The sequence below is a fragment of the Bacillus sp. 3255 genome, assembly GCF_031456485.1.
In the GTDB taxonomy this organism is placed as follows: Bacteria; Bacillota; Bacilli; order Paenibacillales; family NBRC-103111; genus Paenibacillus_E.
This window is the reverse complement of sequence record NZ_JAVDUS010000032.1, coordinates 1-57,671: the sequence shown is the minus strand read 5'-3', so window position 1 is coordinate 57,671 and position 57,671 is coordinate 1. Positions and strand designations below refer to the sequence as shown.

The 57,671-nt window shown below is 51.5% G+C and carries 57 protein-coding genes, 1 rRNA gene, 1 pseudogene and 1 riboswitch (1 of these 60 running past the window's edge); of the genes and pseudogenes, 5 read left to right on the top strand and 54 right to left on the bottom strand.

The features are described 5' to 3' along the window. From J2X61_RS34360 to pth, 29 genes are all read right to left on the bottom strand, one after another. Positions 1 to 82 carry the start of an anthranilate synthase component I family protein gene (locus tag J2X61_RS34360; protein ID WP_310194802.1) on the bottom strand. The gene continues 1,442 nt to the left of window position 1, outside the view, so the window shows 82 of its 1,524 coding nt (coding positions 1-82); its start codon is at positions 80 to 82; its stop codon lies beyond the left edge, outside the window. A 109-nt stretch (positions 83 to 191) separates the two neighbouring features. Beyond that, a complete protein-coding gene (gene cysK / locus J2X61_RS34355; protein WP_274473226.1) occupies positions 192 to 1,133 on the bottom strand; it encodes a cysteine synthase A in 942 nt (313 codons plus the stop codon). A 110-nt stretch (positions 1,134 to 1,243) separates the two neighbouring features. Then, the gene (locus J2X61_RS34350) at positions 1,244 to 2,194 is read right to left on the bottom strand and encodes a peptidylprolyl isomerase (protein WP_274473225.1); all 951 of its coding nucleotides are present in this window, start codon (positions 2,192 to 2,194) and stop codon (positions 1,244 to 1,246) included. A 36-nt stretch (positions 2,195 to 2,230) separates the two neighbouring features. Beyond that, the gene (hslO, locus tag J2X61_RS34345; protein ID WP_274473224.1) at positions 2,231 to 3,097 is read right to left on the bottom strand and encodes an Hsp33 family molecular chaperone HslO; all 867 of its coding nucleotides are present in this window, start codon (positions 3,095 to 3,097) and stop codon (positions 2,231 to 2,233) included. A 23-nt stretch (positions 3,098 to 3,120) separates the two neighbouring features. Further along, the gene (locus J2X61_RS34340) at positions 3,121 to 3,885 is read right to left on the bottom strand and encodes a type III pantothenate kinase (protein ID WP_274473223.1); all 765 of its coding nucleotides are present in this window, start codon (positions 3,883 to 3,885) and stop codon (positions 3,121 to 3,123) included. Next, the gene (gene nadC / locus J2X61_RS34335; RefSeq protein ID WP_274473222.1) at positions 3,882 to 4,751 is read right to left on the bottom strand and encodes a carboxylating nicotinate-nucleotide diphosphorylase; all 870 of its coding nucleotides are present in this window, start codon (positions 4,749 to 4,751) and stop codon (positions 3,882 to 3,884) included. The genes J2X61_RS34340 and nadC overlap by 4 nt, the downstream gene beginning before the upstream one ends. A gap of 1 nt (position 4,752) precedes the next feature. Continuing rightward, on the bottom strand, positions 4,753 to 6,363 hold the full coding sequence (gene nadB / locus J2X61_RS34330) for an L-aspartate oxidase (RefSeq protein ID WP_274473221.1): 1,611 nt from the start codon (positions 6,361 to 6,363) through the stop codon (positions 4,753 to 4,755). A gap of 159 nt (positions 6,364 to 6,522) precedes the next feature. Next, on the bottom strand, positions 6,523 to 7,461 hold the full coding sequence (gene nadA, locus J2X61_RS34325; RefSeq protein WP_274473219.1) for a quinolinate synthase NadA: 939 nt from the start codon (positions 7,459 to 7,461) through the stop codon (positions 6,523 to 6,525). Positions 7,462 to 7,661: 200 nt separating this feature from the next. Further along, positions 7,662 to 9,611, bottom strand: coding sequence for an ATP-dependent zinc metalloprotease FtsH (ftsH, locus tag J2X61_RS34320; RefSeq protein WP_274473218.1), 1,950 nt, complete (start codon positions 9,609 to 9,611; stop codon positions 7,662 to 7,664). A 95-nt stretch (positions 9,612 to 9,706) separates the two neighbouring features. Further along, positions 9,707 to 10,246 carry a hypoxanthine phosphoribosyltransferase gene (gene hpt, locus J2X61_RS34315; RefSeq protein WP_274473217.1) on the bottom strand — a complete coding sequence of 180 codons (540 nt, stop codon included), beginning with the start codon at positions 10,244 to 10,246 and terminating at the stop codon, positions 9,707 to 9,709. Between the two features lie 70 nt (positions 10,247 to 10,316). Continuing rightward, the gene (tilS, locus tag J2X61_RS34310) at positions 10,317 to 11,732 is read right to left on the bottom strand and encodes a tRNA lysidine(34) synthetase TilS (protein ID WP_310194792.1); all 1,416 of its coding nucleotides are present in this window, start codon (positions 11,730 to 11,732) and stop codon (positions 10,317 to 10,319) included. A 36-nt stretch (positions 11,733 to 11,768) separates the two neighbouring features. Next, entirely contained in the window at positions 11,769 to 12,680 is a 912-nt protein-coding gene (locus J2X61_RS34305; RefSeq protein ID WP_310194790.1) for a serine/threonine-protein kinase, read from the bottom strand. Beyond that, the gene (locus J2X61_RS34300; protein ID WP_274473240.1) at positions 12,664 to 13,383 is read right to left on the bottom strand and encodes a vWA domain-containing protein; all 720 of its coding nucleotides are present in this window, start codon (positions 13,381 to 13,383) and stop codon (positions 12,664 to 12,666) included. Before J2X61_RS34300 ends, J2X61_RS34305 begins: the two co-directional genes overlap by 17 nt. Before the next feature lie 146 nt (positions 13,384 to 13,529). After that, complete coding sequence (locus J2X61_RS34295) at positions 13,530 to 16,874, bottom strand: collagen binding domain-containing protein (RefSeq protein WP_310194787.1); 3,345 nt, start codon at positions 16,872 to 16,874, stop codon at positions 13,530 to 13,532. Between the two features lie 202 nt (positions 16,875 to 17,076). Then, positions 17,077 to 17,784 carry a class D sortase gene (locus J2X61_RS34290; protein WP_310194782.1) on the bottom strand — a complete coding sequence of 236 codons (708 nt, stop codon included), beginning with the start codon at positions 17,782 to 17,784 and terminating at the stop codon, positions 17,077 to 17,079. A gap of 133 nt (positions 17,785 to 17,917) precedes the next feature. Continuing rightward, positions 17,918 to 20,410 (bottom strand): stage II sporulation protein E, encoded by a 2,493-nt coding sequence (spoIIE, locus tag J2X61_RS34285; RefSeq protein WP_274473210.1) that lies wholly within the window; start codon positions 20,408 to 20,410, stop codon positions 17,918 to 17,920. A 590-nt stretch (positions 20,411 to 21,000) separates the two neighbouring features. Beyond that, complete coding sequence (locus J2X61_RS34280) at positions 21,001 to 21,582, bottom strand: S1 domain-containing RNA-binding protein (RefSeq protein ID WP_274473209.1); 582 nt, start codon at positions 21,580 to 21,582, stop codon at positions 21,001 to 21,003. 95 nt (positions 21,583 to 21,677) lie between these two features. Further along, the gene (locus J2X61_RS34275; protein WP_310194776.1) at positions 21,678 to 21,905 is read right to left on the bottom strand and encodes an FtsB family cell division protein; all 228 of its coding nucleotides are present in this window, start codon (positions 21,903 to 21,905) and stop codon (positions 21,678 to 21,680) included. A gap of 108 nt (positions 21,906 to 22,013) precedes the next feature. Further along, on the bottom strand, positions 22,014 to 22,589 hold the full coding sequence (yabQ, locus tag J2X61_RS34270) for a spore cortex biosynthesis protein YabQ (protein WP_274473207.1): 576 nt from the start codon (positions 22,587 to 22,589) through the stop codon (positions 22,014 to 22,016). Beyond that, positions 22,586 to 22,873 carry a sporulation protein YabP gene (gene yabP, locus J2X61_RS34265; RefSeq protein ID WP_310194772.1) on the bottom strand — a complete coding sequence of 96 codons (288 nt, stop codon included), beginning with the start codon at positions 22,871 to 22,873 and terminating at the stop codon, positions 22,586 to 22,588. Before yabP ends, yabQ begins: the two co-directional genes overlap by 4 nt. A gap of 112 nt (positions 22,874 to 22,985) precedes the next feature. Next, a complete protein-coding gene (locus tag J2X61_RS34260; protein ID WP_274473204.1) occupies positions 22,986 to 23,249 on the bottom strand; it encodes an RNA-binding S4 domain-containing protein in 264 nt (87 codons plus the stop codon). Further along, complete coding sequence (locus J2X61_RS34255; protein ID WP_029197991.1) at positions 23,249 to 23,521, bottom strand: HU family DNA-binding protein; 273 nt, start codon at positions 23,519 to 23,521, stop codon at positions 23,249 to 23,251. The genes J2X61_RS34260 and J2X61_RS34255 overlap by 1 nt, the downstream gene beginning before the upstream one ends. A gap of 157 nt (positions 23,522 to 23,678) precedes the next feature. Further along, on the bottom strand, positions 23,679 to 25,196 hold the full coding sequence (yabN, locus tag J2X61_RS34250) for a bifunctional methyltransferase/pyrophosphohydrolase YabN (protein WP_310194768.1): 1,518 nt from the start codon (positions 25,194 to 25,196) through the stop codon (positions 23,679 to 23,681). Positions 25,197 to 25,257: 61 nt separating this feature from the next. Beyond that, complete coding sequence (locus J2X61_RS34245; protein WP_310194765.1) at positions 25,258 to 26,967, bottom strand: putative polysaccharide biosynthesis protein; 1,710 nt, start codon at positions 26,965 to 26,967, stop codon at positions 25,258 to 25,260. A 128-nt stretch (positions 26,968 to 27,095) separates the two neighbouring features. Continuing rightward, positions 27,096 to 27,638, bottom strand: coding sequence for a stage V sporulation protein T (gene spoVT, locus J2X61_RS34240; RefSeq protein WP_274473199.1), 543 nt, complete (start codon positions 27,636 to 27,638; stop codon positions 27,096 to 27,098). Positions 27,639 to 27,885: 247 nt separating this feature from the next. Continuing rightward, entirely contained in the window at positions 27,886 to 28,917 is a 1,032-nt protein-coding gene (locus J2X61_RS34235) for a peptidylprolyl isomerase (RefSeq protein ID WP_310194763.1), read from the bottom strand. Between the two features lie 34 nt (positions 28,918 to 28,951). After that, positions 28,952 to 32,479, bottom strand: coding sequence for a transcription-repair coupling factor (gene mfd, locus J2X61_RS34230; protein ID WP_310194759.1), 3,528 nt, complete (start codon positions 32,477 to 32,479; stop codon positions 28,952 to 28,954). An 89-nt stretch (positions 32,480 to 32,568) separates the two neighbouring features. Next, complete coding sequence (gene fin, locus J2X61_RS34225) at positions 32,569 to 32,796, bottom strand: anti-sigma-F factor Fin (protein ID WP_274473196.1); 228 nt, start codon at positions 32,794 to 32,796, stop codon at positions 32,569 to 32,571. 121 nt (positions 32,797 to 32,917) lie between these two features. Next, the gene (gene pth, locus J2X61_RS34220; RefSeq protein WP_274473195.1) at positions 32,918 to 33,478 is read right to left on the bottom strand and encodes an aminoacyl-tRNA hydrolase; all 561 of its coding nucleotides are present in this window, start codon (positions 33,476 to 33,478) and stop codon (positions 32,918 to 32,920) included. Between the two features lie 127 nt (positions 33,479 to 33,605). On the opposite strand from pth, the gene J2X61_RS34215 reads away from it, so the two are divergent. Further along, positions 33,606 to 33,806, top strand: coding sequence for a hypothetical protein (locus J2X61_RS34215; RefSeq protein ID WP_274473194.1), 201 nt, complete (start codon positions 33,606 to 33,608; stop codon positions 33,804 to 33,806). 65 nt (positions 33,807 to 33,871) lie between these two features. Here the strand turns inward: J2X61_RS34215 and J2X61_RS34210 are convergent, their stop codons facing one another. The 12 genes and pseudogenes from J2X61_RS34210 to J2X61_RS34155 all read right to left on the bottom strand — a co-directional run bounded on the left by J2X61_RS34210 (position 33,872) and on the right by J2X61_RS34155 (position 43,757). Further along, entirely contained in the window at positions 33,872 to 34,507 is a 636-nt protein-coding gene (locus tag J2X61_RS34210; protein WP_310194755.1) for a 50S ribosomal protein L25, read from the bottom strand. 151 nt (positions 34,508 to 34,658) lie between these two features. Further along, the gene (gene glmU / locus J2X61_RS34205) at positions 34,659 to 36,065 is read right to left on the bottom strand and encodes a bifunctional UDP-N-acetylglucosamine diphosphorylase/glucosamine-1-phosphate N-acetyltransferase GlmU (protein WP_310194752.1); all 1,407 of its coding nucleotides are present in this window, start codon (positions 36,063 to 36,065) and stop codon (positions 34,659 to 34,661) included. Positions 36,066 to 36,201: 136 nt separating this feature from the next. Further along, entirely contained in the window at positions 36,202 to 36,486 is a 285-nt protein-coding gene (spoVG, locus tag J2X61_RS34200; RefSeq protein ID WP_028557369.1) for a septation regulator SpoVG, read from the bottom strand. Positions 36,487 to 36,605: 119 nt separating this feature from the next. After that, positions 36,606 to 36,989, bottom strand: coding sequence for a RidA family protein (locus J2X61_RS34195; protein ID WP_310194745.1), 384 nt, complete (start codon positions 36,987 to 36,989; stop codon positions 36,606 to 36,608). Positions 36,990 to 36,991: 2 nt separating this feature from the next. Then, complete coding sequence (purR, locus tag J2X61_RS34190) at positions 36,992 to 37,828, bottom strand: pur operon repressor (protein ID WP_274473188.1); 837 nt, start codon at positions 37,826 to 37,828, stop codon at positions 36,992 to 36,994. 269 nt (positions 37,829 to 38,097) lie between these two features. Continuing rightward, a complete protein-coding gene (gene ispE, locus J2X61_RS34185; RefSeq protein WP_274473187.1) occupies positions 38,098 to 38,952 on the bottom strand; it encodes a 4-(cytidine 5'-diphospho)-2-C-methyl-D-erythritol kinase in 855 nt (284 codons plus the stop codon). Positions 38,953 to 39,277: 325 nt separating this feature from the next. After that, positions 39,278 to 39,448, bottom strand: a pseudogene (locus J2X61_RS34180) (small, acid-soluble spore protein, alpha/beta type); the annotation flags it as partial. Positions 39,449 to 39,565: 117 nt separating this feature from the next. Further along, complete coding sequence (veg, locus tag J2X61_RS34175) at positions 39,566 to 39,841, bottom strand: biofilm formation stimulator Veg (protein ID WP_028557365.1); 276 nt, start codon at positions 39,839 to 39,841, stop codon at positions 39,566 to 39,568. 253 nt (positions 39,842 to 40,094) lie between these two features. Further along, positions 40,095 to 40,973 carry a sporulation peptidase YabG gene (gene yabG, locus J2X61_RS34170; protein ID WP_274473186.1) on the bottom strand — a complete coding sequence of 293 codons (879 nt, stop codon included), beginning with the start codon at positions 40,971 to 40,973 and terminating at the stop codon, positions 40,095 to 40,097. 56 nt (positions 40,974 to 41,029) lie between these two features. After that, on the bottom strand, positions 41,030 to 41,938 hold the full coding sequence (gene rsmA / locus J2X61_RS34165) for a 16S rRNA (adenine(1518)-N(6)/adenine(1519)-N(6))-dimethyltransferase RsmA (RefSeq protein WP_274473185.1): 909 nt from the start codon (positions 41,936 to 41,938) through the stop codon (positions 41,030 to 41,032). 18 nt (positions 41,939 to 41,956) lie between these two features. Continuing rightward, positions 41,957 to 42,502, bottom strand: coding sequence for a ribonuclease M5 (rnmV, locus tag J2X61_RS34160; protein WP_310194735.1), 546 nt, complete (start codon positions 42,500 to 42,502; stop codon positions 41,957 to 41,959). Positions 42,503 to 42,665: 163 nt separating this feature from the next. Beyond that, positions 42,666 to 43,757: a resuscitation-promoting factor gene (locus J2X61_RS34155; protein ID WP_310194816.1), complete on the bottom strand. Its 1,092-nt coding sequence runs from the start codon at positions 43,755 to 43,757 to the stop codon at positions 42,666 to 42,668. A 337-nt stretch (positions 43,758 to 44,094) separates the two neighbouring features. Then, positions 44,095 to 44,288: riboswitch (cyclic di-AMP (ydaO/yuaA leader) on the bottom strand. Positions 44,289 to 44,570: 282 nt separating this feature from the next. On the opposite strand from J2X61_RS34155, the gene J2X61_RS34150 reads away from it, so the two are divergent. Together J2X61_RS34150 and J2X61_RS34145 are read left to right on the top strand one after the other, a co-directional pair. Then, entirely contained in the window at positions 44,571 to 45,314 is a 744-nt protein-coding gene (locus tag J2X61_RS34150; protein ID WP_274473178.1) for an ABC transporter ATP-binding protein, read from the top strand. Continuing rightward, positions 45,311 to 46,543: an ABC transporter permease gene (locus tag J2X61_RS34145; RefSeq protein WP_274473177.1), complete on the top strand. Its 1,233-nt coding sequence runs from the start codon at positions 45,311 to 45,313 to the stop codon at positions 46,541 to 46,543. The genes J2X61_RS34150 and J2X61_RS34145 overlap by 4 nt, the downstream gene beginning before the upstream one ends. On the opposite strand, the gene J2X61_RS34140 is transcribed toward J2X61_RS34145, so the two are convergent. Both J2X61_RS34140 and J2X61_RS34135 read right to left on the bottom strand, forming a co-directional pair. After that, positions 46,529 to 47,296, bottom strand: coding sequence for a TatD family hydrolase (locus J2X61_RS34140; protein WP_310194731.1), 768 nt, complete (start codon positions 47,294 to 47,296; stop codon positions 46,529 to 46,531). The two genes, J2X61_RS34145 and J2X61_RS34140, sit on opposite strands and share 15 nt — an antisense overlap. A gap of 55 nt (positions 47,297 to 47,351) precedes the next feature. Then, entirely contained in the window at positions 47,352 to 48,629 is a 1,278-nt protein-coding gene (locus J2X61_RS34135; protein WP_310194728.1) for an HD domain-containing protein, read from the bottom strand. A 372-nt stretch (positions 48,630 to 49,001) separates the two neighbouring features. Between J2X61_RS34135 and J2X61_RS34130 the strand changes: the two genes are divergently transcribed. Beyond that, on the top strand, positions 49,002 to 49,256 hold the full coding sequence (locus tag J2X61_RS34130; protein ID WP_127457122.1) for an AbrB/MazE/SpoVT family DNA-binding domain-containing protein: 255 nt from the start codon (positions 49,002 to 49,004) through the stop codon (positions 49,254 to 49,256). A gap of 178 nt (positions 49,257 to 49,434) precedes the next feature. Here J2X61_RS34130 and rsmI read toward each other — a convergent pair whose 3' ends face one another. From rsmI to J2X61_RS34080, 10 genes are all read right to left on the bottom strand, one after another. Beyond that, positions 49,435 to 50,322: a 16S rRNA (cytidine(1402)-2'-O)-methyltransferase gene (rsmI, locus tag J2X61_RS34125; protein ID WP_274473174.1), complete on the bottom strand. Its 888-nt coding sequence runs from the start codon at positions 50,320 to 50,322 to the stop codon at positions 49,435 to 49,437. A 36-nt stretch (positions 50,323 to 50,358) separates the two neighbouring features. Further along, positions 50,359 to 51,120 (bottom strand): tRNA1(Val) (adenine(37)-N6)-methyltransferase, encoded by a 762-nt coding sequence (locus J2X61_RS34120; RefSeq protein ID WP_274473172.1) that lies wholly within the window; start codon positions 51,118 to 51,120, stop codon positions 50,359 to 50,361. Positions 51,121 to 51,201: 81 nt separating this feature from the next. After that, positions 51,202 to 51,543 carry a DNA replication initiation control protein YabA gene (gene yabA / locus J2X61_RS34115; RefSeq protein ID WP_274473170.1) on the bottom strand — a complete coding sequence of 114 codons (342 nt, stop codon included), beginning with the start codon at positions 51,541 to 51,543 and terminating at the stop codon, positions 51,202 to 51,204. Positions 51,544 to 51,603: 60 nt separating this feature from the next. Next, positions 51,604 to 52,407, bottom strand: coding sequence for a PSP1 domain-containing protein (locus tag J2X61_RS34110; RefSeq protein WP_274473169.1), 804 nt, complete (start codon positions 52,405 to 52,407; stop codon positions 51,604 to 51,606). A 1-nt stretch (position 52,408) separates the two neighbouring features. Continuing rightward, a complete protein-coding gene (gene holB, locus J2X61_RS34105) occupies positions 52,409 to 53,386 on the bottom strand; it encodes a DNA polymerase III subunit delta' (protein WP_274473168.1) in 978 nt (325 codons plus the stop codon). 16 nt (positions 53,387 to 53,402) lie between these two features. After that, positions 53,403 to 53,849, bottom strand: coding sequence for a YaaR family protein (locus tag J2X61_RS34100; protein ID WP_274473167.1), 447 nt, complete (start codon positions 53,847 to 53,849; stop codon positions 53,403 to 53,405). 39 nt (positions 53,850 to 53,888) lie between these two features. Next, positions 53,889 to 54,218, bottom strand: coding sequence for a cyclic-di-AMP receptor (locus J2X61_RS34095; RefSeq protein ID WP_079417169.1), 330 nt, complete (start codon positions 54,216 to 54,218; stop codon positions 53,889 to 53,891). Positions 54,219 to 54,282: 64 nt separating this feature from the next. Then, a complete protein-coding gene (gene tmk / locus J2X61_RS34090) occupies positions 54,283 to 54,939 on the bottom strand; it encodes a dTMP kinase (RefSeq protein WP_310194722.1) in 657 nt (218 codons plus the stop codon). Positions 54,940 to 54,981: 42 nt separating this feature from the next. Then, positions 54,982 to 56,517 carry an aminotransferase class I/II-fold pyridoxal phosphate-dependent enzyme gene (locus J2X61_RS34085; protein WP_310194719.1) on the bottom strand — a complete coding sequence of 512 codons (1,536 nt, stop codon included), beginning with the start codon at positions 56,515 to 56,517 and terminating at the stop codon, positions 54,982 to 54,984. 95 nt (positions 56,518 to 56,612) lie between these two features. Further along, a complete protein-coding gene (locus tag J2X61_RS34080) occupies positions 56,613 to 56,816 on the bottom strand; it encodes a sigma factor G inhibitor Gin (RefSeq protein ID WP_274473163.1) in 204 nt (67 codons plus the stop codon). A gap of 137 nt (positions 56,817 to 56,953) precedes the next feature. On the opposite strand from J2X61_RS34080, the gene J2X61_RS34075 reads away from it, so the two are divergent. Next, the gene (locus J2X61_RS34075) at positions 56,954 to 57,481 is read left to right on the top strand and encodes a hypothetical protein (protein ID WP_274473162.1); all 528 of its coding nucleotides are present in this window, start codon (positions 56,954 to 56,956) and stop codon (positions 57,479 to 57,481) included. Between the two features lie 101 nt (positions 57,482 to 57,582). Here J2X61_RS34075 and rrf read toward each other — a convergent pair. Beyond that, positions 57,583 to 57,671: ribosomal RNA gene (gene rrf / locus J2X61_RS34070) — 5S ribosomal RNA — on the bottom strand; the annotation flags it as partial.

The following is a 57,671-nucleotide window of genomic DNA, read 5'->3' as shown; positions in this document are numbered from 1 at the left end:
CCAGGCCGAGCTTGATCATGTAAGGCAGCATGGTATACGAGGAGGACCAACTGCGCCACTGCTCGAATGTCGTTAGAATCATGCCCGCCCCTCCTTCCGTTCTTTCCGATGATTAGTTGTCCATTAGTATACTCTAACGACACACAGAAAAAAAGCCCCAGCTCCAGGAGCTGAGGCTTGCTTCGGTTGTCTTATTGCTCTTCGAATTGGTAAAGCGGCGTGGACAGGTAACGCTCACCGTTACTAGGCACAATAGCCACAACGCGCTTGCCGGCACCAAGTTCTTTGGCTACTTTCAACGCTGCGTAAATGGCAGCACCGGAGGAAATTCCGCCCAGGATACCCTCCTCTTTCGCTACGCGGCGTGAAGTCTCGAATGCATCTTCATTCTCGACTTGAATAATTTCGTCATAAATGTTTGTGTTCAGAATACCTGGCACAAAGCCTGCGCCGATACCTTGAATTTTGTGAGGGCCTGGCTTGCCGCCGGAAAGAACCGGGGAAGCGGATGGCTCAACCGCATAGATTTTGATGCCTGGGAAGTTTTCTTTCAGCACGCCGCCAGCCCCTGTGATTGTACCGCCGGTACCGATACCCGCAATGAAAGCATCCAGTTTACCGTCATGGCCTTTGATCGCTTCCACGATTTCTGGGCCTGTTGTTTCGCGGTGAATTTTCACATTCGCTTGGTTCTCGAACTGCTGCGGGATGAAATAGGACGGGTTCTCCGCTTTCAGCTCTTCCGCACGCTTGATCGCACCTTTCATGCCTTCCGCTCCAGGTGTAAGAACGAGCTGTGCGCCATAAGCGCGAAGCAGGTTGCGTCTCTCCAAGGACATCGTTTCCGGCATAACCAGAATCGCTTTATATCCTTTGGCAGCTGCAACAAGCGCAATACCGATACCTGTATTACCGCTAGTAGGCTCAACAATGGTATCGCCCGGCTTCAAGATGCCTTCTTTCTCCGCTACCTCAATCATGGAGATTGCAATACGATCCTTAACGCTGGCACCCGGGTTCTGGTACTCCAGCTTCACATAAACTTCAGCGCTTCCTTCCGGAACCACACGATTCAAACGAACAAGCGGTGTATCTCCAATCAAATCCGTAACGCTCTGAACTAATCTTGCCATTGCTAGGTCCCCCTCCAGATTGAGTAAAGAATGATTTCCGAGTTAATTAGTAGGTATTATTACTTATCTTATCAACGCGCCCACTGGTTGTCAACCCCATTTTCAGGGGGTCACTTGAATGACGGGTCTACAATGGCCACTTGCCACTTCGTCCGGAGTTGGGAGACGTAGTCCTTCAGCGGCGGCGCTTCCTGAAGCGCGAGCTCCCTGCGCACATTCTCGCGGATGAAAGCTTTGTCCGGATTCACCTTCTCCCGCTTATTCCGCAGCTTCACAATAGCGAAGCCTTGAGCGACAGGCACAGGCTTGCTGACCTCCCCTGCCTTCAGCAGCTTAGCCGCCTCGAGAACGGGAGCCGCTACGAACGGATCGTCCCCTTCAATCCAGCCTAGCTCACCGCCTGAATTATTGGTTGCATCGTCCAAAGACCGGTCTCTGGCCAATATCTCGAACCGTTCGCCCTTCGCCAGCTCCGCCAGAACCTTGTTCGCCTGATCCTTGGTGCTGACGATAATCTGCTGGATGTCATACTCGATCTCCTGCTTAAATTCATCCTGATGCGTCTTGATGTAATCATCAACCTGCGCATCCGTAATTACAATATGGATGGTGGCCAGCTTCTCCAAGAGCAGCTTATTCATCACATCTTCTTTGATTTCTTGCTGAGATAGCCCCAACTGATTCTGCATGGATGCATAAAATTGCTCTTCGCTCTCATAGCCCTGCTGCATCCGCTTCAGCTCACGGTTTATCTCCGCTTCTCCAACCGACGTTCCCGTTTCGTCGCCCTCCAGACGGATCACTTCACGATCCAACAGTTGACCTAACAGTTCTGCGCCATAGTGACTTTCCAGCGCCGCTTGAAGTTCCTGCCTCGTGATCTCACGACTTCCGACTTTGGCGATGACCTGCCCGTCGCTCTTCTCGCCTTGCTGCCCAGGACTTGCCTGGGGACTTGGTTCTGGTGGGTTCATGGAACGGATGATCAGCAAGGATGCGAGCACGAGACAACATACGGCCATCACGATGATGGCTCCCCACAACCGCTTTACGTTCTGCATCCTGACTCCCTCTTACTTTCACTTAATGCAGCTGAACTATTGGTTGATCATCTGCTTCAGCTCTTCCTCATTGAAGCGGTACTTTTCATTACAGAAATGACAAACGACCTCCGCAAAGCCCTCGTCATCCAAAATTTCTTGAAGTTCATCTTTGCCCAAAGAAATTAACGTAGCCTCAATTCTCTTCCGGTCACATTTGCATCGGAACCTCACATCCATCTGGTCCAGCTTCTGGAAGGAAGGCAGAACCGTTAGGAGAATTTCCTCTAGGGACAGCCCACCGCCGAGCATCGTCGTAAAGGATGGGATGCGCGAAAGCATCTCCTCGATCTCGCCAATCTCTTCATCCGTTAAGCCAGGAAGCAGTTGGATAACGAAGCCGCCGGCCGCTTGAATCGAGTGGTCGACATTCACCAATACGCCGAGCGCTACCGCCGATGGCGTCTGCTCCGATTTCGCGAAGTAGAAGGTGAAGTCTTCGGCCAATTCTCCGGAAACAATCGGAATACTGCCTCTATAAGGCTCTTTGAGTCCAAGGTCCTTGGTTATGTAAAGAAAACCTTCCGTTCCTACGGCAGCAGCAACGTCCAGTTTGCCGTTCTCCTTGAGCGGCGGGTCAACGAACGGATTATCTACGTATCCCCGCACCTCGCCTTTGGCATTGGCGTCTACAACGATTTGACCGATGGGGCCACCGCCTTTGACTTGAACGATCAGGTGCTCTTCGCCTTTGAGCATCGCACCCAGCAGCAGACCTGCTGCGGCCGTTCTTCCCAGAGCGGCTGTCGCCGTCGGCGTCGTTTGGTGTCTTCGGCTAAGTTCGTCCGTGAGTTCCGTCGTTTGCACCGCAAATGCGCGGACTCTCCCCTGCAGGGCTGTTCCCCGAATCAAATAATCGCTCATGTTACGTCCTTTCTTGAAAAAGCCTAAGCATTTTTCTCATAAATCATTTGCAGTCCTTGTAAGGTCAACAAGGGGTTCACGATTTGAATCGTCCGGGATTCGCTGGAGATGAGCTCCGCAAGCCCGCCTGTCGCTATGACTGTAGGATTGACATTATATTCCTGCTTTACACGTTCAACAATTCCATCGACTTGCCCAACATATCCGAAGATGATCCCGGCCTGCATCGCAGCTACCGTATTCCTGCCCACTACGCTCTTCGGCTTGACCAGCTCGATACGCGGCAGCTTCGCCGCCCTCTGATACAGCGCTTCGGTCGAGATCCCGATGCCCGGTGCAATCGCGCAGCCGACCAGCTGCCCGGAAGGATCGATGTAATCGTACGTCGTCGCCGTTCCGAAATCTACGATGATGCTGGGAGCACCGTAAAGCTCCAGTGCCGCCACCGCGTTCACAATACGGTCGGCTCCGACCTCTTTGGGATTATCCACGCGCACGTTAAGTCCTGTCTTGATCCCCGGACCCACAATGAACGGCGTCTTCTTCAAATAATGCAGACAGAGGTTTTCCATGGTGCTCACGAGCGGAGGAACGACAGAGGAAATGATAACCCCTTCGACTTCGCCGAAATGAATTCCCGAATGTTGAAACAGGCTGTGCAGCTGCATTCCGTACTCATCAACGGTCGCCGAACGGTTCGTGCTAACCCGCCAGTGGTGCAGCAGCGTACGCTCCCGATAGAGACCAAGCACAATATTGGTATTCCCTACGTCAATAACAAGAATCATAACGCCGTCCCCTTCCGTTCGTTAAGATCCAATGAAATGTCCAGCGCTGCTACCGAGTAGGTCAGCCGTCCAACGGAAATCACATCAACGCCGGATTCCGCCATCGCCTTGATGGTTTGCGTCGTCACCGAGCCCGAGCCCTCTACTACAATATGCGGTGCTTTGTTTTTAATAATAGCTACGGCTTCTTTCATCTTGGCGGGTACCATATTGTCCAGCATGATGATATCTGCACCGGCCGATAACGCTTCTTGCAGCTGGTCGAAATCTTCAACCTCAACCTCAATCTTCATCGTGTGGGGGATTTGGCTTCTGGCCGCTTGCACGGCTTGCGTAATCCCGCCCGAGCCTTTGATGTGGTTATCCTTGATCATGACCGCATCATACAGGCCGAAACGGTGATTGTGTCCGCCGCCCACACGAACCGCATACTTCTCTAGCAGCCTGTGGCCAGGCGTCGTTTTGCGCGTATCGACCAACCTCGTCGGCAGCCCCTCGAGCGCGTTCACGAACTCCCTGGTTCGCGTCGCGATTCCCGACATTCGCTGCATCAGATTCAGGCTTAACCGCTCGCCCAGCAAAATACTCCGGGTGCTGCCCTCCACTTCCGCTAGTATGGTCCCTTTAACTACAGACGATCCTTCGGCGACTTTAGTTTCATAACGAAGAGACGGATCTACGACAGCGAACACTTCACGGGCAATCGGCAGTCCGCAAATAATTCCGTCTTCTTTGACGTGGATAATCCCTTTGGACGCGTGGTCCAAAGGGATCGTTGTCAGAGTCGTGACATCACCTGTGCCAATATCTTCTTCTAACCAAAGGCGTATATGTTTACGAATGAGTTCCATATTTATATCCAGCATGTTATATCCACTCCTCAATGCTATCTTCCCCGCGCTTGAAAACAATATGCTTCTTCCACACTTCGTCATTGCGTTCCGGGAAGTCTTCCCGGTAGTGGCCGCCGCGGCTCTCTTCCCGGGCAATGGCCGCTGTTGTCGTCAGCAGAGCGCAGCTCAGCAAATTCGCAAACTCATACTCTTCCCGTTTCGTCATCAGCGAATCGAAGATCGATAGCTGTCTCGAGAGCTCCTCATACCCTTTCTCGAGTCCTTTGGCCGAACGCCTCAGGCCCGCGCAGCGAAGCATCACCTTCTGCAGCTTCAGCTTCTTCTCGACGACGGCCTGATTCGGAATTTCCGTTCTCGGGGCGGCAGCTTCCGCACGTATTTGAATGTCGCTATTCAGAGGCGGCAGCTCCTGAATGCGCTCAATGATTCTTCTTCCGAATACGATGGCCTCGGATAAGGAGTTGCTCGCCAACCGGTTGGCTCCGTGCACGCCGGTAGACGACACTTCTCCGCAAGCGAACAGCCGGCGAACAAGCGTTTCCCCGTGCAGATCCGTCTTCACGCCGCCCATCATATAATGCGCTGCCGGAGCGACGGGAATCCAGTCGGTGCTCATATCCAAGCCATAATTCAGGCAGTATTCGTAAATGGTAGGGAAACGGTGCTTAATCAATTCTTCGGATTCATGCGTAATATCCAAATAGACGAAGGTAGATTTGCAATTCTCAATCTCATCTACGATGGCACGGGCGACAACATCCCTTGGAGCCAGCTCCAGCTGGGGATGGTAGCGGTCCATGAAGCGCTCGCCTTTGACATTCCGCAGATAAGCCCCCTCGCCTCGCACCGCTTCCGAGATAAGAAAGCGCGGTGCACCGGGGTAGCACAGCGCTGTCGGATGGAATTGCACGAATTCCATATCTTGAATTTGCGCGCCGGCCCGATAAGCGATCGCGATGCCGTCGCCGGTCGCAATATCCGGGTTGGTCGTGTAGCGAAATAGCTGGCCGGTACCGCCTGAACAGAGGATCGTGGCGTTGCCGCGAACGAACACGCGTTGTCCGTTCGGTTTCTGCACAAGGGCACCGTAGCATTCGCCGTCCTGCGTAATCAGATCGATGACGAAATGATCGTCCCAGATCTCGATGTTCGGGTCCTGCTTCGTGCGCTCCGACAAGGCTCTTACGATCTCGGCGCCCGTCGCGTCGCCTTGCGCATGCAGGATACGGCGCTGGCTGTGCGCCCCTTCCTTGGTCAGAGCGAATTCCCCGTTCTCCAGATCGAATTTGGTTCCCATGCGAATGAGGTCCTGAACGCCATTCGGACCCTCGTGAACAAGAACGTCGACCGCCTCTGGCGAACAGAGCCCCGCTCCCGCAATCAACGTGTCCTGCATATGATATTCCGGTGAATCTTCATCCGAGATAACGGCTGCTATACCGCCCTGCGCATAGCGGGTATTGCTGTCCAAGAGCGACTTCTTCGTAATCATCAATACTTTCTTCGTCTCACTGGCGCGCAGCGCCGTGAATAAACCGGCAATGCCGGCACCTATGACGATGACATCGGTATGTACATGAGGAATGGAATCTAAATCTATGTCTATGAGATATCTAGGAATCATGCCGCCCACCCGTTCTTTACCATTATTTCTCGCAAGGGAAGGATAGAATCCTAGACGGACTGAGAGATTCCTTCCTTCTCCATGCGAGGGTAGCTTCATCTAATAAGATCAACACGCTGCTTTCCTATCAATTTCAATCCAACAAGAGAGTAGCGCATGCTACTTTACTTGTAACATGCGCTCTAATGACAATCTTGCTCTATCGGCTACATCTTCCGGTACATAAATTTCCGGCTGCATGGTCTCCAGACATTTCACAATTTTCTTCAGGTTATTCACTTTCATATTCGGGCAAACCAAGTATTTCGTAGCAAAATGGAACTGTTTGTCCGGGCTGTCCAGACGCAGTTGATACCCTGTTCCGTCTTCCGTACCGACAATAAATTCCTTGCAATCGGACTCTTTGCAATATTTGATAATCGCCGTCGTGCTGCCTACGAAGTCGCCGAGCTTCACCACTTCCGGACGGCATTCCGGATGAACGACGAATTGAGCGTTCGGATACTGCGCTTTCATTTCTTCTACGTCCTTGACAGTCAGCATATCATGGGTGTTGCAGTAGCCTTCCCAGATGATGACCTTCTTGCTTGTGAATTTTGATACATAGTCGCCCAAATTTTTATCCGGTACCCAGATGATCTCATCCGAGTCGACGGAATTGATGACGTTTATGGCATTTGCCGATGTACAGCAAATATCTGTTTCTGACTTTACGTCGGCCGATGTATTAATGTAAGCAACGACCTTGGCATTCGGATGCTGTCTCTTCAAAGCCCGCAGTCCTTCGACATTGACCATATCGGCCATTGGGCAGCCTGCGCGTTCATCCGGTATAATAACCGTTTTGTTCGGCGCTAAAATCTTGGCGCTTTCCCCCATGAAATGAACCCCGCAGAATACAATCACATCTGCATCGGTCTGTGCCGCCTTCTGCGCTAGCAGGAAGGAATCCCCCCGGAAATCGGCAACCTCTTGTACTTCATCACGCTGATAATAATGAGCAAGAATAATAGCATTCCGTTCTTTCTTCAGTTGAAGCAACCGTTCTTTCAACTGACGGTTCTGCTCCGCTTTGCGCTCTAGTGCTAAAGCTTCCATGGATGCTTCCTCCCCTGTCTGGGACGTAAATGTATTTCATAACTAACTGAACGTAGTATGATCTAAACGTCATGAAATTAGAGATTTACAACTAATTTACACATTCCCGCATCCCCTGTCAATGCGTAAAAAAGCCGAAATAAGCAGAAAAATCCGGGTACACCAAACGTGTACCCGGATTTGCGTCATGCCATTGCTTGTTACTCTTCGGATTGACCCGAATTCGAATCCTTCTCTTTATCGAACCCGAATTTATTGCTATCGTTAGCTTGGCTTTGCGGCTGAATGTTCACTTTGACATCTTCATCGTCGCCTGCATTCAACTTGCCTTTCTCCAAGAGCTCGATAATTTCATCTTTATCCAGCGTTTCCTTCTCCAGCAGCGTCTTCGCTACGAGGTGCATTTGATCCGTGTGCTCAGTTAGAATCGCGCGAGCGCGGTCGTAGCACGTACGAATAAATTGCTGCATCTCTTGGTCAATCTCGTAGGCAATCGCATCACTGTAGTTCTGTTCATGGCCGATATCGCGGCCCAAGAACACTTGGCCTTGGGAGCTGCCGAATTGCATAGGTCCAAGCTTATCGCTCATCCCATATTCCATAATCATGCGGCGAACGATGCCCGTCGCTTTCTGGAAGTCGCTGTAAGCCCCTGTACCGATCTCGCCGATGAAAAGCTCTTCGGCAACACGGCCGCCAAGGAGGCCCGTCACTTTATCCAGCAGCTCGTTCTTCGTCTGCATCATGCGGTCTTCGCCTTCTTTGGGCAGCATCATCACGTATCCGCCAGCGCGTCCGCGCGGCACGATCGTTACTTTGTGCACCATATCTGCGTTCTCCGCATAGTAGCCGATGATTGCGTGTCCGGCCTCGTGATAAGCAACGATGCGTTTCTCGGCTTCGCTGATGATCCGGCTCTTCTTCTGCGTACCGACGATAATCCGGTCGAATGCTTCCTCGATCTCCGCCATGGAAATATCTTTACGGTTGCGACGTGCGGCAATCAAAGCCGCCTCGTTCAATAAATTCTCCAGATCAGCGCCCGTGAATCCGGTTGTGTAACGGGACAAGGAGTCCAGCTTCACGTCCTTGGCGAGCGGCTTGTTGCGGGCATGTACTTTCAGTACAGCCTCGCGTCCTTTGATATCCGGACGGTCAACCGTGATTTGACGGTCGAAACGGCCTGGACGCAATAACGCAGGGTCAAGAATGTCAGGGCGGTTCGTCGCCGCAACGATGATGATGCCCTCATTCGCGCCAAACCCGTCCATCTCTACGAGCAATTGGTTGAGCGTTTGCTCGCGCTCGTCATGTCCGCCGCCTAAGCCGGCGCCGCGCTGACGACCAACGGCATCGATCTCATCGATAAAGATAATACAAGGCGAATTCTTCTTCGCGTTCTCGAACAAGTCACGCACACGGGATGCGCCGACACCGACGAACATCTCCACGAAGTCGGAACCGGAGATACTGAAGAACGGTACGCCCGCTTCACCGGCAACCGCCCGTGCAAGCAATGTTTTACCTGTTCCCGGAGGCCCGTTGAGCAGAACCCCCTTCGGAATTCTGGCGCCGACCGCGGCGAATTTCCGAGGATCCTTCAGGAATTCAACAACCTCAACCAGCTCTTGCTTCTCTTCATCTGCGCCTGCCACGTCTTCGAAGGTGACACGCTTCTTCTCCTCATTATATAAGCGGGCACGGCTCTTGCCGAAGTTCATCACTTTGCCCCCGCCACCCTGCGCTTGATTCAACAAGAAGAAGAACAAGATGAAGATAATGACAAATGGAATAATCGATGTAAGAAAGGAAATCCAGACGCTATCCCGCTCCATCGTCTCGTAGGTTTCCGTCGGAACGCCATTCGCTTCAATCAATTGAACGACCAAAGGCTCATATGGAGCATGGGTTTCGAAGCTTTTCTTATCCACACCATTAGGAGGGTTAATGTACTTACCCTTAATCAAATACGTGTATCCATCGAACTTCAGGGTTACGGATTCCACGTTTTTGTTAACGACCGCTTGGCGGAATTTATCGTAAGTAATTAATTCCTTTTGTTCGTTTTGGGTACTGATGAAATGGACGATACCTACTGTTACCAAAAATATAAGCAAATAAAAACCGGTATTCCGGATAATTCGATTCATCCCAAGCCTCCTCTCGAACGGCACACTTTTATTATTTTACCATATCCCGGTAAAGCACTACAAATTAACCGCATGGATGAGCCGGTGATATGACATTACGTCGTGTAGATCTCTGGTTTCAATATGCCGATAAATGGAAGGTTGCGGTATTTCTCTGCATAATCCAGACCATATCCGACAACGAACTCATCGGGAAGCTCATACCCTGCGTAATCAGGTTCGAGCTCAACGGTTCTGCGTGCCGGTTTATTAAACAGCGCCACGACCGAGATCGTTTTGGCATTGCGTCGCTCTAGCACATCTATCAGATAACTCAGCGTCAATCCGCTATCGATAATGTCCTCCACGATAAGAATGTGCCGTCCTTCTACAGGTACATCAAGATCTTTGATAATCTTGACGACACCGGATGACTTCGTGGATTGTCCGTAGCTCGATACAGCCATGAAATCGATTTCCAATGGTACGCGGATTTGCTTCACGAGGTCTGCCATGAAAATGAAAGCTCCCTTAAGCACGCAAATAACCAATGGATTCTTGCCTTCGTAATCGTTGGAGAGTTTCTCTCCCAATTCTTTAATTTTCCCTTGAATCTGTTCTTCGCTGTAAAGAACCTCTTGAATGTCGCTGTACAAGGATGAACCCCCTAGATTATATTATGAATCCTTATAAATTTACATTCTAGAAGAACGAAATTTACGCATGTTACTTCAGCACGAGCTTCATATGAAGCACACGTTCTGTGTCGGTTCCGACCAGAGCATGCTTGGACCTACGAAAGCCGGCAATCCAGAGGATTTGCCCGGAAGCATCGACCAGTAACGGGATGACATCACGCCGGCTTAACGGCATTTTGGCATCAATGAACATATCTTTTACCTTTTTGGACCCGTTTAAACCATGTGGTTCCAATCGGTCTCCCGACCTGCGGCTCCTTATCGTAAGAGGCCACCGGAGTTGACCGAGATCCAAATAGATGTCCGTTGCTAACGGAACAATGGAAGAGGCATCTACCGAATTGGCAGGCATCCTGGCGCATAGCAGCTTGGCCCCGGCTTCCGGAAGGTCCAGCTCATCCGTGTCCGCCCCCAGCTCATAAGCATAGGGCTTCGGGACAGGCTCAGATGTCTGAAACAGAATGGCTTCATATTCTCTCACAATATAAAGCGCATCATCGACCTGAAGTACTTGATTCGAAACCTGGTCCTGCGACATCAACTCACGGATACTTTCAATCCTGATAAAGTCCAGCCGGTCCATTCCCAAACAAAGACAGTTTAATATTAATTTAATCAAACGCCTTTGTAAAGCAACGTGCAGTCCGGTGAAATCACTTCGCGTCAAGCGGCAGCCCGCCCCCTGAAAAGTCACTATCCGGCGCAGTACCCGTTCGGTTTCTACTGCCAGATAATCGTCCTCAGCGCGCATCATCTCCGTCAAACGGTTCAGCGATTCCGGAAGCTGTTCATTATACTGCTTCAGCATCGGCATCACATCAAGCCGAATTTGATTACGAAAGTACTTCCGCAGCTCATTGCTGCTGTCTTTACAATAAGTAATTTGGTGCTGAGCGCAATAATTCACAATATCTGATTTGTATATACGTAGAAAAGGCCGGATCAGTTCCACTTTTTTTTCGCGCCTGCGTTCCGGCATTCCCACAAGCCCCGACGGGCCGGTTCCCCGCACAATTCGCATCATCACCGTCTCGGCCTGATCATCCGCATGATGGGCGAAGGCAATCCGCTCCGCCTTGTAGGCATCCGCCACCTGATGCAGGAATTCGTACCGTTTCTCGCGGGCCGCGGCCTGCCCGTTCAGCGATGTCGCCTCTATATAAGCAGGCACATCAATAACGCCGATTTCACAAGACAGCCCCAGCCGCTCCGCCAAGCGGGCGACGAAGGCGGCCTCGGCATCCGATTCCGCTCCGCGGAATTGATGATTCACATGCGCCACAACCAGCTTCCAGTCGAACTCCTTGGCAAGCGCAAAAAGGACATGAAGCAGCGCCACGGAATCAGGCCCCCCTGATACCGCAACAACCACAACATCTCCCGAAACCGCGAGCTTCTCTTCGATGATTCGCTGCCGCACGCTGGCGGCAAGATCGATGTTCATTGTGTAATCCTTTCCCACTTACGCTTTCCTTATCCATTAACTCAACCAATATACATAAACGGTAGCCCCGAAAATAAAAATGGAAGCGGCGAAACAAATTTTGAGCCACGGCATGCTCAGCGCAGGCTGCGCCAGCTTCTTGCCTGACATGAGCTTTTTCCAGAAATGATAAGCTTCCTCCGAAGTGCGGAATTCCCCCCGCAGCGCTTTGTGCAGAAACGGGGCAAGCTGCGCGGCGACCGGATTCTCGCGCATGATGGCCGCCATTTGATCCAGGTCCCTGTTCTGCGGAAGCATTTTGATATAAGAGGCAAAACGTTTGCGCTGATCGAGCGATTTCAAAAGTAAAATGGCAAATGAAAAAATATCGTAGCTTTCTTCCGCTACCCGCTCCCCCATATTCCAGAAGCCGCGATCGTATACTTCGGTCAATTGCTTAATCGCTCTGCCCTTCGGCGTCACACCGCCGAAATCGATGAGGTCGACATTCCCATAATTGGATACGATCATATTCTCAATCTTCAAATCTCCGAACACGTAACCGCTCTTATGAATCTCGGTCAGCTTGCGGAGCAGATTCGCGCCGATGACATAAATCCAATCCTGGCCGCGCTTCGCAATGAATTGCGATACCGTCATTCCCTCGATATACCGCATGACATAGAACGATATATCCTTCCCGCTGAACGACATGTCGTCGGTATCAATCAGAAAATTTTTGAATGAAGTGTCTGTGAGCGATATGGCAAGCAGCGAGTTGATCTCCGATTGATGGTCGACCGTTTCGTGTCCTGCTTTCAATGCGTACCTCGCTGTTCCTCTTCGTACGAGAACCACGACGCCGTTCGACCCAGCACCTAACAGACGTTCGACCACATAGGTGCGGCCGTTCCATTTGCCTCGGATTTCTGAGCCTGGGCGAAAGGCTTCCTCATACCACGTAGTCACTCAGCATCCCATCCCCGGTCGTTGGTGAGAAAGGCTTCTCCGCCACGTACTGCAAGGTTTGCAGGAGCGCCGGACCTGTCGGAGTCGTACCCTTCATGTTTATTTTATAGAACATCTTGTCCAAATTTGCAAGCTGATTCGTCCAACCGTGGTCCATCTCGAGTTCCTGATCTCTCGTTTTCGTCGAAGGGAAATGGAACACAGCCAGCTCACTCTTGCCGGTGCGGGCTCTGAGACTCAGCAGCAGATCGTGGATCGCTTCCCTTACAGCTGCGAGCTTAGGCTTCATACTAGCACTAGCATCTATTAAAAGCGCAACGCGCAGCGCAGAGGTTTCACTCATCGAGTCAATGACCTGAACCACTTCGGCCCGCTTCTCCGGCGGAAGCTGTTCCAGCTGGTTGATGCCCAGAATGCTTTGCAGCTCCTTGCCTACGGCATGCTGGATGGTTGTGCTTACCGTCTTGCGCGTCATCATCTGAACCGTTTGGGACAGCTGCACGGAATTCACAATCCGGCTCATCCCGCCCCCTGCGGCTGCAATCTCACGAATCTCCTCAGAGCCTAGTACGCCAAGCTCTCCCTGGTCGACGACGCCGATGACGTTCACTGTAACCCCCTCAGCGTGCGCCTCTGCAGCCGCGATAACCGGACTAACGCCGACGTTCGAGCATCCATCTGTAATCAGCAAAATCTGTTTCATCATGACAATTGCCTCCCTAGTGGAACAAAAGATTGATCTCTCTAGCAGTTCTTCTCCTAGTTTTTCCATTTTCGAGAGGCTCTAATCATAGGAAGCGGACAAAAAAGCCCTAACAGCAAATGAGCTGTTAAGGCTTAGGGTCAATTTCAATTTCTACGCCATCTTCTTCTTAAAATGAAGCCCAGAACAATAAGCGCCAGTCCGGCGATTTTCACCGCAGTATGACTGGATTCGCCCGTCACCGGAAGCGTCTCCGGCTGGTTGCCTGGAGAATGATCCACCGCCGGAGGGTTCGGATCCGTCGGGTTAGGGCTGACGGAAGGAACCGGTCCGGTCGATGGCGATGGTGTCAGCCCCGGACTCGGACTTGGGCTTGGGCTCGGTTTCGCGCTTGTGCCTGGACTCGGGCTCGGTGAGGCGGAAGGAGCAGGTGTCCCGCTCGGCACCGGCGTTACCGAAGCGCTTGGCGTCGGGTCCGGACCATCATCCGAGGTGTCAGACCCCGGCGGCTCGGTTGGCCTTGGCGTATTGGTCGGTCCTGGCGTATTGGTCGGCTCCGGCGGCTCGGTAGACTTGGTATTGGTGACGGTTATCGTTACATTCTCACCGGAACCAAGGGCAACCGGATACTCCCTGGTATTGAGCTCATACCCGGCAGGCGCCGTGCTTTCCTTCACGATATAGTCACCCTTCAACAGGCCGGCGAATTGGGCGATCCCGCTTGCATTCGTGGCCATGGTGCCCACCTTGTCGCGCGTCTGGCCGGCCTTCCGGTACAAGTCAAACGTAGCTCCGCTAAGCAGTACCGTGTTATTCGACGCATCCACCTTCTTCACGGAAAGCGAGCCCCTCACTCCGCTGCCGGTACCGGAGCCGCTGGAAACGCCGACAATAATGTCCTCAACCGTCTCCTTGGTTACCGTCGTTGTATTGTTGCCGGTCAAGCTGACTTGATTGGATACGGTGTCTTTATCATTGGCAGCGATGAGCGATTGGTACTCCAAGATATAGGCGGAATGAATGGGATTTACGAACTGCAGGCGGAAGGTTTGCTTGCCTTTGGCCGTGGTATCGACAACTAGCGCATAGTCGACCCCCTTCGTTAATTCCGCCCCTTTGGTAATATCCCCATTTATAGCAACCGTCGTTTTATACAAATGGAACGTATCGAGCAGCAAGACCTGATTCTCCGTCGGCGTATCGATGATGGCGGCGTCGTTCAGAGTGGACTGCCCTTGGTTGATCGTAACGGTCCAGTTAATCTTATCGCCGCTCTGCAGCCCTTTCTTGGTCACGTACTCGCCCCCGTGCGGGATCGGAACCGTTCCGGTCAGATCATTCGATACAGGTAAGTTTCCATCGAACAGCTTCGCCGTATTTTTCACGGAGCCGTTAATTAACTGTCCGTCCAGACTTGTTTTGAAGACGATGGAATACGGCCCGGCAATCGCTTGCTTAAATGTCACTATAAGCTTATTGGACGCATCCACCTGATACTCATAAGCGGCAGGGTCGATAGCTGTGCCTACGGACTGATTGCCGTTCGCGGCGATAACCATGTTGTGAACGGCAAGCGAGCCTTCGACGAGCTTCTGGTTGGACTCCAGCAGATCTTCCACGATGGCCTGTTGGATCGGTTTACTATTGTAGTTCACACCGACGATCCAGGTAAGCTGTTTGGTCACCGGGTTGTAAGCGCCGTTCTTGAACCCGTTGTTCTTGACTTCATTCCTTGGATTGAAAATATCCGTCACTGTCTTGCTTTGTTCTTCCTCCGCACGATCCAACCAGGCGATTTGGGCCGAATTCAGGAAGTCGGTTCTGCTGCCTGCAGGTTGAATCCAATCCAAATTAAACGATGTTTTGTAATTGATGGTCACCGGTCCGGTTAGCAGATGATTGAACCTGACGAGGAAGCCATCCTCAGGAGCTACCGTACTGTCTAATGTATATTCAGACGGGTCTAGTGTCCCTGTGCCTTGTTTAATGACGAAGGTTTCGGGAAGCAGACGCATGCCCTTATACGGGAACGTATCCGTTACAATCACGTGGCTCATTTGCTGGCTGTCCCCGTTGATCGCAATATTCCATTCAACGATCTTGGTATTATAATCGACATGCCCGTCGCTTTTGACAATCGCCACCTGCGTGATGGGCCTTACAGCCGTGTCACTGCTTCCGCCGCCCGACGTCACGGTGTTGGTGACGGAACCATTGTCCAGAACGGGATTGCTCGACTTAGTCTTATATACTATTTTGTACGCCTGCGAAATATCATGAAGGAACTGCAGCTTGAATCCTTTTTTGCCCGCAGCCGTTTGCGGAGTTACCGTATACTCTGCGTCTGACAGCGGGCTGCCCAGCACCTCGCTGCCGGAAGCAGACAATGTAACGGGATAGACTTGCATGGAGCCTGCAACGAGTTCCTGGGATTCATTGAACAGGTCCGACAGCCAAGCGGCCGACTGTGCGATGTTGGCTTCGTTATAATTGTATTTGATTGCCCAACCTATGGTCTGGGTTCCTGTTGTATAGTCAGTTGTGATTTTATCAAGCTCGCTGCCATGCTGGACGGCAACTGTTGCAGTTGCTTGAACCGGCGCCTTGTTGCTTCCGGCCAGAGTAGCGGTATTCACAAACGACGTTTTGGAAGTATCCGTAATGGGAGTCGCAAATTGAATCCGGTAGGCAGTCGTTATCGGATTATCCGCGAATCGTACCGAAAGTCCCCCTCCAGCCGTATTGATCGTATATTGGCTGCTGTCGAGCAGCGTACCCAGCGTCGTCGTGCCATCCAACTGCACATCCAGTTGATAAACGGCAACGGTGACCGGGGCGGCCAACCCGTCAGGGAGAGGATCCGTAACGATCGCCTGCTGAATGACGTCTAGCGATTTATTGACGTCGACGGTCCAATCGATTCGCTTCGTATTAAAGCCCTCGGCCGTTCCGGATTTGCTAATGGTAGAAGGAACATCCGGCCTGAAGACGATCGTAAACACCTGTTCTCCGGATTGAACCGGAATTTTGATAATCTGCGTCGTGCTGCCTTTTATTTGGCTTTTGTTGAATTGGGTATTGAAAGTAAGGGTACCTCTCACATTATCATGGTTCTCAATAAAATTATTAAATGTAATGGTAACTTTGCGGCTATCCTTATCAACCTGAAAGGTTCCAACCTGATCGTCACCGGCGCTCAATATACCGCTCACGCTATTGTACAACAGAAATTGCTCCGGCAGAGTAAACAGATAGGTGTCGCCTGAGCGGTAACTATGACCGTCCGGCAAAGACCAGGTGTAGTCCAGCCTCACTCTGGCGCCTTGTTCATATACGTTCCCGGTCACGACTTGTCCCGAACTATCGTAGACAGCCATGGTTACGCTGTCCAAGATATTATCGGAGATTGCGGTAGCGCTGGCTTTGGTCGAGAGACCAACTGCATACAGGCACTGCATGAAGACTAACAGAATAACTAGCAAAACTTTCATTTCCTTCTTCAACATGTTCATAATTCCCTCCGTTCCTATTGAGTGTGTGAATCTGAAATAAACAAATATCTTTATAGTCTATGAAACAAAATGTATCAAAATAACCGAAAATATACAATACAAATTGTATCATTTTTAATAATGACAGATACATTTTGTATTGTATACGGCGTAACAGGACCCCTAGGGTCCCTATTTCTCATTAGTCCGATGATTCTACAATCTTCCCTTTAATTATTAATCGATGCGTCGGATTATCCATCGGATGGCAGGTAATTAGCGTAATCTCCTTGTCTGTGCCATTTCCTTTCAGGACTGAAATGTCCGTGGGCAGGACATATTGCTTCTCATCCACGATGTATACAAACTGTTTGCTGCCGGTCTCTACTTCGATGACGTCTCCCGCTTCGACCTCATCCAACCTATTGAAGTTTTTCCCGTACGTCAAATTTCGATGGCCGGCAATCGCATAGTTGCCAACCTCGCCCGGTTTCCCCGTATTGGCTATACTCGCGACGGAAACTTTCAAATTCTTGACGGTTGCATCCGTCAGTATCGGTAGTTTCAAATTAATTTTCTCGATCTTCAGCACGCCCTCAACGTTCTTGGGCATTGGTGTCGGCTTCGCTGCAGCTTGCATGACCACAGGCTTAACCGGCTTATCGCTAGGCAAAGCTGCCTGCGGACTTGGCACAACAGCGTCCGCTGAATTCACCGCCTCTGCGGCGTGGGCTGCCTCAGCAGTCTCTACGTTCTCTATCGTTGGATCTGTGCCTGCAGGTAATACCGTCTCACGCTCCTCATCCGAAATCTGATCCATGATTTGCAAACTTTCCTGCCACTGGTTCATAATCTTCTGCTGCTGATAACTCTCATACCGATCATTCAGGGTCGGATATAGAAAAATCAAGGCACCAAGAACGATGCATATGAGGGAAAGCATTTTCCTGAACATGCCGTACCGCCTTTCTTCACCTTCTCATCTTCAAGTTCACAGCGAAAGCCGCAACAGCAAATGAGCTGTTACGGCTTCACTTTCCTGGCTAGCTGACGGTCTTCGGACGCTCCATCCGCGTAATTCCCGGCCAGCGGAACGTAGCCCACTCGGGCTGCCGTTTCTCAACGCGCGCGACGAGCACCGTCATATCGTCTTGAATTTCGCCATGATGATGGCGGAAAATACGCTCCAACAAGCAGTCCGCGAACTCCTGCGGCAGGGTCGTGTCGATTTCGTGGATCATCCGCTTCATCCACATCTCCTTATTCACGGCATGCCCTGGCGCATCATAAATGCCGTCGGTCATCATGACGAGGATATCGCCTGGTTGAAGGGCAATCGAAACCAGATCCACATCGATCTCGTTCAAGATGCCTACCGGCAAATTGTTGGCGGAGATCGGGATCACCTCATTTCCGCGTTTAATAAAGCTCGGGGTCGAGCCGATTTTCATGAACGTGGTATTGGCGTTGTACATATCGATCAAAGCCATATCCACCGTTGCGTACATTTCATCGGAGGAGCGCAGCATCAAAACCGAATTCAGCGACTTGATCGCGAGCTTCTCGTCCATACCCGACTGCAGCAGCTGCTGCAGAATGTTCAGGGCGGTCTGGCTCTCAGCCCGCGCCCGCTCGCCATTGCCCATGCCGTCGCTCAGCGCAACGGCGTACTTGCCATTGCCCAGCTCTACGGTCGAATAGCTGTCGCCGGAGAAAATGTCGCCTCCTTTCGCTGCACCGGCGACGCCGGTTTCCACTACGTATTCCTTGGCGGAGCCGAACACGACCGTGCTGTAGCCCTCGCCGCGCTCATGCATCTCCTCTCGCATCACGGCGACATTCTCGCCGATAATTTCACTCAGCAGCGGCGCAATGATTTTGCGGCATTCATCAAATCCCTTCGTATATTGATGGATTATTTCAATTTCAATATTTCCTTCGTCCAAGGAGATGATGTCGATGCTGTGAATGGATAAGCCCAGTTCCTCCAGCGCATGACGGATTTGCTCTTCTTGAAGGAACAATTCCTGCCCTTCCCGCTTAATTTCTTTCGCCAGGTCCTCCATCACCTGCGATACGCCGGACAGCTGATCCGCCACGAGTTGACGGCTGTCCATAATCTGCTTTTTCCAGTGCAAATCATTCTTATACAAGCTATATTGGTGCTTCATGACATCGAGCACTTGTTCCGTACGATTGCACACCTTCTTCCATTCCGGCGGTATGTGTTTCTTGCTCATATTCTCCTTCGATTCGATAGAGGTCATCATATCCGTCATATAGGTATACGTTTGATAAAATTTTTGGTCCCAACATTGGCTCTTCTTCCAACAAGAATCGCACGCCTTCTGCGCAACGGCATTCATGAAATGCCCGACTTCCTCCTCCTTGCGGCTGACCGCATCGTCTGACGTTAATTGCTTGAAGCTGCGGGACAACTGGCGGAACACTTCCGAGAACTGTTCCACCCGGCTGGCGGTCACATCGCGCACCCGCTTCGCGTAATCCTGCTGCGACTTGAGATTCTCCTGCGTGCCCGGCACGTATTTCGCCAATGTTTGAATAAGACTTCGCGGCGTCAGCAGGAACAGCGTCACGGCGGCGAGCGACTCCCAGGTTGAATTAATGACATCGGCGCCCGTTCCCATATAGAACGATAGAATCGATGATCCGAGCAGCATCCCAAAGGCAACGGCGAGCCGATTCCCCTCCTTAAGAAGGCCCGCTAACATGCCAGAGAAGGCCAGCAAGCTCATCTGGTACACAGCGTTACTATTCGCAAGGCTTAAGATTAGCCCTGTGATGACGCCAACCGAAGCTCCGAAAGGGGCACCGCCTACTAGCGCAAACAGCAGAATCAAGTAACGGGAGAGCACGTGCTCCACCGTGACAGGTCCCATGATCCAGCTCACCGTCCCTGTCATAACGGATGCCAGCAGAATAATTAAGCATATGATTTCTTCATGTTTCAGATGATAGTTTCTCCGGGTAAGAGTGAAGACGGGAATAGCTTGTATGAAAATCAGTGTCAGCACCAGACTGAGCAGCGCCTCCACCGAGAGCATCATGAGCGTATACCAGGTTAGGTTCGATACGACCAGCTCGGCAAAGAGCTGAACCAGGAACGTCGAGCTGAACACAAGAATCGGCGCCAACGATACATCGGAGCGCTCGAACTTCTCCAGCGCTTTCTGAATGAGCAGGAATACGATGATCTCTGTCACGAGATATCCGGTGTTGGCGCCTAGCGACAGCAAGCTTCCGGCGAACGCTGCAACCCCAACCCAATGCAGAATATCTCTTCTTGTAAAATAAATAACCGCTATAAAGGCAAGAGCAAACGGGGACAACTGTTCCAAAATCATTGCGCGTCCGAGCAGGAAAGCCATTACGATGAGCAGAAGCGTCCACTTCTTCGCCACGAAGGCTTGAACAAACCGGTTTTCCACTGCTGCGCTGCGTGCACCTGTTTTCGTTCTTTGCCACAATCCTGACATTCCGCCACCAATCACCGCGCCTAAGCTTCGTCTTTGCATGTTTTGAACACCATCCATTTCTTCCCTTATTTGTTTCTCTAGTATAGAGACAATCTAGCAGAAAGTTTGTCAGAATGAGTTGATAGATTCAAAGAAATTTCCGACAAGCCGCGCCGGCCGTGTCAGCACGCGCCAACCCTTGCCTCGCCTCGCTTTCTCCGGGTGAGCGCGTATCCAAAAGTCTGATCGCCCCGAACTTTCGCCATGCAGATGGGGGAGATACCCGTAACACCCTGTCGATTCGTATGGGCGGTCCGATGAATTGTAATATGCGGGTAATGTAAACGAAAGGGAAATGGAGTGCGCTATTTGAGCAGAATCAGCCGATTTTCCTGACTTTGCGGAAATACAGGGCCTTATTCACATTCGCTGCCACTCTGTTCAGCCAAAAACAGCAGAATAGAAGATCGTATTTCCCCTTCGAGGGCTAACGAGGCGCATTTGGAGTAAATAAGGGATCGTATTTCCGTTTCATGGCGCCGCGATTCTTTCGGCTTCGTCAGCACAATTCAGCATACACCAGGTACCCAAGCAGCAAAAGCGAAAAAAACCACATCCGCCTAAGCGAATGTGGTTCTTATTATCATCTATTAGTCTCTTCTTCCGCCCCGGCCACCGCGTTTGGACTCAGTGTTCTTCTTCAAGGACGAAATCCGCTCTTCACTATCTTTAAGGAACCGAGATACTTTATCTTCGAAAGAAGCAGGTCTAGCTCCGCCTTGCTGCTTGTTAAAGCCGCCACGGCCGCCACCGCCTCGATTGAAGCCGCCGCCTGGACGACCGCCACCACCCGGACCACCGCTCGGAGGACCACTGCGATCTCCGCCACTGCTTGGGCGGCTGCCTTGGTAACCGCCTGGACGATCTCCGCTAGGGCGTCCTTGATAGCTGCTGCCACCTGTACGTTCAGGACGAGCTGGTCTTTCCTCAACTGGCTTGTCAATCGCTTGCTTGATCGACAGTCCGATCTTGCCATCCTTGTCCACGTTAATCACTTTGACCAATACCTTGTCTTCCAGCTTTAAATGGTCATTAACGTCTTTCACATAATTGTCTGCGATCTCCGAAATGTGAACAAGACCGGTAACTCCTTCAGCAAGCTCGACGAATGCTCCAAAGTGAGTAATCCCCGTCACTCTACCCTCTAACTTGGTGCCAACTTCAATTGCCATAAAGTAAAATGTTCCTCCCTTAAAATGTTGAAAACACTGGCTACGCCGATTATAACCGATGCTGAAACCACGGTCAACACGGCATTAGCCGCTTGTTATTGCTTCGATACGCTTAAAGGCGTCTCTCCCGGTTTGCTATAGTGAAAATCCCGGCGAATAATTTGATCCAAATATTCGTCATTATGAAGCCTTGCGATTTCTTTCTGCGTTTGCTCCTTGACTTTCTTCGCATCGGCGAGCTGCTGCTCTATATTCGCGACGGCATCTCTCTTCTCGTGAAGCTTGGCGAACTGCCCCCAAATGTTAACAGCAGCCCAACTCATAAAACATAGGACAAAGATCAAGAGAAAACGCAGTCTTCGCTTTGAGCCTATACTACTGCTGCGCTTATTTGGTGCGGTTGCTTGTGCCTGCATGAATAGGAATTCCTCCTACTTTGAGAATAACCTGCGGTAGACCGCAATCACCTTGTCCGTCAGCTTCTTCAGCCACGCAGGGATTACGAAATATTTGTGAGCAGGCCGAGTCATCCAAAGGAGTAGTCTCCACAAAGGATACAGCAATTGTAGCACAATTCTGTAAAGGAATATAGCTACGGCAAGCAAAAAGCCCAAAATTATCACAGTTAGACGATATAAGCCAATGATCGGTTTAAAGATAACAATTTCGACAGTTTTGGCAATAAACTTATATACCGCAATGACAATTCGAATAATCAGGAGCGTCAGACGTATCGTCCAGGTGCTGAGGAAAGCGAAATAAAAGCAGATGCCGATCCCCATGCCGAGAAAAATAAAGACACGAACTTGTCCTTCATTACTGTAAATGAGCAAACGGAACACGAGGATTGTCGCCACAATCCAATACACTATATCGACGAGCGGAATCGTCCACCGCGGCAGCTTCAGCTTGCCGGACAGCACGCGGAACACATCGAACATCGCACTGATGGCGACCCCGCCGACGAACATCATGAAAATCGTATGAAACTGAACGCTCAGCGTCACTTGAATAACTTACCGAGAAACCCCTTGGATTTCTCCGTGGTGTTTCCGTCCACATAAGCTAATTCGTGAATGAATCCTTCAATGGCGACCAACCCTTGCTCCAAGCTCAAATTCTTAATGTGCAAATTCAGCCCTTTAATCATCAAGTAACCCATTTCCGTTTCAAGGAGGAACTCTTCACTGTCAAAGCTTTCTACGTTCAAAACTCCGGAGATCTCCAAGAGCTTGCGATTCAGCATTTTAATTTCCTGCCGCTTGTTCGTCGTTTTCACGGGTTCAACCATGGCCTGTACCCCTCCTTCATCTATCATTACGATATGGGAGGATGTCCGCTTTTAGAACCTAAAAATAGCCCAAGACCCCTCATCCGGGAATCTTGAGCTATATGTGCATGTTTTACTCCGACTGATAAGCTTCTTCCCCCAGCAAGGTGTACATCTTCGCCGCATCTTCCTTGCGGGTCGACTCCGATAGAAGCTCCACGCGAATCGTCACCTTTTTCTGGCCGAATTGGATAGCCAGCTCGTCGCCGACTTTCACCTGCGTGCTTGCCTTGGCGTCCCGGCCGTTAATCCAGACGCGCCCTTGATCGGACACATCCTTCGCCACGGTCCGGCGCTTAATCAGACGAGAGACTTTGAGAAACTTGTCGATCCGCATTATTTTACAGCGTCTTTAAGCTTGTTGCCCGCTTTGAAAGCTGGAACGTTGGATTCCGCGATCACGATCGGGTTGCCCGTTTGCGGGTTGCGGCCCGTACGGCCGGAACGTTTGCGAGTTTCGAAAGTTCCGAAACCGATCAATTGAACTTTATCTCCGGATGAAAGAGCGTCTGTCACTTCACCAAGGAATCCGTTAAGAACTACTTCTACGTCTTTCTTAGTCAAGCCGCTTTTTTCTGCGATGTTGTTGATCAAATCTGTTTTGTTCATGAGATAGGTTACCTCCTAAAATAGTTGAAGATCATGTCTTCTATACGACATAGGGATCTTTGAATACAGTTTCAAAGTCTCTCCGCTTGCCATATTTCCATATTCAACCTTACACCAAACTTAGTATTCTTCTTTTTTCGTCAAATTCCTTCTATGTCTAGTGAAGTTTTGTAACTTTTTTTGCTTCCTGCCAATATTTTTCCATCTCTGATAACCCAGTTTGTTCAAAAGAAAGCCCTTTTAAACGTAGCTGATCCTCAATATACGAAAATCTTTGAATAAATTTTCGATTCGTGCGCATGATAGCTTCCTCCGGATCGATTTTGAGGAATCTAGCAACATTGACCATAGAAAACAACACATCTCCCAGCTCGCCGAGACGGGCTGCGGCCGCATCTTCCGACGTATCCGCAATCGCCTCGCGCAGCTCCGCCAGCTCTTCCTCCAGCTTCTGCATCACTTCGCCGAGCTCCGGCCAATCGAAGCCGACGGTTGCCGCTTTCTTCTGCAGCTTGAGCGCCTTCATAAGTCCCGGCAGCTCCCGAGGAATGCCGTCCAGTACGGATTGCTTCGTCACGTCGATGCCTTTCTTCCGCTTCTCCTCCGCTTTCATGGCATTCCAATTCACGAGCGCCTCATCCGCATCTTCCGCTTTATTCTCCCCGAATACGTGCGGGTGGCGGCGAATCAACTTCTCATTCAGCGTAGCAATGACGTCATAGACGGTAAACGTGCCGATTTCCTCTTCCATCTGGGCGTGCAGCATCACCTGCAGCAGCAGATCTCCCAGCTCCTCGCACATATGTTCGGGGTCGTCCTCATCGATCGTTTCGAGCACCTCGTAAGCTTCTTCGATGAGGTTTTTGCGCAGGCTGGCATGCGTCTGCTCGCGATCCCACGGACAGCCTTCGGGGCTGCGCAAAATTTGCACGATTTCGTGCAAGCGGCCAAAGGTCCGGTAACGGACCTCGTCCTGCTCACTCTTCGGCACCCATACGAGCGAAAGATTGCCGTACCCCTTCACATGATCCAGCTCATGCAGCGGCACCTCGATGATTTGCTCCGCGCCGGCTACGCCCAGAGAGTGGCCCACGACCACGCGGTATTCGTCCGGGTATGATTCCATGAGCGAAATTTTGAGATCCGATGCGGTGTAGGTATCATACACTTGACCGATAATCGTATGCAGCTGAGGGTTCAACGTGTAGCGGCTAAGGCTCGTCGCATCCAGCAGTTGGAAGCCGTCGATCGGATCGAAACCGAATCTTAGGAAAGCTTGATCCAGGAAGCTCTCGCCCCCCATGATCTGCAGGGTAACGCCCTGCTCCGGACAGCGTTGTTTCAGCAACTGCACGGTATACTCCGCTACCATCGGATGACCCGGCACCGCATAGATCACCTCGCCGGTTGAGCCCATGGCGGATTGGATCAGCGCTTCGGCGATGGATTCATACACTTCTTCGAAGCTTTGGTGGGCGACATAATTCGCGTCAAAGGTTCGGTAAGGAATTCCGTTATTCTCCAGCATATGAACCATCGGATGATCTACCGTCCGGAGAAATACAACGGCTTGCGACTGCGCTGCGCTCTGCAGCTTCTTCCAAATACCCAGCGTAAGCTGGTCCTCGTCCCCCGTTCCGAGCCCGACAACAGTAATCGTAGCATGGGTTGACATATATACAACACCTCCTGAATATGTGCCTGCGAATCGTAATCATCACGCCGCGGCAACGGCCCTACCGGCCGGCCGAACGCCTAGCCGGCCCCAGCTTGTCCAGGACCGGTCCCAGCTTCCGGTCCAGCTCCGGCATCAGCCGCAGCTCCTCCCGGCTGATGCCGCCGCTGCGCAGCAGCGCCAGCCCGTAGACGGCCGCGCCGCCGGCTACCCCAACCAGAGCGATGGCGCTCGCGCTCAATCGCTCAGGGACATGCCATGCCGCCGCAGCGGGCATGGCCAGCCCTTGCAGCGCTGCAAGGACGCCTAACATCGCCGCCACGCCTATGGCGGGGGCGATGGCGTAAGGCCGCAGCGCGAAGCGCGCTCCGGTGCAGCGGCGCAGCTGCACCAGATTCAGCCCCGCTGCAGCGGCGTAAGCGACCACCGCGCTGAGCGCGGCGCCGTCGATGCCCCAGCGGGGCATGAGTGCCACGTTGCCGAGTGCTTTCAGCACGATGGCAACGAGCAGGGCCTTCGCCGGCGTATGAATGGCGCCGGCGCCCTGCAGCACGCTGGCCGAGACGGCGTTCAGCGTGCTGAATAAGGCGGTGAACGCCAAGACAGCCATCGTCAAGCTCGCCTCGCTGCTCTTGTAGAACATGACGTTGATCGGTACGGCAGTCAAGGCTAACCCGAACGAGGCGCCCAGCCCGGTCAGCCAAGAGAGCCTGACCGCCATCTCCGCCCGGAAGCGCATGACATCGAGCTGGCCTCTTGCCTTCGCATCCGCCAACGCCGGAACGAGCACGGCCGACATGGAGGACGCGATCATCACGACCAGCTGGACGAGCGGCAGTCCCCGGTTGTATAACCCGAACTGGCGCATCGCCTCCCATTCGCCGCCATACGACGCTTCCAGCAGCCGCGGCATCGTGAACGTGTCGACTAGCGTCAGCAGCGGCACGACGATAGCACCTAAGCAGACTGGAATGGCGTAAGCCGCAATCTTGACGGCCCACTGCCGGGAGGACGTCCCGTGCGCAGACTTCCCGCCTGTGTCCTCCTCTTGGCCCGAGCCAGGCCGCAGCTTCTTCGCTTTGCGCCAATAGACGTACATCACGAGCAGTCCTGCGGCTGACCCGGTGACTGAACCGAATGTCGCGCCGGCCGCAATCCATTCCTCATCGTAAGCAAGCGCAGCCAAGTATAGCAGCAGCGCAACCATCGTGATGACACGAACGAGCTGCTCCAGCACTTGTGAGACGGCGGTCGGCACCATGTTGTGATACCCCTGGAAATAACCGCGGAGCACCGCCAGCACAGGCGCCAGCAGCAAAGCGAAAGATACGCTGCGGATCGCCTTCTCCGTCTGGGCGATGCCAATCCATGCGGCTATCCGGCCCGCTCCTCCATAGAGCAGCAGGAACATAACAACACCAGACCCGAGCAGCACCGCCGCGGAGATGCGGGCGATACGCCTTGCTTCGCGATGATTGCCGTGAATGACGCTCTCCGCCACGAATTTGGAAACCGCCACCGGAAACCCTGCCGTAGCTGCGAACAAAATTAAAATATAAAGCGGATAAACCGCGTTATAAATACCGAACGCCGTATCTCCCGCTACGTTCTGCAGCGGAATCTTCTGCAGCGTGCCAAGCAGCTTGGAGAGCACGGCAGCGGCACCGAGTACGGCGGCACCTTTTAACAGCTTGGGAGCACTCTGAACATGTCCTTGTGCTTGGCTCCGACCTTGCTGATTACTTGCCTCCTGCTGGAGCTCTTCCCCCATCCCATTTCTCCTCTGCCAGAACTTGTTATCTACACGTATTATAACGAAATCCGCCATGGCAGACAAAAAAAGCTTCGCTTACAGATGATCGTCACCTCAGTAAGGAAGCCTTTGTGTTTTCGTATTCGCTATTGTTCCATCTGTTTCGCTAGAAAACCTGCTGCTGTTTCTACCATTTTCACTTCCATATTGCCCATCTTCACACTCTCGTCTTTGGAGATGAGAATGACCGCACCGATCGGATCTCCTCCTGCCACAATCGGAGCCGCTACGAAAGAAGAGAAGGTTTCACTTGCATCCTTAATAATTTCAAACTGGCCTGTGTTGCTTTCAAGAATCGGTTTACGGTTCTCCATACAGGATTCGATAATCGACCCGACAGACTTTTCTAAGAAATCCTTCTTGGACCCACCCGCCATTGCAATAATTGTGTCTCGGTCTGAAATCATAGCAACATGATTGGTACTCTCGTATAACGACTCGGCATATTCTTTGGCAAAATCGCCAAGCTCACCTATCGGCGAGTATTTCTTAAGAATCACTTCACCGTCACGATCCACGAAGATTTCCAAAGGGTCACCCTCGCGAATTCGCAATGTGCGTCGTATTTCCTTGGGAATAACTACTCTCCCTAAATCATCTATCCGACGGACAATTCCAGTTGCCTTCATACCTCTAGATGCCTCACTTTCCGCTCAAGAATTAGATACGACAGGAGCATGTTATCTTGTATGCTAGATCGGGGTTTTGGTGGGACCTTGAATTCTATCCATAGTATTCTTCACTTCCCAATCTTCTATGCAGTCGCGCCTGCTGAGGAATTTACTCTCTATGTAGCTCTGCACCCTGCTGCGATTAGGTTGTCCAAAAATAACAAATAAAAACAGGATGTCCATAATCGGACATCCTGGTAAGTTCTTACTTCGCCGCCGGGCTCGCTGCAGGACTAGCTGCAGGGCTTGCCGCAGGAGCAGGGCTCGCTTCCGGCTTAGGCAGATTATTCGTCTCAATCAAATTCGGATACTCTTTCTCCGCAAACTCAGAGAGGGATTTCTCCGCGAGCTGGGATTTGATTTGCGTCTTGAGCGTATCGTCCAGCTGCTTCGTGCTTCTGGATTCCACTTTCATCACGTGGTAACCGAAGGAGGATTCAACCGGATCAGAAATCTTGTTTAGCGGAAGTGTGCTCGCCGCTTCTTTGAATTCAGGCACCCACTGGTTGATGTCCGCATCTTTGTACGTACCGCCTTGATCTTTGGAACCCGGATCGTCAGAGTACTCTTTCGCAAGCGCCGCGAAATCGCCGCCGCCGTCCAATTTCGCTTTGACTTCTTTGGCTCTTGCCAATGCTTCGTCTTTGGTACGCAGATCTTTCTGTGTCGCCGCATCTTTCAAGGAAATCAGAATGTGGCTGACCGTCGCGATATCAAAAGCGTGCGCCGCCGCTTGCTCGTTGTAGGAGTCTTGAACCTCTTTGTCCGTCACTTTGCCTTCCATGCTGCCCATGGTATAGAAGCTCATTTTCATCAGGGATTCGATATCCTTCAGCTCGATGCCATTGTCCTTCAACTGCTTGTCCATTCCGCCTTCTTGTTTGCCGAAGTAATCCGTGATCGCCTTCATTTGCTCGGTGACTTGCTTGTCGGCATCCGCCTTCACTTTATCGTCGGCTTTCGCGGACAATACGCGGAAAGTGACCATTTGCTTCAACATATCTTGCTGGAAAGCAGGATCTGCCATGAATTGCGCCAACTGCGGGGAAAACATTTTGTTCACGTTGATGAACGAATCGAACTCGCCGCGCGTAATTTTGCCGCCTTCTTTGTAAGTGGCGATTACATCGCTCGCATTGCCTGCAGCTGTTGCAGAAGGTGAAGGAGAAGCTGCCGCTTCGCCTTCCTTCTTGCCGCAAGCGCTCAGCACCGTAAATGCAAGCAGCAATGCCACCATGCTTAATATCCATTTTTTTGAAAAAAGTCGTTTGCTAGTATGATTTGGCAACATCCTTTAATTCCCCTTTCGTTTTCAGAACATCCTTATATTGTACCAAAAATTTCTCCACCAACTCGATGGAAGCTTCTGGCTTCAACCCTTTGCAGCGAATAGCGATATGCAGCTGCGGGTCTGCATTCAGCTTGATGCGATTATCGAAGCCTTTGGTCAGATTAAGGAGCTTCTGTCCGTCCAGCCTGCCATTCTGATCGATATGCACCTTGATTAAGTAATCATCCCCTTTTTGGCTGATCGACTCAATCCGGTACTCCGAGCCGTACGCTTTCAACCGGGCTACGGACAGCAGGTTGAACACAGCCTGCGGCAGATCCCCGAAGCGGTCAACAAGCTCGTCATGCAGATCTGCGGCCTCCTCCAACGTGCGGATAGCGGCCACTTTCTTGTAGATTTCGATTTTTTGCATGCTGTCGTAGATGTAATCGGATGGCAGATACGCATCCAGTTGTATGTCGATGGAAGTGTTCCATTCCGGTTCCGGTTGGGCCGCTTCCCCATCTATTTCCAGCTTCAGCTTAGCAATTTCCTCTGCCAGCATCTGCGAATAAAGATCGAATCCGACGGAAGCAATGAAGCCGTGCTGCTCGGCACCCAGCAGATTCCCTGCGCCGCGAATCGACAAATCCCTCATCGCAATTTTAAAGCCTGAGCCAAGTTCTGTAAACTCTTTAATCGCTTGCAGACGTTTCTCCGCCACTTCGGTCAGCACTTTATCCCGCTGGTAGGTGAAGTAGGCGTAGGCTACGCGATTGGAACGGCCTACGCGCCCGCGCAGCTGGTAGAGCTGGGAGAGTCCCATTTTGTCCGCATCATGCACGATTAACGTATTCACATTCGGAATATCGACACCCGTCTCGATAATGCTCGTGCTCACAAGAACGTCGTATTCCCCATCAAGGAAGTCGAGAATCGTCTTCTCCAGCTCCTGCTCGCCCATCTGGCCGTGCGCGACGGTTACTCGGGCATCCGGTATCATCATGGAGATCTGATCGGCGATTTGCGTAATTCCCTGCACCCGGTTGTAGAGATAGTACACTTGGCCTTCACGCGCCAGCTCCCGCTCAATCGCTTCTCTAACGAGCGCCGGGCCATACTCGACCACATACGTCTGAACCGGGAAGCGGTTCTCCGGAGGCGTCTCGATAACGGATAAATCGCGAACCCCGAGCATGGACATATGCAGCGTCCGCGGAATCGGGGTAGCCGTCAACGTCAGCACGTCGACATTCGTCTTGAGACGCTTCAGCTTCTCCTTATGCGACACGCCGAAACGCTGCTCTTCATCGACAATGAGCAGACCAAGATCCTTGAACTGCACATCTTGGGAAAGCAGCCTGTGCGTACCGATGACGACGTCGACCGTCCCCTTCTTCACGCCCTTCATAACTTCCGTCTGCTCTTTCTTGGAGCGGAAACGGCTCAGCACCCGGACGTTAAACGGATAGCCGGAGAAACGCTCGCGGAAAGTCTCATAGTGCTGCTGCGCCAGAATCGTCGTCGGCACGAGTACAGCGACCTGCTTCCCGTCGATCGCCGCCTTGAAGGCCGCGCGAACGGCCACCTCGGTCTTCCCGTAGCCCACGTCGCCGCAGAGCAAGCGGTCCATCGGACGCGACTTCTCCATGTCGTTCTTAATTTCCTCGATCGCTCTCAGCTGGTCCCTTGTCTCGTCGTAAGGGAACATAGCCTCGAACTCGTTCTGATACGAGCTGTCTTTGTTGAACGCGTAGCCTGTCGTCGCCTGACGTTCGGCGTAAAGCTTGATCAACTCGTCGGCAATATCCTTCACGGACGCCCGCGCCTTGCTCTTCACTCTGGCCCAATCGGCTCCGCCAAGCTTATACACCTTCGGTTCCTTCTCTTCAGAGCCTACGTACTTCTGAATGAGATCGATCTGATCAATCGGTACGGACAGCTTATCGCCTCCGGCGTACATAATATGCAGATAGTCTTTATGAATACCGCCCACTTCGAGCGTACCAATACCGACGTATTTCCCGATGCCATGGTTCACATGAACGACGTAATCGCCGATTTTGAGCTCCTGATAGCTCTTGATCCGCTCGGCATTCTCCAGCTTCTTCTCAACCTTGCGGGCTTTCCGCTGCTTCTGCGTGAAGATTTCGCCTTCCGTAATGACGACCAGATGAATCGAAGGCAGCTCGAACCCCGTCTGCAAATTGCCGTCGACAATTTCCGGCAGCTCGATCTGGTAGTCGTTCAGAACGCGTCTCACGCGCTCAGCCCGCTCCTCGCCGCCTGCGAGCAGAATGACCTTGGAGCCGTTCTTCTTCCAGCGTTCCATCTCCGCTTTGAGCAGATTCATCTGTCCGTGGAAGTTCTGCATCGCCCGGGAGACGAAGTTCACGATATTTTGCGGCTGAATCCCCACGACCTGGCGCAGGAAGAGCGACAGGTATACCGTCGGGAACGGTCTGCGGTGCAGCAAAGTTTCGTAAGATTTGGACAGCACAAAAGCCGGCAAGCTCTTCCCCTCGGTCAGCGCATGCATCATCCACTCCGCCTCATCGCGCTCAAGCTGCTTCGCCGTTTCCAGCAAGCGGGCCGGTTCGTCGATGATCAGCACAGCATCCTTCGGCATGTAGTCCATGAGGGTCTGTCTTTCCGTATATAAAAGCGAAATATATTTATAAATGCCGGGAAACGTCTGCCCTTCGCGGAGCAGCTCAATATCGTGTCCGATCCCTTCGAGCAGCTTGTCTTTGGCCGATCGGTCGGTCATTTTGTCCAACTGGACCTGCAGCAGTTCGTAAGCGCCCTGCGCAGCCGATTGTAATCGCTTTCTATCCGCTTGAATCTCGCGGCAAGGAGGGATCGTTATGGACTGTAATTTATCTGTTGACCGTTGGTCACTCACATCGAAGGTCCGAATAGAGTCTACCTCGACGTCAAACAGTTCGATTCGAATGGCGTTCTCCGACGTCAGCGGAAACAAATCGAGAATGCCGCCCCGAACGCTCATTTCCCCTTTCGTTTCGACCCGCTCCACACGCTCGTAGCCTAATAGCGATAGGGACCCGAGAAGCTCTTCCAAGTTGACGTTATCCCCAACTTGTACGGTGATTCGCGATTCCTCGAACACTTGTTTGACCGGCAGCAGCCTTCGCACCCCAGCGAACGGCGCGATCACAATACCGCGGTAGCCGCTAGCCAGCTTAGTAAGCACATCGATGCGCTGCGCCAGCATTTCCGGACTGGAGGCCGCTTCTTCCGCCGTCAGAACCTCTTGCGACGGATACAGCAGGACGTTGTCTTCCGATAGACACTCTAGCAAATCCTCCGCTATCTTCTGAGCGGCAAACATATTATGAGTAACAATGAATAGCGGGCGCGTTAGCTCTCGCGCAAGAGTTGCGATCATCACTTGCTTGGAGGAGCCGGTAAGTCCGGCAACGAGCTGCTCTTTCATCTCGGACCTGATGCCTGACACGATCGTTTGAAAGTCGGTATCCGCAGAAAAAGCCTGAATTAAAGCTTGCAAACAAGTACACTCCTCTCACAAAAAGAAGCCTTGGCACACTTGCCTCGGCTATAAACTCTTCATCATCATTTTACTTCAGGTAGATCACTTTACTGCAAGGGACTGGCCAGCAAGGACAGCTCCGGATTCGCCTCCAGCGCCTCGCGGCAGTAGTCGCACACGACCCTGACCGTAACGTCTCCATTTGCGTTATACGATATTATATCTCTACGCTCATCGGGGGTCAAGAAATGGAAACCCAATTGCTGCTCCGTGATCGAATGTTGATTGATTTCCCCGACAAACGTGTGACAATGTCTGCAAATGTACTTAATCATATATGTATGCCTCCTTCGACAATTCAATTACATCCTAGTATGGCCATTCTCCGGAGATATTAGCCGAATGTGCCATGGACATTTTTGAATGGGACACACATACAATAAGGCAGCGCCTGACCTATTTGTTAAACTTACCCATCGTCTTCTCGAAAGGCTCGTTCATCGAGGACAGCATCGCTTCGCACGTCAAGTCCAGCACGTCCTCCAGCGACTTCATCTCATCCTTGGTGAAATTGGATAACACATAATCGGCGATATTGTAGCCGGGCGCCGGCCTGTTTACCCCTACGCGGATGCGGTTGAAGCTCTGTGTGCCGGCATGCTGAATGATGGACTTAATGCCGTTGTGGCCGCCCGCACTCCCTTGGTATCGAAGCCGGATCTGCCCGTATGGCGTATCCATATCGTCATAGATAATGACGACGTCCTCCAGCTTGATTTTGTAGAAATCCAGCACCGCTCTCATCGATTCGCCGGAGAGATTCATATACGTCATCGGCTTCAGCAGAAATACTTTCGTGCCGTTCACGTTGCCTTCCGCGAGAAGCCCTTTGCCCTTATTCTGAAACGAGCTTATCCCCATTTTCGCCGCGAAACGATCAATAGCCAGAAACCCGACATTATGCCGGTTTAATTCATATTGTTTTCCCGGGTTACCCAGTCCGATAAAACATTTCATGTTCTTCCATTTCCTCCTAGCCGTAAACTAAAAAATCCTTGGCGGATTCTGCTTTTTAAGGTTATTGTGTACCTATATGTGACTTCAATGAACCAACAAATACCTAGCTGCGGGTGATTCAGAGAATATGTATCTCAACGGACAACAACTAATCAGCGATCACCATTTCCAGGATCATATAGATGCCGGTATTCCCGTCCAAGTATACTACCAAAACTTGCATAAGGATATAGGCTATATCGAAATTTATACGGAGCATTTCGTCAAAGTCGGCAATACGTTCTATAACCGCAAAACGCACTTTATCGTCTCGCGCCCCGGTTACTGACCCTGCCTAATCCGAAGAAAAAAAGGATACCCTTCGCTTCTGCCGAGGGTACCCCTTCTTCGCCTTTATACCGGTTGTTCCTCTTTCGCTTCCTCACTAACCTCGTTCGGCTTATCTTCCTTGCCTTGAGCCGCAACGTCCTCAGGAGCCTCTTTCTGTGGCGCAAGGATGGTCAGCACCAGCTCGTTCGGATCCGATTTCACTTCAACATTCCCCGGCACCGTCAGCTCACTGACGAGCATGTTCTCTCCGATGCCGACCTTCGATATATCGACGGTGATGGAAGCCGGTATCTGGTTCGGCAGGCAGCGGATCTCCAGCTCATGCAGCTGAATCTGCAGAATGCCGCCTTCCTTCGCTCCGATCGCATCTCCCACGAAATCGAGCGTCACCACGGTTTTCACCGGCTCATCCATGTTGATTTGGTGGAAGTCCACATGAAGCAGTTCCCGGCTCAGTGGGCTGCGCTGGATCTCATTGATCATGACCGGCTGCTTGCCGCCGTCCGGCATGTCCAGATCAATGATCGCATGCGGGTTTTTCCGTAGCAGCGCCATCAGATCCTTCTGATCGACGGTGATGACCGTTGAGGCCACCTTCTTGCCGTACACGACCGCCGGCACTTTGCCCTTTACACGCAGCTGCTTGATATCGAATTTTGTAGTCTCTTTGCGGGCTTCCGCTTTCAATGACATTGCCATATGACAAAGAACCTCCTAAAAATTTTGCTCAGCACAATTACTTCCGTAAAAGACGCCAAGTGGTAACCGCTAGTTCATAGCGTACCCAACCTTAGGAGGTTCCATCCAAATTCATCCTAGCAAGGGAGATTTACCGTGCGGTTATCTCTTGCTATTCTTTCTTCGCTTTGCCGTTTTCCTTCTTCGCTTTCATCCGCGCTTTGATCTTATCCGCATAGCCCGGTTTGTTCGTCTGTCTTTCCCGTGCGATCGCCAAATCCCCGTCATTCACGGCATGCGTGATCGTAGAGCCTGCGACAACGTAGGCGCCATTGCCGATCTTCACCGGAGCGATCAAGTTCACGTTGCTGCCTACGAAGGCATCGTTGCCGATTTCCGTCAGGCTCTTGTTGAAGCCGTCGTAATTGACCGTAATCGCACCGCAGCCAATATTGACGTTCGTGCCGACCACGGCGTCACCCACATAGCTCAGATGCGATACTTTGGTCCCCTCGCCCAGGGTCGCATTCTTAATCTCGACGAAATCGCCGATCTTCACTTGCTTCCCGAGATTGGCGCCAGGCCGCAAATAAGCGAACGGGCCAACGCTGGCTTCGTTATCGACAGTAGCGCCTTGGAGTACGGACTGCTTGATCGTCACGTCATCCTTCACGACAGAGTCGATAATCTCCGTGTTCGGGCCGATCGTGCACTGCTCGCCGATAACCGTACTTCCGCGCAAAATCGTGCCCGGCAGCAGCACCGTATCCGCTCCGATCGTCACACCTTTCTCGATGTACGTATTGGACGGATCGATAATGGTGACCCCATTCAGCATGTGCTCGCGATTAATCCGGGCTTTGAACAAACGCTCCGCTTCCGCCAGGGCGACCCGGTCGTTCACGCCGATCGACTCCGCCGCATCTTCCATGCAGTAGCCTTGAACGATCTCGCCTGCGCCTGTCAGAATGCCGATGACATCCGTCAAATAATACTCGTTCTGGGCATTGTTGTTCGTAACGGAACCCAGCGCCTTGAACAGCTTGCGGTTATCGAAAATGTACGTACCCGTATTGATCTCCTGGACAGCCGCTTCCTCGCTGGTGCAATCCTTCTGCTCGACAATCCGCACCACGCGCCCGTCCTCACCTCGAATAATACGGCCGTAGCCTTGCGGCTCATCCAGCTTCGCCGTCAGAATCGTCGCCGACGCGCCGGACCGCTGATGCAGCTCGATCGTACTGCGCAGCGTCGTATCCGAGATCAGCGGCGTATCGCCGCAAATCACGACGGTCATCCCTTCCTCATCGCCAAGCTGGTCCTTGGCCTGCAGTACCGCATGACCGGTTCCGCACTGCTGCTCCTGCAGCGCATACTCGACGCGGTCGCCAAGGTAGCTCTTCACAGCTTCAGCACCGAAGCCGACGACGACCAAAGTTCTTGTTGCGTCTATTTGTTGAAGCGTATCGACAACGTGCCCTACCATTGGTTTGCCGACAACGGGATGAAGCACTTTGTACAGCTTTGATTTCATTCGTTTACCTTGCCCTGCCGCCAACACTATCGCCATAACCTTCAATGCCTATCCAACCCCTTTATTATCGTGAATGCTGTATGCCTGGATTCATGGATTTATAAGTTCATCACCTTCCAATATAGCACCAAAACCACTCAAAAGAAAAGAGAGCCCCTAAGGGCTCCCTTCATATTTTACTTTATGCACCTTCTTCAATAACTTCTTCTTCCACGGCTGCGCGGTCGTATTCAGCCAATACAGCAGCTTGAATTTTCTCGCGTGTTGTGGAAGAAATTGGATGAGCGATGTCGCGGAACTCTCCATCCGGCGTTCGTTTGCTAGGCATAGCTACGAACATCCCGTTGTTACCATCGATAACACGTATGTCGTGTACGACGAACTCGTTATCGATCGTAATCGAAGCGATCGCTTTCATCCTCCCCTCGGAGTTGACCCGGCGGAGCCTTACATCTGTAATTTGCACTTTGTGTTCACCACCTTTTTCCATCTCTGAGACTTGGGTGTAATATTCCACATCGGCGTGCAAATTCCTTCTTCTTTTTTTGAAATTTTCGATAATTTTATACAATCTTAATGTTACTGTTAATTTTCGACAGGAATCACAGCAATTAACTCAATTTCGACAAAAACATCACGAGGTAATCGAGCAACTTCGACAGTCGATCTGGCCGGCTTGTGATCGCCGAAATACGAAGCATAAATTTCATTCAGCTCTGCGAACTGGTTCATATCCTTCAGAAACACCGTCGCTTTCACGACTTGTCCGAAGGAAGAGCCGGCCGCTTCCAGCACGCCCTTCAAATTGGCGAAAACTTGATGCGCCTGCTCCTTCATTCCGCCCTGTACGATTTGTCCGCCCAAGCCGAGCGGGATTTGTCCCGAAGTGAACAGCAGGTTGCCCAGCTTAACGGCTTGCGAATAAGGTCCGATAGCAGCAGGCGCTGCCGTTGTTGAAATGAATTCCATCGCTATGCGTCTCCTTTTGTATGATCAAAATAATTTCCCGGTTCCACGGTAATCTGCTTGGTCTTCGAGTCTACGCCATATAGGCGGGCAAGCGACACGTAATCGTCAACGAGATGCTCCTCGACCTCGCAAGACTCCATGAAGACGCCGACGCCCTGCACGGAGGCTTTGAATTCGGCGAGCAAATCCATCATCCCGTGAATGGTACCCCCGACATGCATGAAATCGTCGATGATAAGCACCTTCGACTCCTCTTTCAAGGCGCGTCTGGCGAGCGACATCGTCTGGATCCGTTTGTTGGAGCCCGATACGTAGTTAATGCTCACAGCGGAGCCCTCGGTTACCCGGCTGTCCCTGCGAACGACGACAACGGGCAAATTCATATAAGTAGCCGTCGCGTAAGCGAGCGGAATGCCTTTCGTTTCTACGGTCATAATCACGTCGATATCCCGGCCTGCGAAGGCTGAAGCGAACGTTTTGCCGATTTCATTCAAATATTGGGGCTGCCCCATAATATCAGACATATACAAGTAACCGCCCGGCAGGATCCGTTCCGGTTGCTGCAGCTGCAAGCACAGCTGTTCAATGAACTTCAGCGAGGTCTCCTTAGGCACTTTGGGCGAAAACTTCACGCCGCCGGCAGCACCCGCAAGCGTTTGCAGCTCGCCGAGCCCCTCTTCCTCGAAAACTTCTTTAATAATTGCCAAATCCTCGCTGATCGAGGACTTCGCTGAGTTGTAACGCTCGGCAAAAGTCGTTAAAGGAATTAACGAATGGGGGCGAAACAACAAGTACTGCGTCATTTCTACCAGCCTAGCGCTCCTTTTCAACTTTTTCATCGCACTACCCCCCACAAAATCCGAATAATATAATGAAAATATACCACTTTTATACGTATTTATTCAAGCTTAGCATGAAAATTAACTTGACAGACACCTGACACATACGTTACATACTTAAAAATGCTATACGTTCTCCTGGGCTTGCCCTCGAATTCCTATAGCAGCAAACATAAGTAATCTTAGTAATGCCAAAATCCCTTCGGACTTCCATACGCCGCACCTTAAAAAAGAGCCCTTGCAGGGCCCTCTACACACACTTCCGTCGCTTATGTCAGCATGCGCACCGCATAGACATCCTTGCAGAAGCCGCGCAAGCCGTTATAAATCCGAGGCACCTTCGCCTCCTTGGAAACAAGTCCGAATACGGTCGGCCCGCTTCCTGACATCAAGACGCCGTCCGCTCCCAAACGCTGCATACATTCCTTGAGGTGTCTCACCTCCGGATACAAGTCCAGCGTCACTTCCTCCAGCACGTTGCCGAGGTTCGCGCAGAGCTGATCGAACTGCTTCTCCCGAATCGCCTTCAAGACGTTCTGCGTCGAAGGATGCCGCTTAATCTGGCGGGCGTTCAGCTTCCCGTAGATCTCGGATGTGGACACATTAATCGGCGGCTTGGCCAACACAACCCAGCACTGCGGCGGCGAGACGACCGGCTCCAGCTTCTCTCCCCGTCCCGTGGCAAGCGCCGTCCCTCCCGTTACACAGAAAGGCACGTCGGAGCCGAGCTCCGCGCCAAGCACCTGCAGCTCTTCCATCGGAATATTCAAATCCCACAGCCGGTTCAAGCCTCTCAGCGTCGCCGCCGCGTCGCTGCTGCCTCCTGCCAGTCCCGCAGCTACGGGGATCTTCTTGTCCAAGTGTATGTAGACGCCTTTCTTGACGTCATAACGGTCCTTGATCAGGCGCGCCGCCTGAAAGGCCAAATTCTTCTCATCTAACGGAATATAGCCCGCCTGACTGGATATAATGATCGTGTCCCGCGACATCTCCTGCATTTCGATCCGGTCAGCCAAGTCAACCATCGTCATAACCATCTCTACTTCATGATAGCCATCGGGTCTTTTATGTAAAACATCTAAGGATAAATTGATTTTAGCCGGTGCTTTTTCAAATATTTTCAACCGAATCACCTTCTTTTGCTCGTTTGCCGTTTCAATATTATAACAAAAGCGCAAAAAAAAAGCTAAAGCATTCGCTTTAGCTGTAGGAAGGGCGCTGATCGGCTGGAGATCCTTGCTGAGGGGCCGTGCCTGCCCCGTGAAAGCCTGTTGGCGCCTGATTCGTCATTGCATTCGGTGAATAACCGCCGTAACCGCCCTGGTTATAGCTCGTCTGAGCATACGGTTGCTGAGCAGGTGCAGGAGCTTGAGCATATGGCTGCGGAGCAGGCGCTTGAGCATACGGCTGCCGATAAGAAGCTTGTGCCGGCGGCGCTGAGGCTGTCTGCTGCTTCACCAGCGTTTCCTGGGCAATCTGTATAGCCCGCTTGACCATATTCCCGGCATCCTTGGTTCGAATGCCCTCCCAGCCTTCACGCTGCACCACCTCGTAGAACCCGAGATCTTTGGCGAGCTCGTTTTTGAAACTCTCGGACATAACACTTCTTCTGCGACTCATACTGCGAACCTCCTTTGGCTTGGTTAGCATAAAGTAACGTTAGTATGCACAAGGGGTCTTCGGTCCATTCAATGCAAAAAACAGACCCTCAGGTCTGCTCATTATAGAAACGGTTGTTTAATGTTGGATATAGGTAATTCGCACCTGGCCGTCGTCATTGCACACCGTCACTTCAACAGATTCGGTAAGAATGTCGGCGTAGCTGTAGGATACTCGTTTAAAGGCGTGTGATTCTTGGTCCAGCTTCACAATAAACACAGAAGGGTAGGTTTCTTCTAAAACACCGGAACGCTCGACTGTCTTTCGACGGCCACCATTCGCTCTCAACATGATCTTCTGCCCGACGTGGGGCTCCAAACTGCGTTTGATTTCCAACAGCGCATTTTTTGCCATTGTCAACTACCACCTCTTTCCTAAGTAATTATAACCCATTCTGACAGGCATGTCAAATGAGGTCAAATATTATATCAGCACCTCAATCCAGTTGTCAACGGCATTTTCGCCTAATTCTCGAATTGCCCATTGTACAGGTTGTCTCCAAAGTTCGCAAATTATTCACACTTTTCCAATAAAAAAAGACACTCCCCCGCCAACTCCGCCAAGGAGCCGGCCATTAGGAAAGTGTCATTATATGAGTAAGCACCGTTCACGTATGCTCTTCGGTATGTTGAATGCCAGGAACCCCCATCCGGTAGCTCCCTCTCGTCTCTACGCCTCCCAGTCCGTCCAGACCCGTTACCGTTAAGTCCATAATGTCCAGCATGGATATGGTGTCCTTCACTGACGTATAAGACAGCTTCGCGGCAATACAGAGCGGATCCAGGGCGTGTATGAGGATACGGGCCGGCGAGCTAGCGAAATTCGCCCCCGCGCGCAGCAGCGCCTCGAAATGCGACTGACAGGCACCGGCCACGATAATCATCGAATCCCGATTGCGTTCATACTGCCGGGCCACATGGACCGCGTTGACGAAGTTCTGCGAGTTCTTATAGCTGGCCAAACCGCTCGGACCGGCCGCTTTGCGATGCTTCAGAATGCCGTCATGCCCGGTAATGACCACAATGTCCGGCTTGATTTGCGGAAGCAGCCGGTGAAGTGCGTCAGCCATTTGGGATTCGGGAATATAATAGCCTTCTGCCGGTACCCGCAGCTCTCCGTAAAGCTGCATGCTTTTGCGCAGATAGGTCGGGTCTCCGTCCAAGTGCAGCACCTTGCCGGGCACTTCGAAATACCCCATGCCAGGCTTCTGGTTATGCGTCACGGAATGATGATTCTTCTCCTGCAGCTGCATCTGGGATACTGCGAGTCTCCGCAGCGATTCTCGGAACTCCGGCGAACTCGACCGGGGATGATCCAGATCCGCCGAATCGGCTGGGTTCCTCAACGTTAAATCCACTAAGGGCGCATCTGCAAGCAATCTATAATCGACACCGCGCAGGATAGCCTTCAGTTGTTCAATGCGTTCAATCTTAAACATGACGTCGCCGCCATAGGATTTACGGGTTACAAAATCTCCTTGCCTCATCGCACCAATCCCCTCCTAGGGTTATCCTATGGCGGGACTGGGCATTTGGTGCGGGTTTATTTGCAGCCGTGCGCGCGCAGCGCCGTCGACAGACGCGCGAACTCTGCCATGCTGAGCGTTTCGCCGCGGCGCGAAGGCTCGATCTCACAGCCGTGCAGCAGCGCTTCCAGCTCGGCCTTGTTGTCTTTGGTAAAGAACCGCGCAGCCAGGTTATTGTACAGCGTTTTGCGCCGCTGCACGAAGGAGGCCTGGACCACGGCGAAGAAGAAGTCCACGTCCGCCACCTCGACCGGCGGCGCTTGGCGCACGCGCAGCCGGATGACGGCGGAATCGACGTTCGGCTGCGGCACGAAGACGGTGCGCGGCACGATCGTGACGAGCTCCGGCTCGCAGTAGAACTGAACGGCAATGCTGAGGCTGCCGTAATCTTTGGTGCCGGGGCGGGCGGCCATGCGATCCGCCACTTCTTTCTGAATCATCACGACAATATTCTCCAGAGGGAGCTTCTCTTCGAGAAGCTTCATGATAATCGGCGTCGTGATGTAGTAGGGCAGATTGGCGACGACACTGACGCCATCCACGCCCGCGAAGTGCTGCCGGAACAGCTCCGGCAGGTCGGTCTTCAAGATGTCGCTATGGACGACGGTGGCATGCGGGTACGGTTCCAGCGTCTCGCCTAGAATAGGCAGCAGACGCTGGTCGATCTCCACGGCCAAGACGCGCCCTGCGAGCTTGGCCAGCTGCTGGGTGAGCGCCCCGATGCCGGGGCCGATCTCCAACGCGCCTTTATTCGGCCCGAGCTCGGCGGCCGAGATGATCTTGCTCAGGATGTTCTGGTCGATCAGGAAGTTCTGACCCAGACTCTTCTTGAGCACGAGATTATGCTTCTTGATAATTTGCTTCGTCTTGCTGGGTGTTGCCACGTCCTCTGCTGTTACATTCACGGGATTGCCGGGTATATTCATCCTATAGACCTCATTTATCTATATATTCGTCGTTTCCAGATGCTCCAGAGCCGCCTCGAATTCCTCACGCGAAATCTGGAACATCGCACATCGTTTATAAAATTGCTTGCCATTGCAGTAGCCGATGCCAAGCGCGTTCCCTACAACGAGCCGGCGTGACGCAGCCTCGGGATGGACGATCAGCCCTGCCTTCACGAGATCCTCCATGGTTAGCTGCGAGACAGCCCCTTCGTACTCCGTCCGAAGGTTCTGCAGCGCCTGCCGGATCGTCTCCGGCGATGCATTCTCCACGCCGATGTCGCCCTTGTACTCCGCCTGCTCCTGCGTGATGAAGGCATGCTTGCAGCCCGGCACCTTGGCGGCGACAATCTTGCGGATCCGCTCGCCGGCGTGATCGGGATCCGTGAAAATAATAACGCCTCTGCGCTGCTGCGCTAGCGCAATGCGTTTCAAGACGGCTTGCCCGATGGCGGAGCCGCCGGTTTCTATCGTATCCGCCTCGACAGCTCGGCGGATCGCGGCCGTGTCATCCTTGCCTTCGACGACAATGACTTCTTTGATCATAAATCGATTCCCTTTCCGTACCCCAGATACGGCCATTGCAAGCCTAATATATATAATATCTTATCTACGCAGAAAAAGAAGAGGGGACCCCTCTTCTTTCGCCCAGACTGCCAGCCTGGCCACGTATATATGACATTCTTCCCGCTATAACAGACGTTTACACTTAGTTTTCAGACGGTTTTTTTGGTCCTACGACATATACGGTGTACCCTTGTTTCGTTCCGAATTTATTGGCATAGTTATGGTCTTCGAAGTATACGTCAATCATTTGGCCTTTCACACCGCTGCCGATATCTTCGGCACGACGGAAGCCCACACCCTCAATGTAAACCCACCATCCGAGCGGGATCACCTTGGGATCAACTGCAATCGTTCTGCCTTCAGTAACCGTAGTTCCTGTGTATGTCTTACCGTACCCAGGAGTTCCTTCCGCTTTGCCTGTCGAATCAACCCCTGCCGAATAGGCGGTCAGCTTCACATTTTTCAGAATTTGCTTATAGCCGAATGTAACACCATTTTTAGAAACTTCATCCACACTTGGAGATGAGGCCGATAGAACAACAACGGGATTTTTCGTGCCGACGGACACGACTTTATTGACGCTTTCTTGCTTCACTTCTTGGCTTACAACGGCTTCCGCAACGAGTACACCGTCTTCATACGTTTTCTCTTTCTTTTTCAGCAGAACGCCCTCTTTGCCTTCTTGAACAACTTGCTCTTTGCCTTTAAGCATCGATGCATCGTTCTTCTTCTCGGTATCGAATGCAATCGCTTCGGTCACTTCCTCCGTCTCTTTCTTTACGCGGACGATCTTGATCTCATCGCCGGCGTTCAGAGCGGCTGTCGGTTCAGGAGTTAATTTATCTTGCTCCCCAAGTGCAATATGTAAACGTTGCAATGCACTTTCGACCGTTCTTGCAGTTGTGTAAACAGTGGTGGTCTTTCCATCAGCAGTCAATTGAATTGGGGAAGCGTGTTCGATGACGAATTTATCTCCGCCCTTGATCGTAGTCGAAGGCTCTGCAGATATTTCATCGTGTTCACCAATCGTTATGGCTTGTTCATCCAGTAGGCGTTGCAGGACCCATTGCTTCGTGTGCACAACGGTTTCTTGTCCATTCACAACCACGGATACGCTCTTGGTAGCCGTACCGTACAACAACACCAAAAACATGAAAGTCATTGCGATTGAGATAAGAGCCAAACTCAAAATCAAACGCAAGTTTTCATGCTTCCATCGCAATGCGAAGGACATGCTGGATGATCGTTTTACATGGGTCTCGCTTAAAGAGATACTGCCCACTTCTTCGGTCCTCCTTCAAAGCCTCGCCGCCAGGTTACAGCATGATTAGATTTGACGCGACTAAGGTTTAAATTTAACTTAACGTGTTCATCACCGCCAGCCCGCTGAATATAGAGCTGCGAATCGGCGATTCACCCCGATTGCCGGTTCATCCTCCTCTGAGTTCCGGTACGCGAATCGTCGTCCGGATCGGATAGGTCCTTACAGGAAATAAAAAGCCAGCAAGAAGAGGACTCTTCTCGCTGGCTTAGTTTGCATAGTTAAATACACAAAATAGCACGCACGACAATCGTTACCTCTCTTACGCTTACGAGGTTAGCTGACGGATTCGGACGTGAGAGTCGCCCTACTCGGATGTCAACTTACGTTTAACACCCAAGATTCACCCCTGTTACACACTCTGTTCGCTTGATCAGCTTATGCGCTAATCCGGCTTACAGTGGTTCCCCCGTTCCCATAATTGGAACTCAGCGAATGGAAAAATGGCAAATTGGTTATTAAGTTATTATGAAAAGTATATTACGCTGTTAATCTCTGGCTGTAAAGGGATTGACACCTATTAAAAAGGGCTAAATCGATTAAAATTCGCTTGTTTGTGAAATAAAACCACTTTTTATCTACCTTTTTCTCACTATAACGTACGAATACTAGGTTTTTTCGTGTTTTCACTACGAAACTAGGCTTAGAAACTAAATTTGTTTATAATGTTCGTGAAAGAAATACGTTCCGAAATACCAATAATTTGCTATTCAGGGAGGCTATGAGATGGGGCCCATTCTAGAAGTAAACGCTTTATATGGGGGATATTTGCCAAATAAACCTGTACTTCATGACCTCACATTTTCGATTCGACAAGGCGAAATGATGGGATTGATCGGATTGAATGGAGCAGGTAAAAGCACAACAATCAAAAATATCCTCGGCCTGCTTCAACCGCAAAAGGGATCGATCAAAATCAACGGCCTGACGCTGGCGGAGAACCCGCTGCCTTATCGCGCAACTTACGCATACGTGCCGGAAAGTCCGGAGCTGTATGAAGAATTGACGATCCGCGAGCACCTCGAGCTCACCGCTAGGGCTTACGGATTAAACGAAGCGGATTACTTGTCGCGCTCGCAGAAGCTTCTGGAGCAATTTCAGATGCAGGACAAGCTGAACGCCTTCGCCAGCCACTTGTCCAAAGGAATGAAACAGAAGGTCATGATCATGAATGCCTTCCTTATCGAGCCTTCCTTGTACATTATCGACGAACCGTTCCTCGGCCTCGATCCTTTGGCGATCCGCTCTTTATTGGAGCTTATGGTGCAGATGAAACGCCGAGGCGCAAGTTTCCTGATTTCGTCACACATTTTGTCTACAATTGAGAAATATTGCGATAACTATGTCGTTCTGCACAAAGGGCATATGGTCGCACAGGGAGATTTAGTCGAATTGCGTCAGCAAACCGGGCTCCAGCAAGCGTCACTGGACGACATCTTCTATAAACTGGTCAAAGGGGAGTCCTTATGAATGCCATGGACCTAGACACCCGCACCCTGTGGCAGCGCAGATTCGAACATTATATGAAGGAATCCATGGGCTATCTGCAGTATGCGGCACGCAGCAATTTTTTCGGCCTGCTGTTATTTCTTGTCATCGTTTCTTCCTATTATTATGCAAAAATATTACAGCGTCTTCCGACAGATTATCCCTATCTTTGGGTCGTCCTCCTGCTGCTTGTCCCCCTGCTGGCATCAAGCCCGATTCGCACGTTGGTCAGGGGCGCCGACCGGATGTTCCTGCTTCCCGCCGAGCATCGAATGGGCCCTTACTTCCGCAGCAGCTTCATGTACAGTCTGGCTCTGCAGGCTTTCTGGACATTCATTGCCTGGGTCGTCCTATGGCCGCTGTACCACCATTGTCTCGGGTCTTCCGAACAGCACTTTCTCGTCATGCTGGTTCTTCTACTATTAATAAAGGTAGCCAATTTATTGGCAAGCTGGCAGGAGAGCCGGTTCACGAGCGAGCGGGCTAGACGGCTTTCGGCAGGCTTTCGCTGGATCGCTACGGCAGGCCTCGTATCCCTGCAATTCCTGGGCAGCGTATTCTGGGCAAGCGCAGCCGCTCTTCTGCTGACGCTCGCTTGGCTGACCGCCGCGCATTACGTCACCAAATTTGTCATCGGCTGGGATTACCTCATTACAAGGGAAAAGCAGCAGCAGGCACGGCTTTACGCCTTCTTCAACTGGTTCGTTGACGTGCCTCAGCTGGGAACGCGAATAACCCGCCGAAGCTGGATCAGCGGGGTGACGAGATTTATTCCTTTTAAACAGGATGCAACCTATCTCTACATATATATGAAAACTTTACTGCGTACCGAGCTGTTCTCCATCGTGCTGCGGGTTTCCTTGCTGGGAGCACTCGCCATCGCCGTCTCGAGCAGCCCTGCGGCGAGAACGCTTATCTTCTTGATCGCCTTACTTGTCTCGATGATCCAGCTGACACCCTTGGAGCGAGCGCACCGCTACACCTTCTGGATGGAGATGTATCCGCTGGACCGCCGGCTGAAAGCAGGCTCTGTGGCCTTCATCATCTGGGCCGTCCTGCTCTTGGAGCTGTGCATCCTCTCGGTGCCTCTGCTCATCCGCTCCACACCGATTTATTACACAGTTCCGCTTCTAGGGCTCGCTCTCATCTCGCTGGGCTGCGGCGTCATCCTTCGGCGCAAATTCGCGAAGAACGCATCACTTGAGTCCTAGCAAACGAATAGCGTTGTTTGTCGTAATTTCTGCAATCTCTTCCAGCGTAAGCCCCCGTATTTCCGCGGCTGTCTCAGCGACCAGTCGAACATAAGCCGATTCATTGCGCTTGCCGCGGAAAGGATGCGGAGTCAGGTACGGGGCATCCGTCTCGATTAACAACCGGTCCAACGGAACCTGAGCCAAGACTTCTTTGGGCTGTTTGGCATTCTTGAACGTTACCGGACCCCCGAAGGAAATATGGAAATTCATGTCGAGACATTGCTTCGCCGTCTCCCAGCTGCCCGAGAAGCAGTGCATAATGCCCCCGACCTCGGACGCTTTCTCCTCCTTCAATATGGTCAGAATATCATGATGGGCGTCCCGGTTATGAATGACGATAGGCATCCGCAGCTTCCGCGCAAGTGCGATCTGCTCCCGGAAGACACGCTGCTGTACGTCCCTCGGCGACTTATCCCAGTGATAGTCCAGCCCGATCTCCCCGATAGCGACCACCTTCTCATGCGCGCATAGCGATTCAATCCATTCCAAATCGCCGGGCATCATATCGATAGCATCCACAGGGTGCCATCCCACTGTCGTATAGATGAAATCATATTTCTCCGCAAGTTCGATGGAACTGGGAATCGTCTCCCGGTTGAATCCGACATTCACCATCCGCGTAACACCGGCATCGCGCGCACGCTGAATGACCTCCTCCTGATCCACTTGAAACTGTTCTGCATTTAGATGTGTATGCGAATCCGTCAGCATGGTAACTGTAACTCTCCCTTATCTCTTATGTATACTTTCATAATTCAGCTATTTCCTAATCCCGCTCGCCGAGCAACTTCCATAAATCCGGGTAATCCCCCGGATTCAAGCGTTCGAGAAACTCCTCCGGATAGTAGACATGATGCTTGCCCATTTGGAAGCCGCTGATCGACTGCACAATCTCCGACCGATGCGTAATTTCCGTCAGCGTCTCCTTATGATCCAGCAACAGAATCGGCAAATTGTCCTCCGTCTCCCCGGGTCTGTACACATCATAGGACTGATTCGTCGGGAAATCAATTTCCATGTAGTAGATCGGATCGAAGCCGACCTCCTCCATCACTTGCTCCATAAGCGGAATAACGCGCTGATTGGACTCATCGAAGGTGCTGTATTTATACAGCTTCCGATCCAAGAACCGCTTGCACATATCGGCCAGTACAAGGTCCTTCTCGCTCATCCAGAACGTCAGCATCGACTGCATCACGGATTCATCCAACAGCAAATAATCGTCCAGCGAAATTTGGTTCTGAATGAGGTGCAGAATCGGGTCGGTCATGAAGCCGAACGTATAATAATCCTCGTATAAATGTTTGGCCCTGGCGAAAATTTTATGCAGCAAAATCTCCGCACTCCGTGTCACCGGATGGAAATAGACTTGCCAATACATTTGATAGCGGGACATCAAATAATCCTCAACGGCATGCATGCCGCTCTCCTTGACCACAATATGCCCCCGGTAAGGGCGAATGACACGAAGAATCCGCTCCAGATCGAACGTACCGTAGTTAACGCCGGTGAAATACGCATCCCTCAGGAGGTAGTCCATCCGATCGGCATCCAACTGAGAGGAGACTAGGGAAACGACGATTTCCTCGCTATAGGATTTGCAGATAACGCCAGCCACCTTTTTCGGAAAATCAGGCGAAACCCGGCTGAGTACCCTGTTGACCTCCGTATCGCCAAGCACGATTTTGCAGGACCAGTCTTCATGCCTCGTACCGAAAGCTTTCTCGATGGAATGGGAGAAGGGGCCATGGCCCAAATCGTGAAGCAGCGCCGCACACAGGCACAACAGCCGTTCTTCCTTCGGCCAGTCTTCATATTGATTGCGCTCGAACTGAGAAATGATTTTGCGCGTAACTTCATATACGCCGAGCGAATGCGAGAACCGGCTATGCTCTGCACCATGGAAAGTTAAATACGAGGTACCCAATTGCCGGATGCGGCGCAGTCGCTGAAACTCCCGCGTATTGATTAAATCCCAGATCGTATCATCCTGTACGTAAATATATTTATGAACCGGATCTTTAAACACTTTCTCTTCTTTCATCTGTCCACAACCTCTCTTCCTTCCATTCTACATACTTTCGACATTTCCATCCAACACTTCGACAAGGTATGTCGTATTTTGTCGAATTAGCAAATTCCAATTTTTCTTAGCCTCGACCTCTGCGTACCCATTGGCCAATTCATCCTTTTATCGCGGAATGGTAGTAATATATTATTTACAAACCCCTATTCTATAAGGTTTTTCGCTCTTTTTCATGCAAAACGGGTTTTTGAAAAAAAATGAATTTTATGCTTGAAAGAGCGAAAAACCAGTTGACTATTTTGGGAATGGTTGGTATCATAAGACAAGAAGATATGTCGAAACATGACGATATTGATAAAATTTTAATAAAATCGAAAGGGGTTTACATAGATGATGAAATCTACGGGTATTGTAAGAAAAGTTGACGAGTTGGGGCGCGTCGTAATTCCAATTGAATTGCGCCGTACGCTAGGTATTGGCGAGAAGGACGCTTTGGAAATTTATGTAGATGGCGAACGCATCATGCTTAAGAAATATGAGCCTGCCTGCATCTTCTGCGGGAATGCCGAAGGCGTTTCGTACTTTAAGGGAAAAATTGTTTGTCATATTTGTTTAGCAGAGATGCCAACACCTGTGACAAAATAAGAAAAATAGTATATAATAGAAGTAGCACTTATCCTATTGGTAATTCTAACCTTTTTCATATCTCCTCTAATCTCTAATCGTGTTGGCTCCGGCCACAGGTTAGAGATCTTTTTTTGTCCGGAACGCAGGGAACCTTGCTTGCGGTTCCCTCTCCCCAACCCCGATCGGCACCCTCGCCTTAACGATCAAGCAAAGCATTGTAGACGTCTCGCTTGGAAAGCCCGCGGTCGCTCGCCACCTGCTTCATGGCTTCCTTCCGGTCGCTGCCTTGCGCCTCATAATGCTCGACATGCTCGGCAAGCGTCTTCGCCTCCCACCAGCCGTCCGCGGCCTCCTTGGCCGCTTCGGCCGACGCGCCTTCGGCGATCAAGCAGTATTCGCCCTGCGGCGGATTCTGCTCCAGGAACGCCAGGCACTCTGCAATCGTGCCGCGCACGAACTCCTCGTACCGCTTCGTCAACTCGCGGGCCATACACACCCGGCGCTCCGGCCCCCACACTTCCGCCATGCGGGCAAGTGTCTTGTCGACGCGGTGCGGCGATTCATAGAACAGCAGCGTCTCCTGCGCATGCTGCAGCCCTTCCAGCACCTTCGTCTGCTCCTTTTTCTCCCGGGGGAGAAATCCAACGAAGGTGAAACGCTCTGTCGGCAAGCCTGATGCAATCAGCGCCGACAGGGCTGCATTCGCGCCGGGCACCGGTACCACCGGCGCGCCCTGCTCTATGGCCATCCTCACCAGGTCGTAGCCTGGATCGGAGATGGCCGGCAGACCCGCATCGCTGACCAGCGCGATGCTCTGCCCTTCAAGCAGCAAGCGGACGAGCTCCGGGCCGCTTGCCTGCTTGTTGTGTTCGTGATAGCTGACGAGTCGCGTGGCGACTTCGAAGTGCGTCAGCAGCTTGCGGGTTTGCCGCGTGTCCTCTGCGGCAATCAGGTTCACTTCCTTCAGGATGCGGATCGCCCGGAAGGTCATGTCTTCAAGGTTGCCGATCGGTGTGGCAACCAGATAGAGCGTACCTGCGGCGCTCCCGTCTTCGCGATAACTTTTCTGCACATGCAAGCTCAATGTCAGTTCCCTCTTCGCCTATAGTCTGTTCTACCTTTACGCTTCTGAAAACTCTAACGAGGCTCTGCCCCCGTAATAAATGTCTTTCAGTTCTTTGCAGTACTCCTGGTTCTCATCATAGACGATAAGTGGAGGCAGCGTACGGATTTCGGGCTTTCCATCCTTGATCGCCTCGATCAGCACCATCATCGCCTCTTCGCCGGCCCGGGCATGAACGTAGCGAATCCGCTTCGGCTCCAGGCGGTATTTCCTCATCAAGCATATGATGTCGACCACACGCGTAGCCCGATGCACCATCGCTGTCTTCCCGCCTGCTTTCACCAGCTTCGCACACGCAGCAACGACATCCTCCAGGTTGCAATGAATCTCATGCCGGGCTGCCGCAACATGCGCGTTCACGTTCTGTTCTCCGTTCGGTACAGGCAAATACGGCGGGTTCACCGTTACGGCATCGAACTGCCCGTGGCCCAAGGTGCCATGAATCGTTTTGAGGTCACCTTGTATCATATGCAGCCTGTCCCCCAAATCATTCAACACGGCATTGCGCACCGCCATATCGGCCAGCCGCTCCTGAATCTCAACGCCCCAGATCTCCGCGCGCGTTCGTGTGGATAAGAGCAGCGGTACGACCCCGTTGCCCGTACATAAGTCAATGACGCGGCCTTTCGGCGGCAAGCTGCAGAACCGTCCCAGCAGGACAGCATCCATCGAGAAGCTGAACACTTCGTCGCTTTGAATGATTTTCAAATCATAAGTCAGTAAATCGTCAATTCGCTCGGTTGGTCTGAGTGGCACCATTCGTCAATTTCATTCCTTTGCTAAGTCTTGCTGAGTTATGGAAAAAAACCGTAAGGCATACACCCCTACGGTCAATTGCTCTTATTTATTTAAAAAGGATAAGCAAAACAAACAATCTCCCTCAGTCCGAAGGTGACCATAGTACACATTGCAAATATGGAAGCCTTCATTGTACAAGCGGGTCAAATTATCATATCCGGCTCCCGGCATGGACACCGGTTCCTCCGCAACGCCGACAGGCTTCTCGACAACCGTTTCCTCTTGCCGGATCAGTTTGCGCAGCTGCTGATTCTCTATGCTTAGTCGCTTATTTTCTTCAATGAGTATAATGATTTGCTTCTTCAAGGCGCCTAGTTCCGCATAAGTGGCACCCATTCTTTCTTCGATTCCATCTATTTGTCCAAAAATATCCTGTTTATCCACGCTTTCACCTCTAGTGCCATGCATGCTTACTGGCCAGCGCCTCCTTGGATCCTACTGTCGCTATTCTTGTTCAACTACATCGTCGAAAGGTAAATCAAGTGTTTTGCCTAGTTCAAACAGCTGAACTTTGGCCGTACGCTCATTGATGTTTAATCCTAATACCTTACCGTTACCAAAAGAGGTGATTACATGCCTTCCGACGGTTGGCAATGAATCCTTCGCACTTTCATAATTGTCGTGCTCATACTTGAGACAGCACATCAACCTGCCGCATAAGCCGGAAATTTTCGTCGGATTGAGCGATAAATTCTGATCCTTGGCCATCTTGATCGATACCGGCTCAAAATCACCCAAGAACGACGAGCAGCATAAGATCCGGCCGCACGGGCCGATCCCGCCCAGCATCTTCGCTTCGTCCCGCACGCCAATTTGGCGCAGTTCGATCCGGGTCCGGAAAATACTCGCCAAATCCTTCACCAGCTCGCGGAAATCGACCCGCCCTTCAGCCGTGAAGTAAAAAATGATTTTATTGCGGTCAAAGGTATACTCTACGTCCACAAGTTTCATCTTAAGATTATGGTCTTTGATTTTGTCGTGGCACGTCTGGAAGGCATCTTTGGCTGCTTTTTTATTCTCTTCGACCAAATCAGCATCCGAATCATCCGCAATGCGAATGACCTTCTTGAGCGGCAGCACAACGTCGTTCTCTTTGACATTCTTCTTGCCTACGACCACTTTGCCGTATTCCACACCGCGAGCGGTTTCCACAATGACGGCACTTTCTTTCTCGATCGGCAAATCGATCGGATCGAAATAATATATTTTACCCGCTTTTTTGAAGCGGACGCCTACAACCGAATACATTTTACACCCCCTGCATCTCCACGAGCATTTTCTCTATAACCAGCTGAGAATTGGCATTGAAGCGCAGTCGCTTTTGCAAATCTACGGCTTGCTCCATCATACGCACCCAGACCGAAACGTCCCGGCTAAGCGCGAGGGAGCTCATCCAGTCCAGCTGGTCGTTATATACAAGCTTGTCCCTGCGCTCTAAACGCAGCTGCACCATATCTTTAAACCAGAGGATCAACAAGTCGAAAAGACTCGACATATGCTCCGCAAGCTCTGTTTTCACAATTCGTTGTTGAACCGTAATCATAGAAGTAGGAAACCGCGTGAGTGTCTCCTTCGCTAATTGTAACATTACGGTTCTCATTTCTGCAAACCAATTCGCACCGATCAGTTCCCTTGCAGCTTGCAATCCTGCGGTTAAATGCGCGGCGGGCTGTACAAGCGTTGAGGGATAGCCCTCCTCCAGGAGTGCCAGGATCATCTGTTCACGCGGCATAGGCGTGAATTGGATCCACTGCGCCCGCGATTGAATCGTCGGCAGCAGCGCGTTGCCATTCTCCGTAATCAGAATCGCAATGACTCGCGAAGTCGGCTCTTCCAAGAATTTCAGCAGACTGTTGGCAGCCTGCACCGTCATTTTATCCGCGTGATGCAACATATAGATTTTCGTGCCGGAAGCTGTTGCGCGATAAGCGAACTCCTTCTGCAGCTCACGGATTTGCTCGATCTTGATCGAAGCTCCCTCCGGACTAACGATATGCAAATCAGGATGATTCCCGTGCTCCACCTTGCGGCACTCCAGACATTCGCCGCAGGCATCATCCGTCCCGTGCTGACAATATATCGCTTTGGCCAAAGCGATCGCCATGGCTGAACGCCCTGTTCCCACAGGTCCGCTAAATATGTAGGCATGAGACAGCTTATCTTGTCGCAGCCCGTTCTGCAGAAGCTGCTTCGCCGCAGCTTGTCCCGGTATGGATTGGAAGGACATTCGTTCTGGCACCATCCTAGAATAACAAATTAATCAGCATCCCTCGGATTTCTCCGATTTTCTGCAAAATTTCAATGCGCCCCTGCTCGCTCTCCAGCAGCTCATCCGCCAAGGAGAGAAGCTCCAGGTCGATTTCTTCCAACAGCTTATATCGCTTCGAACGGCCGCGTCGGTCCCAGCCCTTCGTATCTCGTAAATTAACGCCGCGGCGAGCCGTTTCCTCCAGGAACTGTTTGATCAACAGCTTATACTGAAGCAGCTCTCTCACCGTCATCGCCCGCGACAGACGGTCTCCCTGCAGCGTAATTTGCTGCACCATTCTGGACAATTGCTCCTGCGTAAACTTCTCATCATGCTGCTGCATGATTTCAGAGAAATTCCGGGGGGCCATCTGTGGCGGCGGGACGTTCTCATTCACTTTGACGTTCTTACCGATGGGCTGCCACCCCGGATTAATTTTCACCGTACATCCATCCTCGTATAGATCTAATTTACAATGCGATCAGTAATGCTCGAAGCGTTCGACCGGCAGTACGAAAACCGCCGCTCCGCCCACTTGCACTTCCACCGGAAACGGAATGTAGGAATCCGTCGTTCCTCCCATCGGAGAAACCGGCGTAACGAGCTGCTCCCGAATCTTGCAATTGGCGCGAATGACTTGCATAACTTCCTGGACTCTCTCATCTTCCGTACCGATCATGAACGTTGTGTTCCCTGCGCGAAGGAATCCGCCTGTACTTGCCAATTTCGTCGCACGAAACCCTTCCTTGATCAAAGCATTGGAAAGACGGTTGCTATCTTTATCTTGCACTACGGCTACGACTAGTTTCATAGGGGTTGCCTCCTCTTATTATAAACTAAGAATGCATTTTCTGCTTTAGGGAGAAAAATGCTCCCTATGCAAAATGTTCCTCTAGCAGTCGGCTGCATTGAGTCCAAATGTCCTCCGCAATCTCCTCCACGCTGCGGTTCGCATCGATTACTCTTACGCGATCAGGATGATCGGCTGCAATCTGATGAAAGCCTTCCCTTACCCGGCTATGGTAATCGACATGCTTCTGCTCGATGCGGTCCAGCTGCTCGGCAGCGCCGCTCGCTCCTGCTGCTCTCTGATGCAATCTGGCCATGCTGACCTCTACAGGAACATCCAGAATGAAAGTGCGCGTCGCTTGCAGTCCGGAGCTGGCATAGCGCGAAATTGCCTTGACTTGCTCAACGTCAACGCCAAGCCCATATCCTTGATACGCAACACTTGCATCGATGAACCGGTCGCATAATACGATCCGTCCTGCTTCAAGCGCCGGTATAATCAATTGGTGAACATGCTGCGCTCTGGAAGCCGCATACAGCAGCACTTCCGCCTGATCCACCATCTCCTCGTTAACCGGATCCAGAATGATGCTGCGAATCTTGTCGCTGATCGCGGTTCCGCCCGGTTCTCGCGTAACGAGGACATCATGTCCTAATTTCCCCAGCTCCTCACCTAATTTCTTCAACTGCGTCGTTTTGCCTGAGCCGTCCGGCCCTTCAAACGTAATGAATATTCCGTTCACTCTTCCTCCTGCATGCTGCTTTACCAGTCGATATAAAATAGTTTATGTGTATATCTTCAACTTGTGTGTCTGACCGAATTCTGTACCTTGAAACTTGATTCCACTTGCTGCAAGCTGCTCCAGCGCTTGGACTATCGATTCTGTGATGATTTCGCCGGGGTAAAGATAAGGAACGCCTGGTGGATACGGGATGACCATATCCGCAGACTTCATGCCCACCGCATCCTGAATGCTTACCTTCCTCACCGCTTCCTCCCCTTGCTTCGCGCCTGATCTTTCTCTCAGATCAAAAGCCACCGGCGAAGAGATTCGTGTGTAGTAGGGTAATTTAAGTATATTCGAGATGGGCGCCTGAAGTTCCTTCTTTTGTTTCGGCGCGTCCAAACAAATGTTATTCAATGCATCTGCGACCCTTAACATCTCCGCACGGCTCGTAGCCGGCGTGAATACGAGCAGCACATGGCGGGCATCCGTCATTTCTATGTAAACGCCTTGCTCCTCCAACCGCTCCTTGAGCTCTGTCGGAGTCAGCCTATTCGTTGCATCATATAGGGCGACCTTGAACGGGTCCGACGTCTCGCGGCCTTCTTCACTCACGTCTGTTGGTTGAACCGCCGGGAATTCCTTCGGGAAATAGTGAAACCTGCTTATTCCATCCAGCAAGGATCTGAATTCTGTCACGACGGCAATCCCTGCTGCCATCCATGCCTGACCTTCCGTATGCATCCTCTTTCTGGCCAAATCCAAAGAGGCCATTATCGGATACGAAGGACTCGAGCTCTGCAGCATCCCGAGCAGCCACCGGATGGCGCCGCGGTCGATGAGCGGACCTTGCAGATGGAGCATAGCGCCCATTGTCATGGCTGTCAGCATCTTATGCGTGGATTGCACAACCGCGTCCGCACCTTGCGAGAGAGCGGAGGCCGGAACCTGCGGATGAAAGCCATAATGTGCCCCATGCGCTTCATCCACAAGCAGCACCTTCCCATGGGCATGCATCAGCTCGGCGAAAGGCGTCAATTCCGTGCCGATACCGTAATAATTCGGATTGGTGAGGAAGAGCCCTTTGGCCTCGGGATACTGCTCCAGTGCTTGTCTCACATCCTCTATGCGTACACTGGCCGCTATCCCTGTTTCCGAATCGATGGCCGGGGCAATGAACACTGCTCTTGCTCCAGCTAACATAAGTCCATGCAGGACTGATTTATGAACGTTCCTTTGTACGAGCAATATATCGTTTCTTTCACAAACGGCTGAAATCATCGCCAAGTTCCCGACTGTACTGCCCCCAATGAGAAAATGCGTCTCCTCCGCTCCGAAACAGTCCGCGGCCAGCTGCTCCGCCTCCAGAATCACACCCTCGGCGTGGTGCAAATCGTCCAGACCTGTTATTTCGGTGAAATCGACCGACATCACTTGTTGCAAATAATCAGCCCCCTCGCTCAGCAGGCCTTGGCCTGACTTATGTCCGGGGACATGGAGGCTTACCGGGTTCCGTGCTTGATGATCGACCATCGCTTGAAACAGCGGTGCCCGGTGCCGGCTGTCCTGGTGATTGCTTTGAGAATTGCTATCCATTCGCTAGAGGCTCCTTGAACTTTCTACTTAGTACCCTTATAGTAGTGGATTGAAGCCAAAAAAACAAAAAAGCTTCCGAACAGAAGCTTCTCCCATTAATTCATATAATGCTGTTTAGAATTCCCTGTATAAAATGCTTTTTTCATCTGCTTCACGAAGAACGGGTATTTCTGATCGCTCACATTGGTTCTCACAATTTCACCGCTGCATTCATCGCAAATGAAAGCTGTAATAATATGAATGCCGCCAATACGCTGCTGCTCACAGATCATACATATCCCAATTCGGTTCTCCTCCATATGAATCACCCCATGTTCTTTTACTATTAGTATATCCGGCTCGCGATTCTCCCAAACTAGCTAAACGCTCATATTTTGGAAGGAATGTGCCGATATACCCTAATATAAGATTAACCGGCTTACGGAGGTCAGCATCCATGTCCACGAAACAAGAAGCAACTCTCTCCAAGCAATCTACGATTTATAGCTATACTTTAGTTAAACGAATTTATCATTCCCTGTATAAAAAGATCTTATATCTTCTAGTTTTAGCGCTAGCACTCTTCTTCAAATTCGACCCCGAGAACTGGCTCCCTCTCTTGCTGGGCTACCCGATTCTACTTGTGTTTCATACGCTGCTCGTGCGCGTCTATTTTCAATACACCATCGGGATGGCTATGCGAGGGTGGACTTATCGCTGGGGCGTCTTCTGGTGCGGATCGCTGCCAGAGGGACATGCTTCCGTGAAGCTCGTTAATCGCATCCAGCTCCACTTGTTCTGGATCGGACTTTCCATGATCATGCTGCTCTATCCATGGATTCCTCATCCTTGGCTCCTCTACCTCGTGATTTTCCACTTGTGGATGCTCATGCCGCGGCTATGGATGCTTTTTCGTTTCCGTCCATACCGGAAGAGCGGTTTGATCAAAATTACGGAAAAAGAGACCTCTTGCTACCTGCAATAACAGGCGGTAAAGGGTCTCTTTGACATGCAGCCGCTTTGCCGGCAGTTGCGTACATACAAAAAAACCTTCCTGAGATTTCTCTCAGAAAGGCTTTTTCTCGTGCTTGGCAACGTTCTACTCTCCCAGAACCCTGCGGTTCAAGTACCATCGACGCTGGAGGGCTTAACGGTCGTGTTCGAGATGGGAACGC

Excerpts from the sequence above, each read along its gene's own strand:
- cysK (WP_274473226.1), bottom strand. The coding sequence starts at position 1,133 with ATGGCAAGATTAGTTCAGAGCGTTACGGATTTGATTGGAGATACACCG.
- J2X61_RS34350 (WP_274473225.1), bottom strand. The coding sequence starts at position 2,194 with ATGCAGAACGTAAAGCGGTTGTGGGGAGCCATCATCGTGATGGCCGTA.
- hslO (WP_274473224.1), bottom strand. The coding sequence starts at position 3,097 with ATGAGCGATTATTTGATTCGGGGAACAGCCCTGCAGGGGAGAGTCCGC.
- J2X61_RS34340 (WP_274473223.1), bottom strand. The coding sequence starts at position 3,885 with ATGATTCTTGTTATTGACGTAGGGAATACCAATATTGTGCTTGGTCTC.
- nadC (WP_274473222.1), bottom strand. The coding sequence starts at position 4,751 with ATGCTGGATATAAATATGGAACTCATTCGTAAACATATACGCCTTTGG.
- nadB (WP_274473221.1), bottom strand. The coding sequence starts at position 6,363 with ATGATTCCTAGATATCTCATAGACATAGATTTAGATTCCATTCCTCAT.
- nadA (WP_274473219.1), bottom strand. The coding sequence starts at position 7,461 with ATGGAAGCTTTAGCACTAGAGCGCAAAGCGGAGCAGAACCGTCAGTTG.
- ftsH (WP_274473218.1), bottom strand. The coding sequence starts at position 9,611 with ATGAATCGAATTATCCGGAATACCGGTTTTTATTTGCTTATATTTTTG.
- tilS (WP_310194792.1), bottom strand. The coding sequence starts at position 11,732 with ATGAACATCGATCTTGCCGCCAGCGTGCGGCAGCGAATCATCGAAGAG.
- J2X61_RS34300 (WP_274473240.1), bottom strand. The coding sequence starts at position 13,383 with ATGAAACAGATTTTGCTGATTACAGATGGATGCTCGAACGTCGGCGTT.
- J2X61_RS34295 (WP_310194787.1), bottom strand. The coding sequence starts at position 16,874 with ATGAAAGTTTTGCTAGTTATTCTGTTAGTCTTCATGCAGTGCCTGTAT.
- spoIIE (WP_274473210.1), bottom strand. The coding sequence starts at position 20,410 with ATGCAAAGACGAAGCTTAGGCGCGGTGATTGGTGGCGGAATGTCAGGA.
- J2X61_RS34280 (WP_274473209.1), bottom strand. The coding sequence starts at position 21,582 with ATGGCAATTGAAGTTGGCACCAAGTTAGAGGGTAGAGTGACGGGGATT.
- J2X61_RS34275 (WP_310194776.1), bottom strand. The coding sequence starts at position 21,905 with ATGAGTTGGGCTGCTGTTAACATTTGGGGGCAGTTCGCCAAGCTTCAC.
- yabP (WP_310194772.1), bottom strand. The coding sequence starts at position 22,873 with ATGGTTGAACCCGTGAAAACGACGAACAAGCGGCAGGAAATTAAAATG.
- J2X61_RS34260 (WP_274473204.1), bottom strand. The coding sequence starts at position 23,249 with ATGCGGATCGACAAGTTTCTCAAAGTCTCTCGTCTGATTAAGCGCCGG.
- J2X61_RS34255 (WP_029197991.1), bottom strand. The coding sequence starts at position 23,521 with ATGAACAAAACAGATTTGATCAACAACATCGCAGAAAAAAGCGGCTTG.
- yabN (WP_310194768.1), bottom strand. The coding sequence starts at position 25,196 with ATGTCAACCCATGCTACGATTACTGTTGTCGGGCTCGGAACGGGGGAC.
- J2X61_RS34245 (WP_310194765.1), bottom strand. The coding sequence starts at position 26,967 with ATGGGGGAAGAGCTCCAGCAGGAGGCAAGTAATCAGCAAGGTCGGAGC.
- spoVT (WP_274473199.1), bottom strand. The coding sequence starts at position 27,638 with ATGAAGGCAACTGGAATTGTCCGTCGGATAGATGATTTAGGGAGAGTA.
- J2X61_RS34235 (WP_310194763.1), bottom strand. The coding sequence starts at position 28,917 with ATGGTGGCATTGCTGCTTGCATTTACGGTGCTGAGCGCTTGCGGCAAG.
- fin (WP_274473196.1), bottom strand. The coding sequence starts at position 32,796 with ATGATTAAGTACATTTGCAGACATTGTCACACGTTTGTCGGGGAAATC.
- pth (WP_274473195.1), bottom strand. The coding sequence starts at position 33,478 with ATGAAATGTTTTATCGGACTGGGTAACCCGGGAAAACAATATGAATTA.
- J2X61_RS34215 (WP_274473194.1), top strand. The coding sequence starts at position 33,606 with ATGTATCTCAACGGACAACAACTAATCAGCGATCACCATTTCCAGGAT.
- J2X61_RS34210 (WP_310194755.1), bottom strand. The coding sequence starts at position 34,507 with ATGGCAATGTCATTGAAAGCGGAAGCCCGCAAAGAGACTACAAAATTC.
- J2X61_RS34195 (WP_310194745.1), bottom strand. The coding sequence starts at position 36,989 with ATGGAATTCATTTCAACAACGGCAGCGCCTGCTGCTATCGGACCTTAT.
- purR (WP_274473188.1), bottom strand. The coding sequence starts at position 37,828 with ATGAAAAAGTTGAAAAGGAGCGCTAGGCTGGTAGAAATGACGCAGTAC.
- veg (WP_028557365.1), bottom strand. The coding sequence starts at position 39,841 with ATGGCAAAAAATGCGCTGTTGGAAATCAAACGCAGTTTGGAGCCCCAC.
- yabG (WP_274473186.1), bottom strand. The coding sequence starts at position 40,973 with ATGAGGCAAGGAGATTTTGTAACCCGTAAATCCTATGGCGGCGACGTC.
- rsmA (WP_274473185.1), bottom strand. The coding sequence starts at position 41,938 with ATGAATATACCCGGCAATCCCGTGAATGTAACAGCAGAGGACGTGGCA.
- rnmV (WP_310194735.1), bottom strand. The coding sequence starts at position 42,502 with ATGATCAAAGAAGTCATTGTCGTCGAAGGCAAGGATGACACGGCCGCG.
- J2X61_RS34155 (WP_310194816.1), bottom strand. The coding sequence starts at position 43,757 with ATGTCCTTCGCATTGCGATGGAAGCATGAAAACTTGCGTTTGATTTTG.
- J2X61_RS34150 (WP_274473178.1), top strand. The coding sequence starts at position 44,571 with ATGGGGCCCATTCTAGAAGTAAACGCTTTATATGGGGGATATTTGCCA.
- J2X61_RS34145 (WP_274473177.1), top strand. The coding sequence starts at position 45,311 with ATGAATGCCATGGACCTAGACACCCGCACCCTGTGGCAGCGCAGATTC.
- J2X61_RS34140 (WP_310194731.1), bottom strand. The coding sequence starts at position 47,296 with ATGCTGACGGATTCGCATACACATCTAAATGCAGAACAGTTTCAAGTG.
- J2X61_RS34135 (WP_310194728.1), bottom strand. The coding sequence starts at position 48,629 with ATGAAAGAAGAGAAAGTGTTTAAAGATCCGGTTCATAAATATATTTAC.
- J2X61_RS34130 (WP_127457122.1), top strand. The coding sequence starts at position 49,002 with ATGATGAAATCTACGGGTATTGTAAGAAAAGTTGACGAGTTGGGGCGC.
- J2X61_RS34120 (WP_274473172.1), bottom strand. The coding sequence starts at position 51,120 with ATGGTGCCACTCAGACCAACCGAGCGAATTGACGATTTACTGACTTAT.
- J2X61_RS34110 (WP_274473169.1), bottom strand. The coding sequence starts at position 52,407 with ATGTATTCGGTTGTAGGCGTCCGCTTCAAAAAAGCGGGTAAAATATAT.
- holB (WP_274473168.1), bottom strand. The coding sequence starts at position 53,386 with ATGTCCTTCCAATCCATACCGGGACAAGCTGCGGCGAAGCAGCTTCTG.
- J2X61_RS34095 (WP_079417169.1), bottom strand. The coding sequence starts at position 54,218 with ATGAAACTAGTCGTAGCCGTAGTGCAAGATAAAGATAGCAACCGTCTT.
- J2X61_RS34085 (WP_310194719.1), bottom strand. The coding sequence starts at position 56,517 with ATGGATAGCAATTCTCAAAGCAATCACCAGGACAGCCGGCACCGGGCA.
- J2X61_RS34080 (WP_274473163.1), bottom strand. The coding sequence starts at position 56,816 with ATGGAGGAGAACCGAATTGGGATATGTATGATCTGTGAGCAGCAGCGT.
- J2X61_RS34075 (WP_274473162.1), top strand. The coding sequence starts at position 56,954 with ATGTCCACGAAACAAGAAGCAACTCTCTCCAAGCAATCTACGATTTAT.